This window comes from Streptomyces sp. NPDC043685 (assembly GCF_056436585.1).
In genome coordinates, this window is sequence record NZ_JBWKCH010000007.1 from 169880 (window position 1) to 227550 (window position 57671).

The window sequence follows — 57671 nt, forward strand, 5'->3', positions numbered from 1 at the left end:
AGCCGCCGCTCGCCGCCCGCCAGCAGCCGCAGCATCGCGGCCGCCCGTTCGAGCGACTGGATGTTCCGTGCCATCGCCGTACTGCCTCCGTCCCCTTCGACCGCCGACAAGCGGCACCAGAGCCCTCGTTCGGCAATGCCGAACACTACCGGTCCATGTCGACCTCCCGCTAATGGCAGGTCGCCACTTGTTACGCCACCGGTGACGCACGCCGCCGTCCGGCGGGGTCCCGGGCGCCGCCGGAGTCCGCCCCGTGGACGTGCTGCCCATCCAAGCCGACTCCCGGTTACGCTGGCGCGGTGCGCCCTTCCCCGGAAGCCCTCCGGCCGTCCGGGAAGCCGCAAAGCCGACAGCCGTCGCACCTGAGGGAGCCCTTCACATGGCCTCGTTGCCGCCGACCCCTTCCACCGACAGCCGGACCCGTGTGTCCGCGCTCCGAGACGCCCTGGCCACCCGTGTGGTCGTGGCCGACGGAGCCATGGGCACCATGCTCCAGGCGCAGGACCCCACGCTCGAGGACTTCGAGAATCTCGAGGGTTGCAACGAGATCCTCAACCTGACGCGGCCGGACATCGTCCGCTCCGTCCACGACGCCTACTTCGCGGTGGGCGTGGACTGCGTGGAGACCAACACGTTCGGCGCCAACCACACCGCCGCCGCCGAGTACGAGATCTCCGACCGGGTGCACGAGCTGTCCGAGGCGGGTGCCCGGATCGCCCGCGAGGCGGCCGACGAGTACGCCGCCCGGGACGGCCGGCCGCGCTGGGTGCTCGGCTCGATCGGCCCCGGCACCAAGCTGCCCACGCTCGGCCACGTCACCTACACCGCGATCCGCGACGGCTACCAGGCCAACGCCGAGGGCCTGCTCGCCGGCGGCGCGGACGCGCTGCTCGTGGAGACGACCCAGGACCTCCTCCAGACCAAGGCGTCCGTCCTCGGCGCCCGCCGCGCCATGGAGGCCACGGGCGCCGACGTGCCCCTGCTGGTCTCGATGGCCTTCGAGACCACCGGCACCATGCTGCTCGGCTCCGAGATCGGCGCGGCGCTCACCGCGCTGGAGCCCCTCGGCATCGACATGATCGGCCTGAACTGCTCCACCGGCCCGGCCGAGATGAGCGAGCACCTGCGCTACCTCACGCGCCATTCGCGCATCCCCCTGCTGTGCATGCCGAACGCCGGCCTGCCCATCCTCACCAAGGACGGCGCGCACTTCCCGCTCGACCCCGAGGGCCTGGCCGACGCGCAGCAGAACTTCGTCCGCGACTACGGCCTCTCCCTCGTGGGCGGCTGCTGCGGCACCACCCCCGAGCACCTGCGACAGCTGGTCGAGCGGGTCCGGGACGTCGCCCCGACCGAGCGCAGCCCGCAGGCCGAGCCGGGCGCGGCCTCCCTGTACCAGTCGGTGCCGTTCCGGCAGGACACCTCCTACCTGGCGATCGGTGAGCGCACCAACGCCAACGGCTCGAAGAAGTTCCGCGAGGCCATGCTGGAGGGCCGCTGGGACGACTGCGTGGAGATGGCCCGCGACCAGATCCGCGAGGGCGCGCACATGCTCGACCTGTGCGTGGACTACGTCGGCCGGGACGGCGTGGCCGACATGGAGGAACTGGCCGGCCGGTTCGCCACCGCCTCCACGCTGCCGATCGTGCTGGACTCCACCGAGGTCGACGTCATCCGGGCCGGCCTGGAGAAGCTCGGCGGCCGCGCGGTGATCAACTCGGTGAACTACGAGGACGGCGACGGCCCCGACTCCCGCTTCGCCAAGGTCACGGCGCTCGCCAAGGAGCACGGCGCCGCGCTGATCGCGCTGACCATCGACGAGGAGGGCCAGGCCCGCACCGCCGAGAAGAAGGTCGAGATCGCCGAACGGCTGATCGAGGACCTGACCGGCAACTGGGGCATCCACGAGGAGGACATCCTCGTGGACTGTCTGACCTTCACCATCTGCACCGGCCAGGAGGAGTCCCGCAAGGACGGCATCGCCACCATCGAGGGCATCCGCGAACTGAAGCGGCGCCACCCGAAGGTGCAGACCACGCTCGGCCTGTCCAACATCTCCTTCGGTCTCAACCCGGCCGCCCGCATCCTGCTGAACTCCGTCTTCCTCGACGAGTGCGTCAAGGCGGGACTGGACTCGGCCATCGTGCACGCCTCGAAGATCCTGCCGATCGCCCGCTTCAGCGAGGAGGAGGTCCGCACGGCCCTGGACCTCATCCACGACCGGCGCGCCGAGGGCTACGACCCGCTGCAGAAGCTCATGCAGCTGTTCGAGGGCGCCACCGCCAAGTCCCTCAAGGCCGGCAAGGCCGAGGAGCTGGCCGCCCTGCCGCTGGACGAGCGTCTGAAGCGGCGCATCATCGACGGTGAGAAGAACGGCCTCGAAGCCGACCTCGACGAGGCGCTCCAGGAGCGGCCCGCGCTGGACATCGTCAACGAGACCCTGCTGGACGGCATGAAGGTCGTCGGTGAACTGTTCGGCTCCGGCCAGATGCAGCTGCCGTTCGTCCTGCAGTCCGCCGAGGTCATGAAGACGGCCGTCGCCCACCTCGAACCGCACATGGAGAAGACCGACGAGGCCGGCAAGGGCACCATCGTGCTGGCCACCGTCCGCGGCGACGTGCACGACATCGGCAAGAACCTCGTCGACATCATCCTGTCCAACAACGGCTACAACGTCGTCAACCTGGGCATCAAGCAGCCGGTCTCCGCGATCCTGGACGCCGCCGAGGAGCACAGGGCCGACGTCATCGGCATGTCCGGCCTCCTGGTCAAGTCTACGGTGATCATGAAGGAGAACCTGGAGGAGCTCAACCAGCGCGGCCTGGCGGCGAACTATCCGGTCATCCTCGGCGGCGCCGCGCTGACCCGGGCGTACGTCGAGCAGGACCTGCACGAGATCTACGAGGGCGAGGTCCGCTACGCCCGTGACGCCTTCGAGGGCCTGCGCCTGATGGACGCCCTCATCGGCGTCAAGCGGGGCGTGCCCGGCGCGAAGCTGCCCGAACTCAGGCAGCGCCGGGTGCGGGCCGCCGCCGTCGAGGTCGAGGAGCGGCCCGAGGAAGGCCACGTCCGCTCCGACGTCGCCACCGACAACCCCGTCCCGCGCGCCCCCTTCCAGGGCAGCCGGGTGATCAAGGGCATCCAGCTCAAGGAGTACGCGAGCTGGCTCGACGAGGGCGCCCTGTTCAAGGGCCAGTGGGGTCTGAAGCAGGCCCGCACCGGCGAGGGCCCTTCCTACGAGGAGCTCGTCGAGAGCGAGGGCAGGCCCCGGCTGCGCGGCCTGCTGGACCGGCTCCAGACGGAGAACCTGCTGGAGGCGGCCGTGGTCTACGGCTACTTCCCGTGCGTCTCCAAGGACGACGACCTGATCATCCTGGACGAGCAGGGCAACGAGCGCACCCGCTTCACCTTCCCGCGCCAGCGCCGCGGCCGGCGCCTGTGCCTGGCCGACTTCTTCCGCCCGGAGGAGTCCGGCGAGACCGACGTCGTCGGCCTCCAGGTCGTCACCGTCGGCTCGCGCATCGGCGAGGAGACCGCCCGGCTGTTCGAGGCCAACGCCTACCGCGACTACCTCGAACTGCACGGCCTGTCGGTGCAGCTCGCCGAGGCGCTCGCCGAGTACTGGCACGCCCGCGTGCGTTCCGAACTCGGCTACGCCGGCGAGGACCCGGACGAGATGCAGGGCATGTTCGAGCTGAAGTACCGCGGCGCCCGCTTCTCCCTCGGCTACGGCGCCTGCCCGAACCTGGAGGACCGCGCCAAGATCGCCGACCTGCTCCAGCCGGAGCGCATCGGCGTCCACCTCTCCGAGGAGTTCCAGCTGCACCCGGAGCAGTCCACGGACGCCATCGTGATCCACCACCCGGAGGCGAAGTACTTCAACGCCCGCTGACCCCGCCCCGCCGGGCCGCACGGGCTGAACGAGCGTTTCGGTCGCGCACGACGTAGACTGGTCGGTCCACTGCAGGCCGGCTCCCTTTGTGGGAGCCGGCCTGATCGTCCCTTCAAGGAGGTAGGTGGATGACCAGTACGGTCCCCGCACTCGGTACCCGGTCCGCTGAGGGGTCGGCCCTGCAAGCCGTGCTCCTGGACATGGACGGCACCCTGGTGGACACCGAGGGTTTCTGGTGGGACGTCGAGCGCGAGGTCTTCGCCTCCCTCGGTCACACGCTCGACGACTCCTGGCGGCATGTCGTGGTCGGCGGCCCCATGACCCGCAGCGCGGGCTTCCTGATCGAGGCCACCGGCGCCGACATCACCCTCGACGACCTCACCGTGCTCCTGAACGACGGGTTCGAGGCCCGCATCGGCCGCGCCCTGCCGCTGATGCCGGGCGCCGGGCGTCTGCTGGCCGAGCTGTACGAGTACGAGATCCCCACGGCCCTCGTCTCCGCCTCGCACCGGCGCATCATCGACCGGGTGCTGGACTCCCTGGGCGCCCACCACTTCAGCCTCACCGTGGCCGGCGACGAGGTGCCCCGTACCAAGCCCCACCCCGACCCGTACCTGGCCGCCGCCGCCGGACTCGGCGCCGAGCCGGCCCGCTGCGCCGTCATCGAGGACACCGCCACCGGGGTCGCCGCCGCCGAGGCCGCGGGCTGCCAGGTGGTGGCCGTGCCCTCCGTGGCCCCCATCGCCCCGGCCCTGCGCCGTACGGTCGTGACCTCCCTGGAAGAGGTCGACCTGGCATTTCTGCACGACCTGATGACGGAAATGCGCTAGGCGTTCACCCAGCGTGCAGCAGCGTTAACACGGCAATTCCGAAGGCAATTCGAACCCCTCCGGATGAGCGAATTCCCATACCCCGGAACCCGTTCAGGCGTGTGACGTTCCCCACGCGGACCGGGCTCGACAGGGGATCCCGTGTGTGCTGCGGACCCCCTCCGGGGGGCCGTGGGCGTGCCCTTGTGTCCCGATTGATGGGACGCTGCACCAAAGCTTCCACTGGCGGGCTTTCGGTGTGTCCGCACCCGGTTCCGCAGCGTGATGGGTGCTCAACTCCGGTGGCTGCGAACCCTCCTGCCGGCCCCGACTAATCTCGTCGCGAGAACATCGCCCCATCCCCGTGATCCGCTGCGCCACCCCTGCATGCCGGGTACACGGAGTCGACAGCTCTGGAGAAACTCGAGCATGAACCGCAAGACTTTGGTGCTGCCGGCCGTGATCGGCCTGCTCGCGCCGGTGCTCGCCGCCTGCGGCGGGTCCGACAGCGGGAGCGGCGACAGCGACGCGATCGTCGTCGGCACCACGGACCGGTTCACCGCCTCGAAGGACGCCCCCGCGCCCCTCGACCCGGCGTACGCCTACGACGTCGGCACCTGGAACATCCTGCGCCAGACCGTGCAGACCCTGATGATCCAGCCGCGCGGCGAGGGCGAGCCGGTACCGGAGGCCGCGGAGCGCTGCGGCTTCACCGACACCGGCAACGAGCGCTACGCCTGCACCCTGCGCGACGGCCTGAAGTTCGCCGACGGCGACGCCGTGACCGCGGCCGACGTGAAGTACTCCATCGACCGCGCCCGCTCCCTGAAGGCCGACAGCGGCGTGTTCGCGCTGCTGTCCACCATCGACACCGTCGAGACGCAGGGCGACCGCGAGGTCATCTTCCACCTCAAGACCGCCGACGCGACCTTCCCGTACAAGCTGTCGACCCCCGTCGCCGGCATCGTCGACCCCGACGACTACCCGAAGAACAAGCTGCGCGACGGCTTCGAGCTGGACGGTTCCGGCCCGTACACCCTCAAGGCCGACGTCGAGAACGGCGAACTGGTCAAGGCCGAGTTCACCAAGAACCCCGATTACCAGGGGACTCTCGAGGTGAACAACGACAAGGTCGACATGGTCTCGTTCAAGGACGCCGACGCCATGGGCGAGGCGCTCCACAAGGGCGACATCGACCTGATGACCCGTGCCATGTCGCCGGATCAGATCCGTAAGCTCTCGGCTGACGCGGACACCGACATCGACCTCGTCGAGATGCCCGGCCTGGAGATCCGCTACCTCGGCTTCAACACCGACGCCCCGACGGTGAAGTCCAAGGCCGTGCGCCAGGCGATGGCCCAGGTCGTCAACCGCAGCGCGCTCGTCTCGAAGGTCTACGGCTCCCAGGCCGAGCCGCTGTACTCGCTGGTCCCGGCCAGCGTCACCGGCCACTCCAACTCGTTCTTCAACAAGTACGGCGAGCCGAACGTCAGCAAGGCCCGTGCCCTGCTCGGCCAGGCGAACATCACCACCCCGGTGAAGCTGACGCTGCACTACACGACCGACCACTACGGCCCGGCCACCAAGAAGGAGTTCGAGGTCCTGCGTGACCAGCTGAACTCCAGCGGCCTGTTCGAGGTCGGCATCAAGGGCACCCCGTGGAACACGTTCCGCCCGGCCGAGAAGAAGGGCGAGTACGACGTCTACGGCATGGGCTGGTTCCCGGACTTCCCGGACGCCGACAACTTCCTCGCGCCGTTCCTCGACGCGGACAACACCCTCGGCTCGCCGTACGAAAACCGGCGGATCCGCGACACCCTGATCCCGGAATCCCGCCGGGAGGCCGACCGGCTGTCCGCCTCCACTTCCCTGACGGACATTCAGGACGTCGTCGCGGCCGACGTGCCGGTGCTGCCGCTCTGGCAGGGCAAGCAGTACGTCGCCGCGCGCGACGACATCACGGGCACCGCGTACGCGCTCAACTCCGCCTCGACGCTCCAGCTGTGGGAGCTCGGGCGGGGCGTGAGCGGCTGACGGACCCGCTGGATCCCCGGGGCCCCTGACCGAGGCCCCGGGGAGCCGTGCCCCGGAGCCAGGGACACGCTCCGGGTGTTCTCGAGAACCGACGACAAGGCACACACGTGAAGATACGCAACCAGTGGCCGGTCCTGCCCATCGTGGCGGGCCTCGCCTCCGGACTGCTGACCGGCTGTGGCACGGAGAGTGGAGACGCCGCGGGGGACGGCTCCAACGTGGTGGTGGGGATGTCCGACGACGTCCTGGCCACCGACCCGGCCTCCGGCTACGACCCCGGCTCCTGGCTGTTGTTCAACAACGTCTTCCAGTCCCTGCTGAGCTTCCCCAAGGGCGCCACGGAACCGCAGCCGGAAGCCGCCGAGAGCTGCGCCTTCACCGACACGCAGACCACGGTCTACAGGTGCACGCTGAAGGACGGCCTCAAGTTCAGCAACGGTGACGAGCTCACCTCGAAGGACGTCAAGTTCTCCTTCGACCGCATGCTGAAGATCAACGACCCCGACGGGCCCGCGATCATGTTCCCCACGCTGGAGAAGGTCGAGACGCCGGACGACAAGACGGTCGTCTTCCGCCTCAACACCGCGGACGCCACCTTCCCGAGCAAGATCGCCTCCGGTGCCGGCTCCATCGTCGACCACACCCAGTACGACGCGGACGGCCTGCGCAAGGACGGCGAGGCGGTCGGCTCCGGCCCCTACCAGCTCGACTCGTTCGACGACGAGCAGGCGGTCTTCTCCGTCAACGAGAACTACAAGGGCACCGCCAAGGTGAACAACACCGGCGTGACGCTCAAGTTCTTCGACGGCGACCAGACGGCCCTGAAGCAGGCCATCCAGAACGGCGACGTCGACGTCGCCTACCGGGGTCTGACCGCCGGCGACATCGCGGACACCGAGAAGGCCGACGACGGCACCGGCGTCGAGGTCGTCGAGGGCAGCAGCGCCGAGGTCCAGCACCTGGTGTTCAACATGGACGACCCGGTCGCCGGAAAGCTCGGCGTCCGCAAGGCCATCGCCCACCTGCTCGACCGCGACGCCCTCATCAAGGACGTCTACCAGGGCACCGCCACCCCGCTCTACTCGATCATCCCGGCCGGCATCGCGGGCCACAACACGGCCTTCTTCGACACCTACGGCGCCCGCCCGTCCCGGTCCAAGGCCCAGGCCGCGCTGCGCAAGGACGGCATCACCGGCAAGGTCAAGCTGACCCTCTGGTCCACCCCGTCCCGCTACGGCCCCGCCACCGACCAGGAGCTCAACGCCATCGCCGGCCAGCTCAACGCCAGCGGCCTGTTCGACGCGAGCGTCAAGTCGGTCCCCTTCGGCCAGTACGAGAAGGACATCGCCGCCGGCAAGTACGGCGTCTACGTGAAGGGCTGGGTGCCGGACTACCCGGACGCCGACAACTTCACGGCCCCGTTCTTCGGCAAGGGCAACGTGCTGAGCAACAACTACGACAACGGCACGATCACCGGATCGCTCATCCCGCGCACCGCCGCCCTGACCAACCGGGCCTCCACGGACAAGGAGTTCGGCGAGCTGCAGGACATCGTCGCCGACGAACTCCCCGTCCTGCCGGTGTGGCAGGCCAAGCAGTACGCGGTCGTCCGTGACGGCGTCTACGGCCTGGAGTACTGCCTCGACGCGTCGACGGTGTTCCGCTTCTGGGAGCTCAGCAAGGACGCCTGACACCCGCACGGGTGTGCAGAAGGGCGCCTCCCGCTCGGCGGGGGGCGCCCTCGCGCGTATCTGCCGTACCGGGCGCTACTGCGCGCCGGGGCGCACCAGCCCGCTCTCGTACGCGTACACCGCCGCCTGCACCCGGTCGCGCAGACCCAGCTTGGTCAGCACGTGCCCGACATGCGTCTTCACGGTCGTCTCGCTGACGAACAGGTCGGCGGCGATCTCCGCGTTGGACAGCCCTCGGGCCACCAGCTTCAGCACCTCGACCTCGCGGTCGGTGAGCGTGTGCAGCGTGTCCGGCACCGGCTCGTCGCCCGACGGCAGATGCGTGGCGTACTTGTCGAGCAGCCGGCGCGTGATGCTCGGGGCGAGCATCGCCTCGCCCGCGGCCACGACCCGGATGGCCTGCACCAGCTCGTTGGCGGGCGCGTCCTTCAGCAGGAACCCGCTGGCGCCCGCGCGCAGCGCCTCCACCACGTACTCGTCCAGGTCGAAGGTGGTCAGCACCAGGACCTTCGCCGGGCCGTCCCGCCCGGGCCCGGTGATCTGCCGGGTCGCCTCCACACCGTCCATCCGCGGCATACGGATGTCCATCAGAACCACATCGGGTTGCAGCGCACGCACCTGGTCGAGTGCCTGCAGTCCGTCACCGGCCTCCCCGACGACCGCGAGGTCCTGCTCCGCCTCCAGAATCATCCGGAAGCCGGTTCGCAGCAGGGGTTGGTCGTCGACCAGTAGGACGCGGATGGCCACGTGAGTCTCCTTCGCTAGCCCGGCCCCATTCTGCCCTGCGCGGGCCCGCCGGACTCAGCCGCCCTCGCCCGGCGCCGGCTGCACCGGCAGCTCCGCCGCACGCACCGGCAGGGGGTACGGCGGGGGAGTACCGCCGAACTCGGGGCAGTGGGCCTGGTGGTCGCACCAGCCGCACAGCTTCGTGGGGCGCGGCCGCCAGTCACCCGTCTCCGTGGCATGCCGGATCGCCTCCCACAGCGCCAGCAGCTTGCGCTCGACCCGCTCCAGGTCGGCCAGGACCGGGTCGTACGTCAGCACCTGGCCGCTGCCCAGGTAGACCAGCTGGAGCCGCCGGGGGACGACTTTCTTCAGCCGCCACACCACCAAGGCGTAGAACTTCATCTGGAAGAGCGCGCCCTCGGAGTACTCGGGCCGGGGCGCCTTGCCCGTCTTGTAGTCGACGATCCGCACCTCGCCCGTGGGGGCCACGTCGACCCGGTCGATGATGCCGCGCAGCCGCAGCCCCGACTCCAGCTCGGTCTCGACGAACAGCTCCCGCTCGGCCGGCTCCAGCCGGCTCGGGTCCTCCAGGGTGAACCAGCGCTCGACGAGCTGCTCGGCCTCGCCCAGCCACCGGGCCAGCCGCTCACCCTCCGGATCGTCGGCGAACAGCTCCACGACCTCCGGCCGCGTCTCGCGCAGCCGGTCCCACTGGCCGGGGATCAGCGACTTCGCCCGCGGCGCCGTGCGCTCGGCGGCCGGGGCGTCGAACAGCCGCTCCAGGACCGCGTGCACCAGCGTGCCGCGGGTCGCCGCCTCGCTCGGCTTCTCCGGCAGCCGGTCGATGACCCGGAAGCGGTAGAGCAGCGGGCACTGCATGAAGTCACTGGCACGCGAGGGGGACAGCGAGGCGGGCGCTATGGCGGTGGGCGCGGTCGGTGCGGTCGTCTCCACTGCTGTCGCGGCGGACCCGGCCGCTGCCGGCGGGTCCACCGCCGCGGCCGGGTCGCCGCCGGGCTGCGCCGCGCCCTCGGTGCTCGTCTCCATGCCCCAGACCATACGGCCCGCCACTGACAGTGACCCAGCCGCGGTCCCGGGTGTGCGCGGTCAGAAGCCGTGAGAGGAGGGGAGGTACGGGAAACACCGGGGGTGCCGGGGCGAAACGCGCCTCGACGGACGCATACCATCGACTCGAGACCCTCCCGTCCGGCAGGCGCGGGAGACGCTTCGATCGAGGGGACACCGGTGGACGAGAGCGGCGGGCGCGGGCGGCCGCGGTCCGGCAACGACGAGTCGGCCGAGCGTCACACGGGGACCCCGGCCCGGGCCGCCGACCCGACCCCCGCCGACGAACAGCCCACGGACGAACGGCGTTTCACCCCGGAGCGAGCCACCCCGACGGCTGACGCCGCGGAATCCGCCCCTGCCGTGCCGACCGAGCCCACCGGCCCGCGCCCGGCTTCCGCGCGTGACGCGCACGCCGAGCCCCCGACCTCCGCCACCGGCGAGCCGTCAGACCGGCAGCCGTCAGACGCTTCTCCTGGGCAGCCCTCGCCGCCCGAGGCCGCCGAGCCGCCCGGCATGGGGTCGTCGGACGTAGCCCCTGGGCTGCCCTCGCCGGACTCCTCCCCTGACGCGCCCGGCGAGCGCGGCGTGCCGACGGAGCCCACCGGCCCGCACACCGCCCCAGCGCGCGACGACCACACCTCCGTATCCGGCGAGGCTGCTGTCCGGCAGCCGTCGGACGCCCCGCCCGAGGCCGCCGAGGCGCCCGGCGTGCGGCCGTCGGACGTAGCCCCTGGGCAGCCCTCGCCGGACTCCTCCGCTGACGCGCCCGGCGAGCGCGGCGTGCCGACCGAGTCCGCCGGGCCCCACACCGTCCCGGCCCGTGACGAACACCCGGCACCCCTCCGCCCCGGGCATGAGGACGGCCCTCCGCCGGAGGGCGACGCGCACCCCGACCGTGCCTACGCAGGCGGTCCCCACCCGGACCCCGCCGCCGAGCGGCCCGAGGCGAACCAGCCTCACCACCAGCCCGGCCCCGCCGCCCCCGCGCCCGCCCGCTCCGCCGACGGCAAGGGCCCCGCCCCGCAGCGGCCGGAGCCCCGGGGCGGGCTGCTCATGGGACGGCCCTTCGGCGTGCCCGTGTACGTGGCGCCGAGCTGGTTCCTCGTCGCCGCGCTGATCACCTGGGTGTTCGGCGGCCAGCTGGAGCGCGTGCTGCCCGAGCTCGGGGCCGCCCGCTACCTGGTCTCGCTGTTCTTCGCCGTGGCCTTCTACGCCTCCGTGCTGGTCCACGAACTGGCCCACACCGTCGCCGCCCTCCGCTTCAAGCTCCCGGTCCGCCGTATCCAGCTCCAGTTCTTCGGCGGCGTCTCGGAGATCGAGAAGGAGGCCGAGACCCCCGGCCGGGAGTTCGTGCTGGCCTTCGTCGGGCCCCTGCTCTCCCTCGTCCTCTCCGGCGCCTTCTACGCCGCGATGCAGGCCGTGGAGCCCGGCACCGTCCCCGGCGTCCTGCTCGCGGGCCTGATGATCTCCAACCTCATCGTGGCGGCGTTCAACCTCCTGCCCGGCCTGCCCCTCGACGGCGGCCGGATGCTGCGCGCCGTCGTGTGGAAGCTCACCGGCAAGCCGATGACCGGCACCGTCGCCGCCGCCTGGGTCGGCCGCGCCCTCGCCGTCGGCGTGCTGATCGGACTGCCCCTGCTGACCCAGTCCGGTGCCCTCGGCACCGACGCCGTCGACAACGTCGGCATGGACACCGTCCTGGACGCCCTGCTGGCCGCCATCCTCGCCGCGATCATCTGGACCGGCGCCGGGAACAGCCTGCGCATGGCCCGCCTGCGCGAGCACCTCCCCGAGCTGCGCGCCCGGGCGCTCACCCGCCGCGCGGTCCCCGTCGAGTCCGACACCCCGCTCTCGGAGGCCCTGCGCCGCGCCAACGCCGCCGGAGCCCGCGCCCTGGTCGTCGTCGACGCCGACGGCCGGCCCCTCTCCCTGGTCCGCGAGGCCGCCATCGCCGGCGTGCCCGAGCACCGCCGCCCCTGGGTCGCCGTCAGCGGCCTCGCCCAGGGCCTCACCGACGGCATGCGCGTCTCGGCGGAGCTGTCCGGCGAGGAACTCCTGGACGCCCTGCGCGCCACCCCCGCCACCGAGTACCTGGTGGTGGAGGAGACCGGCGAGATCTACGGCGTCCTGTCGGCGGCCGACGTGGAGCGCGCCTTCGTCAAGGCGATGGCCAGGCCGTCCTAGGAACGGTCCTGGTGGTCGGTGGCCCTCTCCGGGGCCGGTAGGCTGGTCACATGTCCGAACCGACCGGTGCCGCCCGCAGGCGCGGGCCCTTCAAGGTCGGGGACCAGGTTCAGCTGACCGACCCCAAGGGCCGCCACTACACGTTCACGCTCGAGGCCGGGAAGAACTTCCACACCCACAAGGGTTCCTTCCCGCACGACGAACTGATCGGTGCTCCCGAGGGCAGCGTTGTCCGCACCACCGGAAACGTCGCCTACCTCGCGCTGCGCCCCCTGCTCCCCGACTACGTCCTGTCCATGCCCCGCGGCGCTGCCGTGGTCTACCCCAAGGACGCGGGGCAGATCCTGGCCTTCGCCGACATCTTCCCCGGCGCGCGCGTCGTGGAAGCGGGCGTCGGCTCCGGCTCGCTCAGCAGCTTCCTGCTGCGGGCCATCGGAGACCAGGGCATGCTGCACAGCTACGAGCGCCGCGCCGACTTCGCCGAGATCGCCCAGGCGAACGTGGAGCGCTACTTCGGCGGCCCGCACCCCGCCTGGCAGCTCACCGTCGGCGACCTCCAGGACAACCTGTCCGACGCCGACGTCGACCGCGTCATCCTCGACATGCTCGCCCCCTGGGAGTGCTTGGAGGCCGTCTCCAAGGCGCTCGTGCCCGGCGGCATCCTGTGCTGCTACGTGGCGACCACCACCCAGCTCGCCCGGACCGTGGAGTCCATCCGCGAGATCGGCTGCTTCAACGAGCCGAGCGCCTGGGAGTCGATGATCCGCAACTGGCACATCGAGGGCCTGGCGGTCCGCCCGGACCACCGGATGATCGGCCACACCGGCTTCCTGCTCACCGCCCGCCGCCTCGCCGACGGCGTCGAGCCGCCCATGCGCCGCCGCCGCCCCGCCAAGGGCGCCTACGGCGAGGACTACTCCGGCCCCAACGCCGACGGCGGCGCCGCCCGCTGAGCCGGCCCGTCCACCACGCCCAACGCACAGGCGCCGTGGCGCAGTTCCCGGATCCGTTCCGAACTGCGCCACGGCGCCTTTCCGTTGCCGCCCCGGGTGAACCCTCGCGGGACGCCGTTGACCTGCCGCGCGGGCCGTGACGGTCCCGTCGCGCCACAGCGGGGGCCGGGCGCGCACGGGCACGCTGACACCGCGGCAGAAACCGTAACCGTTCTGCCTTCCCCGGCAGTGGACATGCACACCCCGCCGTTCCCTCGCGGTGTGACGTGTGGCACCATGCTGGCCACCCCACCGGCACAGCCTCAGGAGACCCTCCTAGTGCAGTCTTCCGCCGTCCCGGAGCTCGCCCACACCCACGCCCGCCCCATCCACTGGCTCGCCACCGCGACGGCCGTCGCCGGGGTCGTGGCCTTCTCCTCGGTCCTCCAGCCCGGAGCGGCGACCGCGGCTTCGCCCGCCGCCCCCGAGACCAAGAGCGCCCCGGCGCCCCTCACTCCGCCCGACCCGGGCGCGGTGACGTACCCGGTCGACTGCGGCACGGTGAAGGCCGTGGTGAAGAAGCGGGCCTTCGGAGACCTCGACGGCGACGGCCGGCCCGAGACGGTGGCCGTGGTCCACTGCGACTCCCCGATGGGGACCCCGCCCGACGGCGTCTACGTCCTCACCCGCGACGCCGACGGCGGCAAGCCGCGGATCGTGGCCACCCTGCTCGATCCCAAGGACGGCAGCACCGTGACCGACTTCGCCGTACGGGCAGGCGCCGTCACGGCCACGCTCCTCGGCTACTCGTCGGCCGACGTGCCGCGTTGCTGCCCCGACGAGAAGAGCGACGCGAAATGGCGTTGGCAGAACGGCTCGTTCGTCCGCTCGACCCCGGCCGGCGCCCGCAGCGTATGAGGCGCCTGAGCCGCCGCGTGTGAGATATCAGACAGTAGTAACGGAACGTGGAGAAGTAGTCACTCTGCGTCCGGTCCGAAGACTTCGGCCCTGTCCGAAACCCGACGTACGTGGATGCACTCGCCCGGACACTCCTTCGCGGAGTCGATCACGTCCGTGAGCAGCGGCAGCGGAACGGGCGTCGTCGCGCCCTTGTCCTGGAGCAACTCGTCGTCGGGGCTCTTCACATAGGCCAGACCGTCGATGTCCAGCTCGAACACCTCGGGCGCGTACTGGGCGCAGATGCCGTCGCCGGTACACAGGTCCTGGTCGATCCAGACCTCCAGCTCCTCGCCGTCGGCCCCGGCCACCTGCTGCACGCTCATCTCTCCTGCCGTTTCTCCGCCGAGCCGTGTCGGGAATCCGGCCAGCTCCGGCGGGTGTTGAACAGTTCGACCCTACCTCCGGCTGGGTTCCAATCATGTTCGCTGGGTATTCCCCTGGCGTGAGGGAGAGCGCAAGGGTGAAGATCGGACACACCCCGACCGTCTTTGTGATCTAGGGGTTTCAATCGACACCCGCCCAGGTAGGGTCTGGAAGCGTCCAGCTCCCCTTGGAGGAGGTGAGGACCGTGGCAGCCCACGACGACGACATGAACCGCGGCATCCGCCCGGGAAGCGGGTCCGACGACCCGGCCGGGCAGATCGCCTATCTTGAGCAGGAGATCGCCGTCCTGCGACGCAAGCTCGCCGACTCTCCGCGACACACGAGGATTCTCGAAGAGCGGATCGTCGAGCTGCAGACCAATCTGGCCGGCGTGTCCGCGCAGAACGAGCGACTCGCCAACACACTGCGTGAGGCCCGCGACCAGATCGTGGCCCTCAAGGAGGAAGTCGACCGGCTCGCGCAGCCGCCGGCCGGCTTCGGTGTGTTCCTGACGGCCAACGAGGACGGCACCGCCGACATCTTCACCGGCGGCCGCAAGCTCAGGGTGAACGTCAGCCCCAGCGTCGAGCTCGAAGAGCTCCGGCGCGGCCAGGAAGTCATGCTCAACGAAGCGCTCAACGTGGTCGAGGCCATGGAGTTCGAGCGCGTCGGTGACATCGTCACCCTCAAGGAGATCCTCGAGGACGGCGAGCGGGCCCTCGTGCTCGGGCACACCGACGAGGAGCGGGTGGTACGGCTCGCCGAGCCGCTGTTGGACGTCACCATCCGCCCCGGCGACGCCCTCCTGCTCGAACCCCGCTCCGGTTACGTCTACGAGGTCGTGCCGAAGAGCGAGGTCGAGGAGCTCGTCCTCGAAGAGGTCCCCGACATCGGCTACGAGCAGATCGGCGGTCTCGGCGGCCAGATCGAGGCCATCCGCGACGCGGTCGAGCTGCCGTACCTCTACCCGGACCTGTTCAAGGAGCACGAACTGCGGCCGCCGAAGGGCGTCCTGCTGTACGGGCCCCCCGGATGCGGCAAGACGCTCATCGCCAAGGCCGTGGCCAACTCGCTGGCCAAGAAGGTCGCCGAGGTGACCGGCCAGGCCGCCGGCAAGAGCTTCTTCCTTAACATCAAGGGCCCCGAGCTCCTGAACAAGTACGTCGGTGAGACGGAGCGGCAGATCCGCCTCGTCTTCCAGCGGGCCCGTGAGAAGGCCAGCGAGGGCACCCCCGTCATCGTCTTCTTCGACGAGATGGAGTCCCTCTTCCGCACCCGTGGCTCCGGTGTCAGCTCGGACGTGGAGAACACCATCGTCCCGCAGCTGCTCGCCGAGATCGACGGTGTCGAGGGCCTGCAGAACGTGGTCGTGATCGGTGCCTCCAACCGTGAGGACATGATCGACCCCGCCATCCTGCGGCCCGGCCGGCTCGACGTGAAGATCAAGATCGAGCGTCCGGACGCCGAGGCGGCCAAGGACATCTTCGGCAAGTACCTCACGGAGCGCCTCCCCCTGCACGGCGACGACCTCGCCGAGCACAGCGGCTCCAAGGCCTCCACGGTCCAGAGCATGATCCAGACGGCCGTGGAACACATGTACGCCGAGTCCGAGGAGAACCGCTTCCTCGAGGTCACCTACGCCAACGGTGACAAGGAAGTCCTCTACTTCAAGGACTTCAACTCCGGCGCCATGATCGAGAACATCGTCGGCCGCGCCAAGAAGATGGCGATCAAGGACTTCCTCGAGAAGAACCAGAAGGGCCTCCGCGTCTCCCACCTCCTCCAGGCATGCGTGGACGAGTTCAAGGAGAATGAGGACCTGCCGAACACCACCAACCCGGACGACTGGGCCAGGATCTCCGGAAAGAAGGGCGAGCGGATCGTGTACATCCGTACGCTCATCACCGGAAAGCAGGGCACCGACACCGGACGCTCCATCGACACGGTGGCGAACACCGGTCAGTACCTGTAAAAGACAGGGCGGCTGCGGGTGCCCTCGGCGGGTACCCGCAGCCGACTGTTTTTCGGGCCACGGCTGGAGCACGCAATGACGCAAATGATCTCCCCACCAGCGCAAAGGCGTTCTAGGCTCTTGCGTACCGCCGAGTCGCGCAGTGCGGGGACGGGCACCGCACACGCAACCGAGCGCCAGCGGTATCTGAGTGGCGCCCACGACCGAGGGCGCCGCCGGGCAAGGAGGGCCGCATGACCGTACGGCGAGTAATGGGCATCGAGACGGAGTACGGGATCTCCGTCCCCGGCCACCCCAACGCCAATGCCATGCTCACCTCGTCCCAGATCGTGAACGCCTACGCGGCGGCGATGCACCGGGCCCGCCGGGCCCGCTGGGACTTCGAGGAGGAGAATCCGCTGCGGGACGCGCGAGGCTTCGACCTCGCCCGCGAGGCCGCCGACTCCAGCCAGCTCACCGATGAGGACATCGGCCTGGCCAACGTGATCCTCACCAACGGTGCACGGCTCTACGTCGACCACGCGCACCCCGAGTACAGCTCGCCCGAGGTGACCAATCCCCGGGACGCCGTTCTCTGGGACAAGGCCGGCGAGCGGATCATGGCCGAAGCCGCGGAACGGGCCGCTCAGCTGCCCGGTGCCCAGCCGATCCACCTGTACAAGAACAACACCGACAACAAGGGCGCGTCCTACGGCACGCACGAGAACTACCTGATGAAGCGGGAGACCCCCTTCTCGGACATCGTGCGCCACCTGACGCCGTTCTTCGTCTCCCGTCAGGTCTTCGCCGGAGCGGGCCGCGTCGGCATCGGCCAGGACGGGCACGAACACGGCTTCCAGCTCAGTCAGCGGGCCGACTACTTCGAGGTCGAGGTCGGCCTGGAGACGACGCTGAAGCGCCCGATCATCAACACCCGCGACGAGCCGCACGCGGACGCCGAGAAGCACCGCCGTCTGCATGTGATCATCGGCGACGCGAACCTGTCGGAGATCTCGACCTATCTCAAGCTGGGCACGACCGCGCTGGTGCTGTCGATGATCGAGGACGGGTTCATCGCCGTCGACCTGGCCGTCGACCAGCCGGTGCGCACGCTCCACCAGGTGTCGCACGACCCGTCCCTGAAGCGCCTGGTCACGCTCCGCAGCGGCCGGACGCTCACGGCGGTCCAGCTCCAGATGGAGTACTACGAGCTGGCGCGCAAATACGTGGAGGAGCGGTTCGGCGCCGACGCCGACGAGCAGACCAAGGACGTCCTGTCCCGCTGGGAGGACACCCTCACCCGGCTGGAGCACGACCCGATGAGTCTGGCCGGAGAGCTGGACTGGGTCGCCAAGCGGGAGCTCATGGAGGGCTACCGGCGCCGGGACAGCCTCGACTGGGACGCGGCCCGGCTGCACCTGGTCGACCTCCAGTACGCCGACGTACGGCCCGAGAAGGGCCTGTACAACCGTCTCGTGGCCCGTGGACGCATGAAGCGGCTGCTCACGGACGCGGACGTGGAGCGGGCCCGTACGGTGCCGCCGGAGGACACCCGGGCCTACTTCCGCGGCCGCTGCCTGGAGCAGTACGCGGACGACGTCGCGGCGGCCTCCTGGGACTCGGTGATTTTCGACCTGCCGGGCCGGGACTCGCTGCAGCGCGTCCCAACCCTGGAACCGCTTCGCGGAACGCGTAATCACGTCAAGGAGCTCCTGGACCGCTGCCGCACCGCGGAAGACCTGGTCAGGGTGCTTTCGGGCGGGTGACCGCGCGGAGCGGGTACTCGTCGGGAACCGGCCGGGCAGGGTGGAAAAGCCCTGGTCCGGGAATCATCGAGGTGGTCCCCGTACGTTGGAGCAACTACGGGGCCGTTGTCAGACCCGGCGAGTAGGGTCTGATCTTGACCGAGCAACTGTGTCGGGCGAACCGAGCGGGGTGAGGGATATGGCGACCAAGGACACCGGCGGCGGACAGCAGAAGGCCACCCGGTCCACCGAGGAGGTCGAGGAGCAGGCTGCGGAGACGCAGGGCTCCGAGGACCTCAAGGAGCGTCAGGAGAAGCTGAGCGACGACGTCGACTCGGTTCTGGACGAGATCGACGACGTCCTCGAGGAGAACGCAGAGGACTTCGTGCGCTCCTTCGTTCAAAAGGGTGGCCAGTAAGACGCCTGAGCCTGCCTTTTGAAGGTGAGCGAGGTGCGCGGGCGAGGGACGAGCCGGAATGCGGAGCGCTGCGCGCGGGGCAGCACCTGAGAGGGTGCCCTCGCGCGCGGCGCTCCGGGCTTCGGTGGCGTCCCGACCCGGCGGACCGCACACCGGCCCGTCCTCCGGTCCGGCCGGCGTGCGCGGCGGGCAAGTGCGGCGCAGCTTGAGCGCAGTTGGTCCCGCAGGGCATGTGGATCACCGCCGAAGGACGGGTAGGGTCCGAGGCATACCGAGCCCCCGGCCGTGAACGGGCCGGGGTTGTTCCAAGGATCGGCCCGACGTCACAGGGCGGGCTGTCGCATACGTGGAAGGAATCGCGTGGAAGCCAACACTCGTAGCACCGGGCGTCTACCAGCTGCCTTCCTGACGCCAGGGTCCTCCTCCTTCATGGACTTCCTCTCCGAGCACCAGCCGGAGATGCTGCCCGGCAACCGGCAACTGCCTCCCACCCAGGGCGTGATCGAGGCACCGCACGGCACCACGATCGTCGCCGTGACGTTCCCCGGCGGTGTGGTCCTCGCCGGTGACCGGCGGGCGACCATGGGCAACGTCATCGCGCAGCGGGACATCGAGAAGGTCTTCCCGGCCGACGAGTACTCGGCGGTGGGCATCGCCGGCACGGCGGGCCTGGCCGTCGAGATGGTGAAGCTGTTCCAGCTGGAGCTGGAGCACTTCGAGAAGGTCGAGGGCGCGCAGCTGTCCCTGGAGGGCAAGGCCAACCGCCTGTCGACGATGATCCGCTCCAACCTCGGCATGGCCATGCAGGGCCTGGCCGTGGTGCCGCTGTTCGCCGGGTACGACGTGGACCGCGGCAAGGGCCGCATCTTCTCGTATGACGTCACCGGCGGCCGCTCCGAGGAGCAGAACTTCGCGGCGACGGGCTCCGGCTCGATCTTCGCGCGCGGCGCGATGAAGAAGCTCTTCCGCAACGACCTCACCGAGGCCGAGGCCACCACGCTCGTGGTCCAGGCGCTCTACGACGCGGCAGACGACGACTCGGCCACCGGTGGTCCCGATGTCGCCCGCCGGATCTATCCCATCGTCACCGTGATCACCGACGACGGCTTCCGCCGGCTCACCGACAGCGAGGCGTCCGAGATCGCGCGCTCGATCCTGGAGCGGCGGCTGGAGCAGCCCGACGGGCCGCGGGCCGCGCTGCTGTGAGCGGCGGTTTTCTTCGGAGGGTGGTCCAGTGAACCGACGGAATCTTCAAGAGAGGGACGGATAACCGGTGTCGACGCCGTTCTATGTCTCACCCCAGCAGGCCATGGCCGACCGGGCGGAGTACGCCCGCAAGGGCATCGCCCGTGGTCGCAGCCTCGTCGTGCTGCAGTTCGCCGACGGCATCGTGTTCGTCGGCGAGAACCCGTCCCGTGCGCTGCACAAGTTCAGCGAGATCTACGACCGGATCGGCTTCGCGGCCGCCGGCAAGTACAACGAGTACGAGAACCTGCGGATCGGCGGCGTGCGCTACGCCGACCTGCGGGGTTACACCTACGACCGTGACGATGTGACGGCCCGGGGCCTGGCGAACGTGTACGCGCAGACGCTGGGCACGATCTTCTCCAGCGCCGCCGAGAAGCCGTACGAGGTGGAGCTGGTCGTCGCCGAGGTCGGCGAGACGCCCGAGGGCGACCAGATCTACCGGCTGCCGCACGACGGCTCCATCGTGGACGAGCACGGCTCGGTCGCGGTGGGCGGCAACGCCGAGCAGATCAGCAGCTATCTGGACCAGCGCCACCGGGAGGGCATGACGCTCGCGGAGGCGCTGAGGCTGGCGGTCCAGGCGCTGTCCCGCGACACCAACGGCAGCGAGCGGGAGATCCCCGCGGAGCGGCTGGAGGTGGCGGTGCTGGACCGTACGCGCCCGCAGAAGCGCAAGTTCAAGCGGATCAGCGGGGGGCAGCTGGATCGGCTGCTCGAGGCGGGTGCCTCCGGCGGTGCGGCGGACGAGGCGTCGGAGGACGCCGAGTAGTCCTGACGTGGTGCGACGCGCTCCGGCCGGTGGTTCGCGGCCGGGGCGCGTTGCCGTCTGCGGCTTTGGTGTGGCTTCGCCTTCTGCCGGGTGTGGGCCGGGGCCGCCGGGGGGTGTCCGTCCTCGGAACGGCGCGATGGACCCTTGTACCGACTGACTGGCGTCGACGCGCCAACCGCTGCGGGCGGACACCCCCCGACACGTCCCCTGCTCGCCGTAGGCGGGTGCGGGCCGTCCCCGCTGCGGGCATGCGTGCCGCTGGGGGCGGCACGGGTGGGCGCAGCGGCACCCCGCCACCCCTGGTTGCGGACCCGCCCGGCCTCAGCACCCACGCAGCGCACAGTCAACGAGGCGGTGCAGTAGAGCCCCGTACCACCAGCTGGACCGGGATGTCCCCGCTCTCGGGCTCCCGGCCCTCCAGGACCGCCAGGAGGGCCCCCATGCCCCGCTCGCCGAACAGCTCCGCGTCCAGGCGGACCGTCGTCAGTTCCGGGTCGATGGCCGTGGCCAGGGCCAGATCGTCCAGACCCGTGACCGACAGGTCATCGGGGACACGCAGTCCCACCCGGCGGGCTGCCTTGTACGTGCCGGCCGCGAGCTGGTCGTCGTCGCAGATCACGGCGGTGGGGCGAGTGCCGGGAGCTGCGAGCGCCGCTTCGGCGGCGGCCACCGCTCCTTCGATGGAGATCGGGGAGCGGGCCGTGCGGACGGACGTGCCGGGTACCTCCGCCAGTCTCGCCGCCAGTTCCCGGGCGCGTACTTCGAAGGTCCAGGAGGGGACGTCCGCCGCCAGATGGAGGAAGCGGCGGTGGCCCAGGGAGAGGAGGTGCTCCGTGGCTTGGCGGACGCCGTCGGCGATGTCCAGGTTGACCGTCGCCGCGCCGAGGCTCCCGGCCGGGTCGCTGTCCAGCATCACCAGCGGCAGCGCCTCGCCGCGGATCGCGCTCAGGGCGTCCGCGGCCATGGAGGAGGCGATGACGCCGTCCAGCGCGGACTGCGCGGAGGCGAAGGGGTCGCGGGCCGGGCCGATGCCCTCGGGGGAGGGGTAGAGGACCACGCCGAAGCCGTGCTCGGCCGCGACACGGGCAGCGCCCGTGTAGACACCCGCGAAGAACTCGGTGGTGAGCGCCGGGACGACGAGGAGGACGGTGCGCGTGCGGCCCAGGCGCAGGTTGCGGGCGGCGAGGTTCGGGCGGTAGCCCAGGTCCCGGGCGGCCTCGCGGACGCGCTCCGCGGTCGCCTCCGAGACGCGGCCGCGCCATTTGTCGCCGAGGACCAGGGAGACGGCCGCCTGGGAGACGCCGGCGGCCTGGGCGACGTCCCGGCTCGTGGGGCGGGTACTGCCTCGTGCCACCGTCGGCCTGCTCTTTCATCTGGACTCGTGAACAGCGGACATGGTACGTATGGAAGTCGACGTTATACGTAAAACCTAGCGCGGGGACGGCGGGAACATGGCCACGGGATACCTGGAGATCCTTCGGGCGCGACACGCCGCCCGGTTGCTCGTCGGCACGCTCGTGGGCCGGCTGCCCAACGCCACGGCCGCCATCGCGATCGTGCTGTTCGTCCGGGCGGAGGGCGGCACGTACAGCCTCGCGGGCGCCCTGGCGGCCGTCTACGGCGTCGCCAACGCCGTCGGGCAGCCCGTGCTGGGCAGGATCGTGGACCTGCGCGGACAGCCGCGTGTGCAGTTGCCCGCGGCCGTCCTCTCCGCCCTCGCCATGGCGGTCTTCGCCTTCTCCGGCATCGGGTCGCTGCCGCTCGCCTACGCCGCCGTCGCCGGGGCCGGGCTCTTCACGCCGCCGCTGGAGGGCGGGCTGCGGGCGCTGTGGCCCTCCGTGCTGAAGCGGGAGGACCAGGTGCACACGGCGTACGCCATGGACGCCGTGGCCCAGGAGGTGATGTTCACCGTCGGGCCGCTGCTCGTGACCCTGTGCGTGTCCCTGTGGTCCGCCCAGGCCGCGCTGCTCGTGCTGAACGTCGTCGGTGTGCTGGGCGCGCTGTCCGTGGTGGTCTCGCAGCCCTCCCGCGCCTGGCGGTCGGCGCCGCGCGAGGCGCACTGGCTCGGTGCGCTGCGCTCGCCGGGACTGCTCGCGCTGCTGGCGGCGTTCCTGTTCATCGGCATGGCCCTCGGGTCCATCACCGTCGCCTCGGTGCCCTACGCGGACGACCACGGCGGGGACGCCGTGTACGGCTGGCTGATGGCCGCCCTGGGATTCGGCGCGCTGGTCGGCGGCGCCGTCTACGGGGCCCGGCAGTGGTCCGGTGAGCCCGCCCGGCGACTGCGGGTGCTGGTGGCCCTTCTGGTGGTGTGTTACCTGCCGCTGACGCTCACGCCGGACGCCGTGCCCATGGTGGCGCTCACCGCGCTCGCCGGCGTGTTCCTCGCGCCCGCCATCGCCTGCGCGTTCGTCCTGGTCGACCGGCACGCCCCGCGCGGCACGGTCACCGAGGCGTTCTCCTGGCTGGTGACGACGTTCACCGTCGGCCACTCGGTCGGAACGGGCGTCGCGGGCCCCGTCGTGGAGGTGGGCGGTGCCGTGTGGGGCTTCGCCGTACCGGGTGTCGCCGGTGGCGTGTCTTTGCTGGTTTTGACGGCCACAGGACGGGTAGTCGCAGCTCCCGGCCAGGGAGCGGTTGTTGCGGCCGGTTCGGAAAATGATCCAAACCGTGCTGTCGAACCCCGTTTCAGTTCAGGGGATCGGGCGTAATGTTCCCTCATGGACCGCCGCATTTTCGGGCTGGAGAACGAGTACGGCGTCACGTGCACGTTCAGGGGACAGCGCCGCCTGTCTCCTGACGAGGTGGCGCGGTACCTCTTCCGCCGTGTCGTGTCATGGGGCCGCAGCAGCAATGTCTTTCTGCGAAACGGCGCCCGCCTCTATCTCGACGTGGGATCGCATCCGGAATACGCGACACCGGAATGCGACAACGTGACCGAACTGGTCACCCACGACAAAGCAGGCGAGCGCATTCTCGAAGGACTCCTGGTGGACGCCGAACGACGCCTGCACGAGGAGGGAATCGCGGGCGACGTCTACCTCTTCAAGAACAACACCGACTCGGCGGGCAACTCCTACGGCTGCCACGAGAACTATCTGGTCGCCCGGCACGGGGAGTTCTCCCGGCTCGCGGACATTCTCATTCCGTTCCTGGTCACACGGCAGCTGCTGTGCGGTGCCGGCAAGGTGCTGCAGACGCCGCGCGGTGCCGTGTACTGCGTCAGCCAGCGGGCCGAGCACATCTGGGAGGGCGTCTCCTCGGCGACGACCCGCTCCCGGCCCATCATCAACACCCGCGACGAGCCGCACGCCGACGCTGAGCGCTACCGCCGCCTGCACGTCATCGTGGGCGACTCCAACATGTCCGAGACGACCATGCTGCTCAAGGTCGGCGCCACCGACCTGGTGCTGCGCATGATCGAGGCGGGCACCGTGATGCGGGACCTGACCCTGGAGAACCCGATCCGGGCGATCCGCGAGGTCAGCCACGACATCACCGGCCGCCGCAAGGTCCGCCTGGCCAGCGGCCGCGAGGCCTCCGCCCTGGAGGTGCAGCGCGAGTACTACGAGAAGGCCCTGGACTTCTGCGAGCGCCGGGGCATCCGCACCGGCACCGTCGAGCAGGTCCTGGAGCTGTGGGGCCGCACGCTGGACGCGATCGAGGCCGAGGACCTCGACCGCATCGGCACCGAGATCGACTGGGTCATGAAGTACAAGCTCATCGAGCGGTACCGCGCCAAGCACAACATGACCATGTCGCACCCGAGGGTCGCGCAGATAGACCTCGCCTACCACGACATCCACCGCCGTCGTGGTCTGTACTACCTGCTCGAGAAGAAGGGCCAGGCGGCCCGTATCTGCAACGACTTGAAGATCTTCGAGGGCAAGTCCGTTCCGCCGCAGACCACTCGGGCCCGGCTGCGCGGCGACTTCATCCGGCGGGCCCAGGAACAGCGCCGTGACTTCACGGTCGACTGGGTGCACCTCAAGCTCAACGACCAGGCGCAGCGGACCGTGCTGTGCAAGGACCCGTTCCGTTCGGTGGACGACCGGGTGGAGAAGCTGATCGCCGGAATGTAGCCGGTTCCGGCCGGTGCGGGAAGCCGGTGCCCGGAGGTTTTCGGACCTCCCGGCACCGGCTTTTCCGTTCCTTGTCCGCAGGTACGGGAGCGGCTCGGGGGCGCCATGTCGCGCGGTGAGGCGGGTGAGGAGCGTGCACGCCGTAGAGTGGCGCCCATTGCCCCCACACCACCGATCCCAGTTGGACTGATGAACTACAACACGAAACGACGCGTGGCCGCGCTGCTGGCCGTTCCCGCCCTGTTGTTCACCGCCGCGTGCGGATCGGACGACGGGAACAACGGCGACGCGGCGGGAGGCGTCGCCGAGGTCAAGGGGAAGGTCGGGGCGAAGCCCGAGATCTCCGTGCCCAAGGACGGCAAGCCGTCCGACAAGACCGTGGTCAGGACGGTCTCGGCGGGCAGCGGCACCCCGATCAAGGGATCGGACTTCGTCCGCCTGGACTGGACCGTCGAGAAGTGGGGCGGCGACCAGGAGCTCGGCGGTACCTGGGCCGCCGGATCGACGGGTGACAAGGCTCCCCGGCGGCAGTCCATCGAGCAGCTCGGCAAGCCGAGCCAGCAGCTGCCCGAGAAGGTCCTCGACGCGATGAAGGGCAAGAAGCCCGGCAGCCGGATCCTGGTGCAGGGCACCGCGGGCGACCTGATCGGCCAGAGCCTGAACACCTCCTCCGGGATCTCCGCGAAGGACGTGCTGATCTGGGTGGTCGACCCGGTCGGTGCCGCGAGCGTCGACGCCAAGGCCGAGGCCAAGGGCGAGCAGGCGCCCTCCGAGCCGGGCATGCCCGAGGTGAAGTCCCCGTCGCAGAAAGCCGCGGTCATCACCGTCCCCAAGGGCGAGAAGGCTCCCAAGGACCTCAAGGAGCAGGTGCTGATCAAGGGCGACGGCAAGAAGGTCGAGGCCGGCCAGGGCCTGATCGCCCAGTACACCGGGGTCAAGTGGGAGGACGGCAAGAAGTTCGACTCCTCCTGGGACCACGGCGGCGCCACCGCCTTCCAGATCGGAAACGGCTCCGTGGTGGCAGGCTGGGACAAGGGCCTCGTCGGCAAGCACGTGGGCGACCGCGTGCTGCTGGTGATCCCGCCCTCGCTCGGCTACGGCGCGAGCCCGAGCAGTGAGCTGGCCAAGAACACCCTGGTCTTCACGGTGGACATCCTCGGCACGGTCTGACCGGCCGGTCTGTGAGACTGTCCTCGACGCAGGTCACGTAACAAGGAGAGATGAAGTGAGCATCGACAAGCCCGAGATCGACTTCCCGGGCGGCGAGCCCCCGGCGGACCTCGAGATCAAGGACATCTGGGAGGGCGACGGCCCGGTCGCGCAGGCCGGCCAGACGGTCACCGTGCACTACGTCGGCGTCTCCTTCAGCACCGGCGAGGAGTTCGACGCCAGCTGGAACCGTGGCACCCCGTTCCGCTTCCCGCTGGGCGGCGGCCGGGTCATCAAGGGCTGGGACCAGGGCGTGCAGGGCATGAAGGTCGGCGGCCGCCGCCAGCTGACCATCCCCGCCCACCTGGCCTACGGCAACCAGAGCCCGTCCCCTCTGATCAAGCCCGGCGAGACGCTGATCTTCGTGGTCGACCTGCTCGGGGTCTGAGCAGGATCCGAACAGACTCGATCATGTGGGGCCCATGCCTGTTCGGGCATGGGCCCTCGGCTTTTGCCGTGCCACCGTGTGGCGGTACGGTCATCGCTCGTAAGCACCATAGGGAGGCGAAGCGCGTCGATGGCCATTGCCAAGGCCGAGCGGCTGATGAATCTGGCGCTGTGTCTGCTCGGGACACGGCGGCCGCTCAGCAAGCGTGAGCTGCGCGACTCCATCGAGGCCTACGTCGAGGCCTTCGGGCCGGGAAACGGCGCGACCGGCTCCGATGATTCCTTCAACCGCATGTTCGAGCGCGACAAGGACGACCTGCGCGAACTCGGGCTGGTCATCGAGACCGTCGAGAGCCTCGACGGCGAGATCGGCTACATGGCCCGCCGCGACAGCAACCGTCTGCCGGCCATCACGCTGGACGCCGAGGAGGCCGCCGCCCTCGGGCTCGCCGCCAAGGTGTGGCAGCAGGCCCGGCTGGCCGGAGCGGCCAGTGGCGCCCTGCAGAAGCTGCGCGCGGCGGGGCTCCCCGAGGACGTCGACCCCTACGGGTCGCACGGCGCGCTGGAGCCGCGCATCCCCGTGCACGAGGCGGCCTTCGAGCCGCTGATGCTGGCCTGCCGGGACCGCCGGCCCGTCGCGTTCGACTACCGCAAGGCCACCGCCGCCCACCCCGAGCAGCGGCACGTGGAGCCGTGGGCGCTGGAGTGCTGGCGGGGCCACTGGTATCTGGCGGGCTGGGACCGCGACCGGGGCGCCGAGCGGGTCTTCAGGCTCTCCCGCATCACCGGCAAGGTCCGTTCGCGCGGCGGCCGGTACACCGCCGAGGTGCCGGACGTCGTCACCGTCCGGGAGACCGTGGCGAGCTGGGCCGGCGAGATCGCCGACCGCTCGGCGCGGATCCGGTTGCGCGCGGGCGCGGGGTACCCCCTTCGGGCGAAGGCCACCTCCGTCCGGGAACTCGGCGACGGCTGGGACGAGTTGGAGATTCCGTACGGCCACGGGCTGGACGCCTGGCTGGTGGAGTTCGGGCCGGACGTGGTCGTCCTTGAGCCCGCCGAGCTGCGGGCCGACGTGGTGGACCGGCTGCGGGCCGTGGCCAAGGGCTGAGGGGGAGCGGAAAGACAGTGGCAGGCAAACCGGTCAGGCCCGTGAACGCCATCGACCAGACCCGGCGGATGCTCTCGCTGGTCACGTATCTGAGAGAGCGGCCCGGAGCGCGGGTCGAGGACGTCGCGCGCGCCTTCGGCATCAGCGAGGACGAGCTGGTCTCCGACCTCGACGTCCTGCCCATGTGCGGCACCAGCTTCCGCGGCGGCGACCTGCTCGACATCGACACCGACGGCGAGCGCATCTGGTGGCACAACCCGGCCGCCCTCGCCGCGGAAGCGGCCGAGCCGCTGCGGCTCGCCGCCGACGAGGCCACCGCCCTGCTGGTCGCCGCCCGGGCCGTCGCCACGCTGCCCGGACTGCGCGAGAGCGACCGGCAGGCGCTGCTGCGGGCGACGGCCAAGGTGGAGACGGCGGCCGGTGAGGCGGCGGGCGCCAGCTCACGGCTGTCGGTGACCTTCGAGTCCGAGGGCGGGGTCTTCGCGGACGTCGACCGGGCGATCGCCGAGCGCCGCCGGCTGTGGATCCGCTACTACTCACCCGCGCGCGACGAGGTCACCGAGCGGGAGATCGACCCCATCCGCCTGGTCAGCGTCGGGCACACCTACGTCGAGGCCTGGTGCCACCGCTCCGAGGCGCGCCGCACCTTCCGGCTGGACCGTGTCGCGGAGATCAAGATCCTGGACGAGCCGTCGGCGCCGCCCGAGATCGAGTTGCGCGACCTCTCGGAGGCGCTGGTGCAGCCGGCGGCCGAGGATCCGGAGGTCGTGATCGAGGTCGGACCCGGCGGACGCTGGGTCGCGGAGTACTACCCGCACGACAGTGCGGATGAGCTCGCGGACGGCGGGCTGCGTATCACTCTGCGGACCCCCGAACCGGCGTCGCTGCGGCGCCTGGCCCTGCGGCTCGGGCGGGACGGCAGGATCGTCTCGCCGCCGGAGCTCGCGGACAGCGCCCGGCGGGCGGCCGGTGAGGCGCTGGCGGCGTACGACGGGATCGAGGCGGTGCGGACGGCTCGTGCCGCCGAGGCGGGCGAGCCGCACGTGGTCGCGGGCGGAACGGGTGGCGGCCCCGAGTGAGGCCGCAGGTGCCCACCGGGTTCGGCCACCGGGTCCGGCCGGTCCCGGGCACCCACCCTGCCGCCGGGCGTGACGTCGGTCGCGGTGTCGGGCGGAGTGCTCCGCAGGCGAACGACCCCAGGAAGAGGAGCGAGGGCTTGAGCGAGTCGGCGACGACGTCCGGTGGTGTCGGGGGCATGACGGTGGAGTCCGCGTTCGCCGGGATGAGACGTGTGGACCCGGTCGTGTTCAGGGCGGGCTGCCCGGACTGCCGGGGGTGCTTCGAGCTCGCCGCCGGCGCCCTGCGCCTGGCCATCGGCGCCACGAGCCGCACCACCTTCTACTCCTTCACCTGCCCCGAGTGCGGGGCGTCCGTCCGCAAGCCCGCGGGGGAGCGGATCGTGGAACTGCTGACCGGCGGCGGTGTCCGCACCCTGCGGCTGCACTCCACCGTCTAGTGGGTCGGGACGTTCACCCGTTCAGGAAGGTCTAGGCTCGGCGTCATGTTCTGGCCGATGTTCGCGGTTGCCGTGGGATTCGTGGGTCTCGTCGTGCTCGGAGTGCTCGCGGTGCGGGTCTTCGTGGAGGCGGAGCGCCTGGGCAGGCAGGTCACCGACTCGGCGCGCCGTATCAACCGGGCCGCCGAGGACCTGGAGCGGGCCGCCGAGAGCGCCGCCCGTTCCGTCGACGCTCTGTGAGCTGTCCGGCGGGCGGCTGTCAGTTGCGTTTCGGGACACTTCGCCCTGTCACGCAGCCGGTTCGTACAGGTACTCTGCTGGTCGCGGCCCGGTTAACGAGGCACTGGCCGCGGACGGGAGTACGCACAGGGGATGCAGAGGGATTGCCTCGCGTTTACCCCCGAGCGTTACGATCGCTGCCAACACGATCGTTCGGACAAGTGTCCGACCGGTCGGACAGCACCCCACACAGCCGCCTCGGTGAGAAGGTAAAGACTTATGTTCGGAAGGCTCGGAGCCCCCGAGATCATTCTCATCCTCGTCGTCATCATCCTGCTGTTCGGCGCGAAGAAGCTTCCGGACATGGCTCGGTCGCTCGGCAAGTCGGCCCGCATCCTCAAGAGCGAGGCCAAGGCGATGAAGGACGAGAACAAGTCCTCCACCACCCCGACGGACCCGCCCAACAACGACGAGCCCTCGCAGCGCACCATCCAGGCGGCTCCCGGCGACGTGACCAGCTCGCGCCCGGTCAGCGAGCCCACGGACACGACCAAGCGCTGACGCAGGGCCGGTGACCTCCGGCCCGCCGCACGAGATGGGAACGTGGGTTGCTGAAGTCTGCCCGCAAGCAGGAGAGGGATCCCGAGGGGCGCATGCCCCTCGCGGAGCACCTTCGCGAGCTCCGCAACCGGCTCGCCAAGGCGGTGCTGGCGATCGTCGTCGTCACGGTCGCGGCCGCCTTCTGGTACAACGACATCATCAACTTGATCACCAAGCCGATCCTCGACTCGGTCGGCTGTGACAAGACCTTCGCGGAACTGGCCAGGTCGCAGGCCGGCACGAAGCCCTGTGCGCAGATCACCATCAACGGTCTGCTCACCCCCTTCACGCTCGCGCTGAAGGTGTCCCTGATGGCCGGTGTCGTCCTGGCCTCGCCGATCTGGCTCTACCAGTTGTGGGCCTTCGTCGCGCCGGGCCTGCACCGGCACGAGAAGAAGTACGCGTACGGCTTCGTCGCCACCGGCGCCCCGCTGTTCATCGTGGGCGCCTACTTCGCGTACACGGTGCTTCCCACCACGGCCAAGGTGCTCCTCGACTTCACCCCGGGCGGCACGTCCAACCTCCTTCCGCTGGACGACCTGCTCGACCTGGTCATGCGGATGGTGCTCGTCTTCGGCCTCTCGTTCGAGCTGCCGCTGCTGCTGGTCATGCTCAACCTCACCGGGGTGCTCACCGGCAAGCGCATGCTCGGCTGGTGGCGCGGCATGATCATGGCCATCACGGTGTTCGCGGCTGTCGCCACGCCCAGCACCGACCCGCTGACCATGCTGATGCTCGCCGGGCCGATCTGGATCCTCTACTTCGCGGCCGTCGCCTTCTCCCTGCTCAACGACCGCCGTCGCGGCCGTCGCGACGCCCTCGGCCCCGCCGACGACGAGGCCTCCGAGCTCGACCTCACGCCCGAGGACATCGGTGAGATCGAGCCCGTGACGACCAGCCGGGCGGCCCTGCCCGAGCAGGCGGGCAGCGACCGCTCGGAGCGGGTCAACGGATATGACGACGTGACCTGAGCAGCGGCGGGCAGATCGTAGGGTCGGTCGCGTGACCGGCGAGATCACCCTCTTCGTCAACCCCACCGCGGGCCGCGGCCGGGGCGCCCGTGCGGCGCAGCCGGCCGCTTCCGCGTTGCGGGCGGCCGGTTTCCCGGTCCGTACGGTCGTCGGGGAGGACGCCGCCGACGCCCTCGCCCGCGCGCGTGCGGCCGTCGAGTGCGGCACCGGCGCGCTGATCGCCGTCGGCGGCGACGGCATGGCGAACCTGGCGCTGCGGGCCGTCGCGGGCACCCGCACCCCGCTCGGCCTGGTCGCCGCCGGCACCGGCAACGACTTCGCCCGCGCCCTCGGCCTGCCCGTGCGTGAGCCGGCCGCCGCCGGCCGCATGATCGCCGACGCCCTCAAGAGCGGCCGGATCCGCGACATCGACCTCGGGCGGGTCGGCGACCGCTGGTTCGGCACGGTCCTCGCCTCCGGCTTCGACTCCCGCGTCAACGACCGGGGCAACCGCATCCGATGGCCTCACGGCCGCCTCAGGTACGACCTGGCGATGATCGCCGAACTCGCCGGGCTGCGGCCGGTCCCGTACCGGCTACGCCTCGACGACGGTGAGGTCCGCGAGGTCGAGGCGACCCTCGTGGCCGTCGGCAACGGCTCCTCCTACGGCGGCGGCATGCGGATCTGCCCGGACGCCGACCTGACCGACGGACTGCTCGACCTCACCGTCGTCGGGGACTGCGGCCGGGCGACGCTGCTGAAGGTGTTCCCGACGGTGTACCGCGGGAGGCACGTCGAGCATCCGAAGGTGACCGTGCTGCGGGCGGCCCGGGTGGACCTCGCCGCCGAGGGTGTCACCGGCTACGCCGACGGGGAGCCCCCGGGCCCGCTGCCCCTGAGCGCGCGCTGCGTACGCGGAGGCGTGCGGGTCGTCGGCCCCTGAGCTGCGCGGATCCGGGGTTTGACAGAAACGGATCCGGATAATGATCGTCCTGTTGTCAGTGCGGCCCGGTACGCTCGAAAGCACGATGACAGAGGACCTCTCACCGGCCGAGCGGTACGCGGCAGCCCGCAAGCGCGCTGTCGAGCAGGCCACCGCGCTCGCCCCCTTCCGCGAGATGTACGACTTCGGCCTCGACCCCTTCCAGATCGAGGCCTGCCAGGCGCTCGAAGCGGGGAAGGGCGTGCTGGTCGCCGCGCCCACCGGCTCCGGCAAGACGATCGTCGGCGAGTTCGCCGTCCACCTCGCCCTCCAGCAGGGCAGAAAGTGCTTCTACACGACACCCATCAAGGCGCTGTCGAACCAGAAGTACGCCGACCTGTGCCGCCGCTACGGCACGGACAAGGTGGGCCTGCTCACCGGCGACAACAGCGTCAACTCCGATGCGCCGGTGGTCGTGATGACCACCGAGGTGCTGCGGAACATGCTGTACGCCGGTTCCCAGACCCTCCTGGGCCTCGGTTACGTGGTCATGGACGAGGTGCACTACCTCTCGGACCGCTTCCGGGGCGCCGTGTGGGAAGAGGTGATCATCCACCTCCCCGAGTCGGTCACGCTGGTCTCGCTCTCGGCGACGGTGTCGAACGCCGAGGAGTTCGGCGACTGGCTCGACACGGTCCGCGGCGACACCGAGGTGATCGTCTCCGAGCACCGGCCCGTGCCGCTGTTCCAGCACGTGCTGGCCGGACGGCGGATGTACGACCTGTTCGAGGAGGGCGAGGGCCACAAGAGGGCCGTCAACCCCGACCTCACGCGCATGGCGCGCATGGAGGCGAGCCGGCCGTCGTACCAGGACCGCCGGCGCGGCCGGTCCATGCGCGAGGCCGACCGCGAGCGGGAGCGCCGGCAGCGCTCCCGCATCTGGACGCCGAGCCGGCCCGAGGTGATCGAGCGGCTCGACCGCGAGGGGCTGCTGCCGGCCATCACCTTCATCTTCAGCCGCGCCGCCTGCGAGGCCGCCGTCCAGCAGTGCCTGTTCGCGGGGCTCAGGCTCAACGACGAGGAGGCCCGCGAGCGGGTCCGCGCCCTGGTCGAGGAGCGCACGGCGTCCATCCCGACGGAGGACCTGCACGTCCTCGGCTACTACGAGTGGCTGGAGGGCCTGGAGCGCGGCATCGCGGCCCACCACGCGGGCATGCTGCCGACCTTCAAGGAGGTCGTCGAGGAGCTGTTCGTACGCGGTCTGGTCAAGGCCGTGTTCGCCACCGAGACCCTCGCCCTGGGCATCAACATGCCCGCCCGCTCGGTGGTGCTGGAGAAGCTCGTCAAGTGGAACGGCGAGCAGCACGCGGACATCACCCCGGGCGAGTTCACCCAGCTGACGGGCCGGGCCGGACGGCGCGGCATCGACGTCGAGGGCCACGCCGTGGTCCTGTGGCAGCGCGGCATGAACCCCGAGCACCTCGCGGGCCTGGCCGGCACCCGGACCTACCCGCTGCGCTCCAGCTTCAAGCCGTCGTACAACATGGCGGTCAACCTGGTCGAGCAGTTCGGGCGGCACCGCTCGCGCGAGCTGCTGGAGACGTCGTTCGCGCAGTTCCAGGCGGACAAGTCGGTCGTCGGCATCTCCCGGCAGGTGCAGCGCAACGAGGAGGGTCTCGAGGGCTACAAGGCCTCCATGACCTGTCACCTCGGCGACTTCGAGGAGTACGCGCGGCTGCGCCGTGAACTGAAGGACCGGGAGAACGAGATCGCCCGGCAGGGCGCGGCGGAACGGCGCGCGGAGGCCGCCGTCGCGCTGGAGAAGCTCAAGCCCGGTGACGTCATCCACGTGCCCACCGGCAAGTACGCGGGTCTGGCGCTGGTGCTGGACCCGGGGCTGCCCGCGGGCCGTTCGAACGGCCATCGCGGCTTCGAGCACCACGACGGGCCCCGCCCGCTCGTGCTGACCGCGGAGCGGCAGGTGAAGCGGCTGGCCTCCATGGACTTCCCGGTGCCGGTCGAGCCGCTGGAGCGGATGCGGATCCCGAAGTCCTTCAACCCCCGTTCCCCGCAGTCCCGTCGGGACCTCGCGTCGGCGCTGCGCACCAAGGCCGGGCACATCCCGGCGGACCGGCACCGCAAGCGGCGCTCCCAGGCGGCCGACGACCGTGAGATCGCCCGGCTGCGCACGGCGCTGCGCGCCCACCCCTGCCACGGCTGCGACGACCGTGAGGACCACGCCCGTTGGGCCGAGCGGTACCACCGGCTGCTGCGGGACACCTCGCAGCTGGAGCGGCGGATCGAGGGCCGTACGAACACCATCGCCCGCACGTTCGACCGCATCGTGGCGCTGCTGACCGAGCTGGACTACCTGCGCGGCGACGAGGTCACCGAGCACGGCAAGCGGCTCGCGCGGCTGTACGGCGAGCTGGACCTGCTCGCCAGCGAGTGTCTGCGCGAGGGCGTCTGGGAGGGCCTCGGCCCGGCCGAACTGGCCGGGTGCGTCTCGGCGCTGGTGTTCGAGGCGCGGGCCGCGGACGACGCGATGGCGCCGAAGATGCCGTCCGGGAAGGCCAAGGCCGCGCTGGGCGAGATGGTGCGGATCTGGGGGCGGCTGGACGCGCTGGAGGAGGAGTTCCGGATCACCCAGACCGAGGGGGTCGGGCAGCGCGAGCCCGATCTGGGCTTCGCCTGGGCCGCGTACATGTGGGCCTCCGGCAAGGGGCTCGACGAGGTGCTGCGCGAGGCGGAGATGCCGGCGGGGGACTTCGTGCGGTGGTGCAAGCAGGTCATCGACGTGCTGGGGCAGATCGCGGCGGCGGCTCCGCAGGGGTCGTCCGTGGTGAAGAACGCCCGCAAGGCCGTGGATCTGTTGCTGCGGGGAGTGGTCGCCTACTCGTCGGTGGGGTGATCGTCGACGCGCGGGTGCCGGCTCGTCGTGGTCGCCCGCGCGGTTCCCCGCCCGCTCTGAGAGCGTCGTACCGAAGCCCGTTCACCCATCTCGGTGAGTGGGCTTTCGTATGCCCGTTCGCCGCTACGCGCAGTATTCGAACGATGTCGCAGCGTGTAAACGACCGAGCGTACTATCCCTTCGCGTCCGGTTTCCGGCAGTTGCTGAATATGACACGGCGATGATCCGGTCGGACTAAGCTCGCCCGCAGCGCACCGGCTTGAGATGAATTCGTGCGCTTGTTCCCCAATGTGCTGGAAGATCCCGACAGTTCCATGACATACCCCCCTGCACGTCCTTCCGAACCTCAGTCGACTCCTGTCAGAAGGCCCACATGGTGAGTGTTCAATCCCCTCCCGGTCGCCGTGAACGTCCCTACGCGCGCGTGCTCCTGCTGCCCGCCATAGTCATGGCCGCGGCGACCGGAGCCGCCGTCGCCCTGGTGTCGGAGCCGGCCCGGGGCGCCGTCGGCTGGTGCGGCGGCATCGCCACCGCGATGGTGCTCGCCACGGCCGCCGAGGCGGTGCGCCGCGGCCGTGCGCTGCGCGACCAGCGTGCGGAGCACGCCCGGTACAGCGCGCAGCTCCAGCAGCGGATCGCCGACCACGAGACCGAACTGCTCCGGTTCTCCCGGGAGATCGTCCCCGCCGCGCTCGACCTGCTGCGCGCCGGAGAACCACCCAGGGAGGTGATCCGCAAGCTCGGTCTCTCCCACCCCGCGTTCCGCGACCTGCCCGCTCCGCAGGCCGAGACGCTGCTGACGGTGCTCAAGATCGTCGACTACGAAGTGACGATGCGTGACGCCGCCGCACGTTCCTTCGTCAGTGTCGCCCGCCGTGTGCAGGCGATCATCCATCAGCAGGCCGAGGAACTGCGGGAGATGGAGGAGGACCACGGCCGCAACCCGGAGGTCTTCGACGACCTGCTGCGCATCGACCACGGCAACGCCCTGATCGGCCGCCTGGCCGACTCCGTCTCCGTGCTCGGCGGCGGACGCCCCGGCCGGCAGTGGCCCGAGCCGGTGTCGCTGTACAGCACCCTGCGCGGTGCCATGTCCCGCATCCTGGAGTACCGGCGCATCCAGCTCTCCTCCATCGCCAAGGTCAGCGTCAAGGGCATCTACGTCGAGCCCGTCATCCACGCCGCCGCCGAACTCCTCGACAACGCCACGCGCTACTCCCCGCCGCAGACCAAGGTGCACGTCACCGCCACCGAGGTGCAGACCGGCGTCTGCATCGAGATCGAGGACGGCGGTGTCAACCTCAACGAGGAGGCACGTGCCCGGATCGAGGGAATGCTGGAGGCCGCGAAGGCGGGCGTCGACCTCCAGGACATCGGTGAACACCCGCGTCTGGGGCTGGCCGTCGTGGGCCGGCTGTGCACGGCGTACAACATGCAGGTCTCGCTGCGCGCCTCCGCGTACGGCGGTGTCCGCGCCATCCTCATCGTGCCGAGCGAGATGATCACCCACGAGCCCGGTGTCGGACTCGCCCACGGCATCGGCGCCACCGGCATCCCCATGACGGTCGGCATCCCCGAGGGCCCGAAGCGCGCGCCCAAGAGGCGCCGCCCCACCAGCCCGAAGATCCCCGCCACGGTCTCCCTGGAGGACGACGACGTCCCCGAGGTCACCGAGTGGACGACGAACGGCCTGCCGCAGCGCCGCAGCAGGGTGAAGATGCCGCTCGCCGAGCGACTCGCCCAGCAGGCGGCCAACGAGAAGGCCGACCGGGAGGCCGCCGAACGCGGCGAGCACAACCCCTGGGCGACCCCCGAGCCCGAGCCCAAGTCGTGGCACGACATGTCGTCCCCGGACGCCCCCGGCAAGGGCCTCGAAGCCTTCTGGGAGGGACTCAAGCAGGGCATCGAACCCGGCACCCACCCGACCGACTTCATCCGGAACCCGACCAAGTACCTGCACCTGATCAATGACCCGGCCCCCACGGAGGCCGATGACGAGGGGGACCTCAAGTGATCCAGCAGCGAGGCAACTTCGACTGGATGCTCAAGCAACTCGCCGACGGCGTACCGGGCATCGAGATGATCGTGGTGCTCTCGGCCGACGGTCTGCGCATCGCCCGCTACGGCGGCGAGCCGGACGCCGCCGACCGGGTCGCCGCGGCCTGCGCCGGCCTGCAGTCCCTCGCGGGCAGCATCTGCCAGGAACTCACCGTGGGCGACGGCGAGATGAAACTCGTCATGATCGAGATCGACCGCGGCTACTTCTACCTGATGGGCGCGGGCGCCAACGCCTTCCTGGCGGTCCTCTCCGACGTGCGGTGCGAACCGGGCCGGATGAGCGCGATGATGCGCGACCTCGTCGTCCGGATCGGCGGCCACCTCACCAGTCCGCCCCGGCGGAACGGGCAAATCGTATGACTCCTCCCCAACGCCAGAGGCGCGACCTCGTCCCGGACCCGTCCACGCCGAAGGAGAGCGAGGACAAACCGGGCAACCCGGAGCGGATGTACGTGGTGGCAGGCCCGGACGGTGAACGGGCCGAGCTCGACCTGGTGACGCTGATCGTGGCGCGAGCCACGGACCCGCCGCCCTCCGCCTCTCCCGAGCAGGCGGCGCTGCTCCGGCTCTGCGCCGCCCCCCTGTCCGTGGCCGAGCTGTCGGCCTACCTCCACCTGCCGTTCAGCGCGATGGGCGTGCTGCTCACCGAGTTGCTGACGGCGGAACTGGTGCAGGCGCGTGCCCCGATCGTCCGCAAGGCGCGCACCGACCGTTCCCTCCTCGAAGCGGTGATGAATGGACTTCAACGGCTCTGACACCATCCCGGGCCCCCGGGCCGAGGACCAGTTGCCCCACACGGCGCAGGCCGCGGCCAAGATCGTGATCGTGGGCGGTTTCGGCGTCGGCAAGACGACCATGGTCGGCTCGGTCAGCGAGATCACACCGCTGACCACCGAGGAGACCATGACGCAGGCCGGCATCGGTGTCGACGACAACTTCGGCTCCGCGACCAAGACGGCCACCACCGTCGCCATGGACTTCGGCCGGATCAGCATCACCGAGCAGCTGGTGCTGTACCTCTTCGGCACTCCCGGGCAACAGCGCTTCTGGTTCCTGTGGAACGGCCTGTTCGAGGGCGCGCTCGGCGCGGTGGTCCTGGTCGACACCCGGCGGCTGGAGGTCAGCTTCGACGTCATGGGGCGCCTGGAGGAGCGCGGTGTGCCGTTCGTGGTCGCCATCAACTCCTTCCCGGACGCCCCTCGTTACGACATCGAGGAACTGCGCACAGCCCTCGACCTCACACCGGACATCCCGATCATCGAGTGCGACGCGCGGCGCCGGGCCTCCAGCCGCGATGTGCTGATGACGCTCATGCGCTTCCTGCACTCGCTCGCCATGACGGGTTCGCTCACCTGACCCCGCCGTCCCCACCTCCCCCCAGACACCTGATTCACCTCAGTTCGGAGCGATCACTGTGACGCCTGAATCCCACGCCCCGACCAGTACGGACGACCTCCGTCCCGGCCCGCCCCCCGGCTGCCCCGCGCACGGCTCCGGGCCCGGCGGACTGCACCGGCTGCACGAGGCGGAGGACCTGGGAGCGCTGTACGAGCAACTGCGGGAGCAGCACGGCCCCGTGGCGCCCGTGCTGCTCCACGACGACGTGCCGATGTGGATCGTCCTCGGCCACGCCGAGAACCTGCACATGGTGCGCTCGCCCTCGCAGTACTGCCGGGACAGCCGGATCTGGACCCCGCTGCGGGAGGGCCTGGTCAAGCCCGACCACCCGCTGATGCCGCACATCGCCTGGCAGCCCATCGCCTCGCACGCCGAGGGCGACGAGCACAAGCGGCTGCGCGGCGCGGTCATGGGCGCCATCTCCACGATCGACTTCCGCAGCCTGCGCCGCTACATCAACCGCAGTACGCAGATGATCGTCAACCGGTTCTGCGAGGCGGGCGAGGCGGACCTCGTCGGCCAGTTCACCGAGCACCTGCCGATGGCGGTGATGTGCGAGATCCTCGGCATGCCCGACGAGTACAACGACCGGCTCGTCGAGGCCGCCCGCGACGCCCTCAAGGGCACCGACACGGCGATCGCCAGTCACTCCTACGTCATGGACGCCCTGAGCCGGCTCACCGCCACCCGCCGCGCCCAGCCGGAGGAGGACCTCGCCAGCTATCTGATCACCCACCCGGCCCGGCTGAGCGACGACGAGGTCAGGGAGCACCTGCGCCTGGTGCTCTTCGCCGCCTACGAGGCCACCACCAACCTGCTGTCCAACGTGCTGCTCACGGTGCTGATCGACCCGCGCTTCAGGGCCCAGCTCAACGGCGGCCAGATGACGGTGCCGGAGGCGGTGGAGCAGTCCCTGTGGAACGAGCCTCCGTTCAGCACGGTCTTCGCCTACTTCGCCAAGCAGGAGACCGAGCTGGGCGGGCAGCGCATCCGCCGGGGCGACGGGCTGCTCTTCGCACCGCTCCCGGCCAACGTCGACCCGCGGGTGCGGCCCGACCTCAAGGCGAGCATGCAGGGCAACCGCTCGCACCTCGCCTTCGGCGGCGGTCCGCACGAGTGCCCCGGGCAGGACATCGGCCGTTCCATCGCCGACGTCGGCGTCGACGCGCTGCTGATGCGGCTGCCGGACGTGGAGCTCGACTGCGACGAGGAGGAGCTGCGCTGGACGGCGTCCATCGCCTCCCGGCACCTGGTGGAGCTGCCGGTGCAGTTCTCGCCGAAGCCTCCGCAGGACGTGCAGGAGGTGCCGAACCACAAGCCGGTCGCCGCGCAGCGCTCGGACTGGCAGATCGGCACCGCGCAGCCGCAGGCCGCACCGGCCGGGTCGCAGCCCCAGCCGGTCGCCGCGCAGCCACAGCCGCCCGCCGCGCAGCCGCAGCCCGCCCCGGTGCGGCACCAGCCGATGCCGGACCCGCCGCGGCCGGCCGCCGCGCAGCCGCCCCACCGCAAGGGCGTCTGGCAGCGCTTCCTGAGCTGGTGGCGCGGCGGCGACTGACCGCGCAGGCTACGGGCCGTCGTACGTCCCGGCGGCCCACCGGTCGTGGGCAGCCCAGGCCGTGAGCACCCGGCCGCTGCGGAAGCGGTGCTCCTCGCCCGTGACCGGATCGGTGAACTCCAGGCACCGCGCCAGCAGTTGGAGCGGACGCCGGAAGTCACCGGCCGGCACGGGAGCGGTCACCTCCGGGTAGAGCGGGTCACCGAGGATCGGCACGCCCAGGGCGGTCATGTGGACGCGCAGCTGGTGGGTCTGGCCGGTGGCGGGCACGAGCCGGTACCGGGCGAGGGCGCCGGGGCCGCCGGGGCGCGCGCGGTGCTCGACGAGCTCGACGCGGCTCACGGCGTTCGGCTCGCCCGGCACCTCCCGGGCGGTGAGCACCCCGCGCTCCTTCACGATCCGGCTGCGCACGGTCCGGGGCAGGGCGAGCCCGGGGCCGTAGGGGGCGACGGCCTCGTATTCCTTGCGGACCCGGCGGTCGCGGAACAGCGTCTGGTACGCGCCGCGTTCGCCGGGGCGCACGGTGAACAGCACCAGTCCCGCGGTGAGCCGGTCCAGGCGGTGCGCGGCGGTGAGTTCCGGGAGGTCCAGCTCGCGGCGGAGCCGGGCCAGCGCGGTCTCGGCGACATGGCCGCCGCGCGGGGTGGTGGCGAGGAAGTGCGGCTTGTCGGCGACGACGATGTGCTCGTCCCGGTGCACGACCTCCAGCGGGAAGGGCACCGGCACCTCCTCGGGCAGGTCCCGGTGGAACCACACGAACATGCCCGGCACGTAGGGGGCGTCCGCCGCCACGGGCCGTCCGTCCGCCCCGACGATCCGGCCCGCGTCGAACATGCCGTCCACGACCCCGGCGCCCGCTCCGGAGAGCCGCTCCACCAGATACTCGCGCACCGTGCCCCACGGCCCGGCGAAGGGCAGCCGTACCCGTACCGGGTCCACGCCGTGGCGCTGCGGCAGGGGAGAGGGCGGGGCGGGGGTCTTGCGTCTCATCGCGGCCCAGCGTACGAGGCCGCCGTCCGGAAGCGGAAAACCACTGGGACCCGGCGACGCGTGCTTGCCAGGATGCGGGCATGCCGTTCCTCATCAGCCCGGTTCTGACCGCCGGGACACTCGCACACCGCCCGCAGCCCACTCTGCCCGCCGACGGCGGACTCCTCCTGCGGCCCTGGCGGACCGGCGACGCGCCCGCGGTGTACGAGGTCTTCCAGGACCCCGTGATGCACCAGTGGCACGCCCGAACCGCGGACTCGGTGGCGGAGGTGGCCGGCTGGATCCAGCAGTGGCGCGGGGCGTGGCAGGAGGAGCGGGAGGCGCACTGGGCCGTGGCGGACGCGGACTCCGACGCGCTGCTGGGGCGGGTGGCACTGCGTGAGCTACGGCTCGACGACGGGACGGCGGAGGTGGCGTACTGGACGGTCCCCGCGGTCCGGGGCCGTGGGGTCGCCGCCCGAGCCACGACCGCGCTCACCCACTGGGCCCTCGACGAGACGGGCTTCCACCGGCTGGAACTCCTGCACGCCGTGCGCAACGAGGCGTCCTGCCGCGTCGCCACCCGGACCGGCTTCGCCCTGGAGGGCACCAAGCGCAGTGCCGTCCTTCAGCCGGACGGATGGCACGACATGCATCTGCACGCGCGGATACGGGGGGAGTGAGCCCGCCACCGCCGCTCCCGGTGCCGGGTCGGGCAGCGCGCCGCGCCGGTGCGCCTCAGGCCGCGGAGACGCTCTCCTGCTCGGCCTCGATGCGGGCGTTCCACTCGCGCTTGGAGGCCTGCCAGCCGTCCTCGTCGTGGCCGCGGCGCCAGTAGCCGGAGATCGAGAGGTCCTCGCGCGGCACCTGGCGCTCGACGCGGAGCAGATGGCGCAACTGCTTGACGAAATGTGCCTCGCCATGGACGAAGGCGTGCACCCGGCCCTCGGGGAACTCCAGGGTGCGCACGGCCTCGACCAGCGCCTCACCCCGCGGCCGGGCCCCGCGGTGCAGCCAGACGACCTCGACGTCCGAGTCGATCTTCTGCTCCTCCGGGGGGCCGGAGACCTCCACGAAGGCGTACGCCCTGGCGCCGCGCGGCAGCGCCTCCAGGGCGCGGGCGATCGCGGGCAGGGCGCTCTCGTCACCCACGAGCAGATGCCAGTCCGCCTCGGGGTCGGGCGTGTACGCCCCACCGGGTCCCATGAAGCGCACCGTCTCACCCGGCCGCACGCGCATGGCCCACGGGCCCGCCAGGCCCTCGTCCCCGTGGAGGACGAAGTCCAGCGTCAGCTCGCGGTGTTCGGCGTCCCACTGGCGGACGGTGTACGTCCGGGTCACCGGCCACTGTTCGCGCGGCAGCTCGTCCCGGACGCGCTGGAGGTCGAAGGGTTCCGGGTAGGTCACGCCGGTCGGCGGGAACAGCAGCTTCACATAGTGGTCGGTGCACGTGTCCGCCGCGAAGTCGGCGAGGCCCTCACCGCCGAGCACCACACGCTGCATGTGCGGGGTCAGCCGCTCGGTGCGGACGACCTGCGCGCAGTGGAGCCGGCGCGGCTGGCGTCCCGGTCGCTCTGCCATGAGGACCTCCCTGTCTCGCATAGTTAGGGTTACCTAAGTTAGCACCTCGGCCCCATGTGGCGCCTCGTGTGGTGAAGAGGTCAACGCGACAGCGTCGTCAGCAGGCGCTCCAGCGACCCGCCCAGTCCCCACCGGGCGGCCAGCGCCTCCAGCGCCTCGGGGTCGCGCGGCGTCCGCGGCAGCTCCGTGGGGACGTCCGGCAGGGGTACGTCGTCCGCGACCCGGACCACCTTCGGAGCGACCGCGAGATACGGGCGCGCCTCGTCCAGCCGCCTGCGCTGCGTCGGCGTCAGCTTCGACCGCCGGTCCTCGACCGCCGCCAGGATCCCGGCCAGGTCCCCGAACTCGGCCAGCAGCTTGGCGGCCGTCTTCTCACCGACGCCCGGCACGCCCGGCAGGCCGTCGCTGGGGTCGCCGCGCAGCAAGGCCAGATCCGCGTACCCCTTCCCGTCGACCCCATACTTCTCACGCAGCACCGCCTCATCGGTGTGCTGGAGCGTGCCCACGCCCTTCAGCGGGTACAGCACGCGCACCCCGCGCGCGTCGTCCACCAGCTGGTAGAGGTCGCGGTCACCCGTGACGATGTCGACGGGGCCCTTCGCCCGTGCCGTGTACGTGCCGATCACGTCGTCCGCCTCGTACCCGGCGACACCCACCCGCGCGATGCCCACCGCGTCCAGCACCGCCTCGATGACCGGCACCTGTGGCGACAGGGTGTCGGGCACCTCTTCCTCATCGGGGCCCACCGCGTGCTCCTCGGCGACGCGGTGCGCCTTGTACGAGGGGATGAGCTCCACCCGCCACTGCGGCCGCCAGTCGGCGTCCATGCAGGCCACCAGGAGGTCCGGCCGGTGGTCCTTGACCAGGCGGTCGATGAAGTCGAGCAGCCCGCGCACGGCGTTCACCGGCGTGCCGTCCGGGGCCCTGACCGAGTCCGGGACGCCGAAGTAGGCGCGGAAGTACAGGGAAGCGGTGTCGAGGAGCATCAGTCGTCCGGTCACGCCACGCATCATGCCGTACGCCACCGACAGACACTCGCCGGCAGGAAGCCGTGGCCGAGTGGCTCCAGCAGCACCCGGACGTGGTGAACCGCATGACACCGCAGTAGGGTTCCGGGGTGGGACGCGCGACACGCCGGTCCCACCCCGCCCCCCGATTCCCACGAGCGGGATCCGGACAACCACAGAGCGCTACACCACCCCCAGAACCTCCTCTCCCGCCCTGTTCTTCCGGCAGGCGGAAGGCCTGCCCGGCCCCCGTCGTCGGCGGATCGACTGGCGCGAAGTGTGAGGTCGCGCACCGTCCCGTATGACGTCGGTGTGACGGCGCGGGAAACGGTTTGCCGAACATGCGTAGGGTGCAGACAACTCCACAACGGCAGTGCGCCGGGACACCGCCGCACGGGGAGCGGATCGACGGGCGAAGGAGGGAGCCGGAGCGATGGGCGACCACAAAGAGCAGCCTCTTCGGGTGGGCGCGGCCGTGCGCCGGCGGCGCCGCGCGCTGGAGCTCACGCTCGCCGTCGTCGCCGCGCGCAGCGGCCTGTCCGTCCCGTTCCTGAGCCAGATCGAGAACGACCGGGCCCGGCCCAGCACCAGCTCCCTCGAGAAGGTCGCCGACGCCCTGCGCACCACCGCCGTGGAACTGCTCGCCGCGGCCGACCCCGCGTGCAGCGTGGACGTGGTGCGCGCCGAGAGCGGTGAGCCGCTGCCCCAGCCCCGGACGCGCTCCCTGGTCCGCGGCCACCACCAGATGCACGCCTCCGAGTTCATCGGCGACCATGACGCGGGGCGCGAATTCCAGTACCGCAACGACCAGTTGATGTACGTCGCCGACGGCGCGGTGGAGATCGAGGCGGAGGGTCGCGCCTACCGCCTCGGCCGGGGCGACACGCTGTACCTGACCGGTGGCGTACGGCACCGCTGGCGGGCGGCCGAGTCGGACACCCGCGTCATCGTCGTCGCCGTGGCGGAGCACATCGAGGCGGTCCGGGACCGGCCGCGCCGGTGAGGGTCGTCTCGCTCGTCCCCTCGCTGACCGAGGCCGTGGCCTGCTCGGCGCCCGGTGCCCTGGTGGGCGCCACCGACTGGTGCACGCACCCCCCGGACCTGGACGTCGTACGGGTCGGCGGAACCAAGAACCCGAAGACCGACCGGATCCTCGCCCTCGCGCCCGACCTCGTGATCGCCAACGAGGAGGAGAACCGCGCCCCCGACCTCGCGGCCCTGCGCGCGGCGGGCACCGAGGTCCTGGTCACGCGGATCCGTGACGTTCCGCAGGCCTTCCGGGAGCTGGCCCGGGTGCTGGAGGCCTGCGGGGTGCCGGCCCGGCCGCGCTGGCTGGACGAGGCGGAGACCGTGTGGTCGTCCCTGCCGGAGCCCGGCACGCGGCGGACGGCCGTCGTGCCGGTGTGGCGCCGCCCGTGGATGGTCCTGGGCCGTGACACCTTCGCGGGCGACGTCCTCGCCCGGCTAGGCGTCGACCACGTGTACGCGAGGCACCCCGACCGCTACCCGCGCATCCCGCCGCAGGACATGACGGCCTGCGCCCCGGATCTGGTGGTGCTGCCGGACGAGCCGTACCGCTTCACCGCCGACGACGGTCCCGAGGCGTTCCCCGGCCTGCCCTGCGCGCTCGTCAGCGGACGGCACCTGACGTGGTACGGACCGTCACTGGCCGAGGCGCCGCGGGTGCTGGGCGGGGCGCTGCGAGCAGCTCGCCCCTGAGCAGCCCGCGCACGGTGCCCACGACGGCCGTGGCCCACGCCGCGACCAGCACCGCGTAGAGCAGGACCGCCGGACCCGCGTAGGCGACGAGCCCGGTGTGCCGGGCCAGGGCCCCGGCGCCCGTGACGCAGGTGCCGACCGGGAAGGTGAACGACCACCAGGTCATCGAGAACCGCATCCCGTGCCGCCGGGCGCGCACGACGTGCGCGGTGGCCAGGCAGAACCACAGCAGCGCGAAGCCCGTCACGGGCACGCCGTAGAGCACGGCGAGGGCGCCGAAGGCCTCGCCCAACGGCTCCGGCACGACACCGGGCGCGGTGTCCGCGAAGGCGCCGACGGCGGTGGTGGACTGCCCGAGCGGGCCGAGCACCAGAAACAGCGTCGGCGTGAGGGCGAGGGGCAGCGGATCGCCGGTGAGCAGCCGGGCGAAGACCAGCGGCAGCATGACCAGGGTCGCGAGCAGGCTCAGCCCGAACAGGGCGAAGCAGCCGAGCAGCAGGGTCTCCCGGGCCTGCCCGGGCGGCAGATGCGGCACCAGCGGCGGCCCGACGGCGGCCGACACCATGGGAGCGACGAGCGGCAGCAGCCAGACGGGGGTGGCCTGCCCCGGCTCGACCCGGTGGCGCACGGCCATCAGATACGGCACCGCGACGGCGGCGGCGAGCCCGAGGGTCGTACCCGCGGTGAACAGCACCGCGTCGAGGGCGACGGCGGCCCGCAGGCCGATCCAGTCCCGGCCGACGGCGAGAGCGCCGCCGCCCACGGCCAGCAGGGCCATGGCGAGACAGCCGTAGAACGGCGCCGTCGCCGCGTCCAGCAGGTGGGCCCGGGCCTGGTCATGGTGCCGGGCCCAGTGCGCGGCCCGTCCCGCGAGCAGCGCCAGGAGCAGGACGAGCGACAGGGCCCACACCCCCGCGAGCACCCCGCGCAGCCCCGGGACGTGCGCGGGCAGGGCCGTCCCGGCGGTGGCGACGACGGCGGTGCCCATCACCGTGGCGTACCAGTTGGGTCCGAGCCGGCGGACGGAGAGCGGGTACGGGACGGACGGGGCTGCGGTGACCATGCCTCCACGGTGGGTCCGGGAGCGGCGCACCACCAGGGAGGACGCCTCTATGGCGACATAAGCTGGGTTTATGAGCAACGCGGATGAGCAGGCCGGGCCGGCGGCCACCGGGTCCCTGGCGCACCGGGTGCCGGATCTCGGGGCCATGGAGCTGCTGCTGGCGGTGGCGCGGCTCGGCAGTCTCGGCGGGGCGGCGCGGGAACTCGGCATCACCCAGCCCGCGGCCAGCAGCCGGATCCGGTCGATGGAGCGGCAGCTCGGGGTGGCGCTGGTGGACCGCTCGCCCCGCGGGTCCCGGCTGACGGACGCCGGGGCGCTGGTGACGGACTGGGCGCGGCGGATCGTGGAGGCGGCGGAGGCGTTCGACGTGGGGGCGCAGGCGCTGCGCGTCCGCCGTGACTCCCGGCTGCGGGTCGCGGCCAGCATGACGATCGCGGAGTATCTGCTGCCGGGCTGGCTGCTGGCGCTGCGCGCGCAGCGGCCCGACACGGCGGTGTCGCTGCACGCGGGGAACTCGACCGTGGTGGCGGAGCGGCTGCTGTCCGACGAGGCGGATCTCGGGTTCGTGGAGGGGGTGTCGGTGCCGGCCGGACTCGATTCGGCGGTCATCGCCCACGACCGGCTGATAGTGGTGGCCGCGCCCACGCACGCCTGGGCTCGCCGGCGGCGTCCCCTGGCCGCCGGTGAACTGGCGTCGACCCCGCTGATCCTCCGTGAGAAGGGCTCGGGCACGCGGCAGGTCCTGGACGCGGCCCTCGGCGGTCTGGCCCGGCCGCTGATCGAGCTGTCCTCGACGACGGCGGTGAAGGCGGCGGTGGTCGGCGGGGCGGGTCCGACGGTGCTGAGCGAGCTCGCGGTGGGGGAGGAACTGGCCATGCGGCGGCTGGTGTCGGTGCCGGTGGAGGGGATCGCCCTGGCGCGGGACCTGAGGGCGGTGTGGCCGACGGGGCATCGCCCCACCGGGCCCGCGCGGGACCTGCTGTCGCTGACGCGGGGATAGCCGCTCGCCCCGGCCGTCGGGCGTGAGCCAGGGGCCCGGGGGAGCCCCTGGTCGTTCAGCCCTTCGACGCCGCCTCCACCAGCGCCCCCATCACCCGTGCGTCCTCGCCCATCTCCGGGTGCCACTGCACGCCCAGGACCCAGGCGGCACTGGGCAGCTCCACCGCCTCCACCGTGCCGTCCGCCGCGTACGCCGAGGGGACCAGGCCCTCGCCCAGACGGTCCACGGCCTGGTGGTGGTACGTCGGCACGAACGTCTCCTCCGGCACGACACCGGCGTACAGACTGCCCGGCACCGGCTTCACGGTGTGCCCGCCGAAGACGCCGACGGCCTCGGCGTGCCCGTCGATGTGCTGCACGAGCGTCCCCCCGAGCACGACGTTCAGCAGCTGCATGCCCCGGCAGATCCCCAGCAGCGGCACCCCGGCCGCCAGCGCCGCATCGATCAGTGCCAGCTCCCACGCGTCGCGCTCCGGCGCCGGCGGTCCCGTCCGCGGCTCGCGCTGCGCCCCGTACCGCGCCGGTTCCACGTCCGGCCCGCCCGCGATGACCAGCCCGTCCAGGCGGGCCACGGCCTCCGCCGCGCGGCGCGGGTCGTCCGGCGGCAGCATCGCGGCGAGACCGCCCGCCCGCTGGACCAGCCGGGGGTAGCCGACCGGCAGCAGGGCGGCCTCCAGCTCCCAGACGCCCCAGCGCGCACCCGGCTCCAGATAGGTGCTGACACCGATCAACGGCCTGCCCACGACGACTCCCTCACCACTCGACGGATCAGTCCCGTGCCAACTCTGCCTCGGCCGCCGCCAGCGCCGCGAACTCCTCCTCCGGCGCCTTCGCCACCAGGTGCTTGCGGCTGTACAGCCCGAAGTACCCGACGGCCACCGCGTACACCGCCAGCGCGATCAACGCCGCCGTCACGTCCACCAGGAACGTCGCGACCAGTGCCGCGCACGCCAGCACCAGGGCCACCGAGGACGTCAGCACCCCGCCCGGCGTGCGGTACGGGCGCTCCAGCTCCGGCTCCCGGCGACGCAGCACGATGTGCGACAGGGACATCAGCGCGTAGGAGATGGTCGCGCCGAAGACGGCGATGTTCAGCATCCGCGCGCCGTTGCCGGACATCGCAGCCAGCAGGAAGCCGATCGTGCCGGGCACCAGCAGGCCCAGGTACGGCGCCTTGCGGCGGCTGGTGAGGGACAGGAAGCGGGGCAGATAGCCGGCGCGGGACAGCGCGAACAGCTGGCGCGAGCCCGCGTAGATCAGGGAGAAGAACGACGCCACGAGACCGGCCAGGCCCGCGTAGTTCACGATCCGGCTGAGGGTCGTCGCCTCGCCGTTCGGCTGGAGCGCCTCGACCAGCGGGTTGCCCGCCTCCTGGACGGCGGCGGAGCCGCGGGCACCGGCGGCGGCGAAGAAGGTGACCACCGCGAGCACCACCAGGATGCCCATCGACCAGCGGATCGCCTTCGGCAGGGTTCGGGCCGGCTCCCTGGTCTCCTCGGCGGCCAGCGGCACGCCCTCGACACCGAGGAAGAACCACATGCCGAAGGGGAACGCCGCCCAGATCCCGAGCAGCCCGAACGGCAGCCAGGAGCTCGACCCGGCGGCGGAGGTGTCGACCGGGATGTCGTCCAGGGACGCCAGGGAGAAGTCGGGCAGTGCCGCCAGCGCGAACACGATCAGGGCCACCACGGCGATGCCGGTCACGACGAAGCTGAACCGCAGCGCCTCGCCGACGCCCCACAGGTGGATGCCGAGGAAGACGGCGAAGCAGACCAGGTACACCGGCCAGCCGGACTCCAGGCCGAACAGGCCCAGCGACTCGACGTAGTCACCGATGAAGATGACGATGGCGGCGGGTGCGAGGACGTACTCGATCAGGATCGCCGTGCCGGTCAGGAAGCCGCCCCACGGGCCGAGCGCCCGCCGGGCGAAGCCGTAGCCGCCGCCCGCCGTGGGCAGGATCGAGGACAGCTCGGCGAGGGCGAAGACCATACAGGTGTACATCGCGCCCATGAGCACCATGGCGATCGCCAGGCCCCCGAAGCCGCCCTCGGCGAGGCCGAAGTTCCAGCCGGAGTAGTCGCCGGAGACGACGTAGGCGACGCCGAGGCCGGTCAGCAGCACCCAGCCGGCGCTGCCGCGGCGCAGTGTTCTGCGTTCCAGATAGTCGTCGCCCTCCGGGGCGGCGGGTGTGGCGGTGGGTTCCTGGGGCATGGGCAGACTCCCGACGGGGCGGCGGCGGTCACGGGATCGAGCGGGCTCCGACTCAATGGAATGGAGCCATACCTTTGCGGGCCGACCGGGGGATGGCAAGACCCGTGCGTCAATCGCCCGTAAATCCTCACCGCGCGCCGACACGGCCCGGCTCAGCCGAGGAAACCCCGCAGCAGCGCCGCCGTGCCCCCGCAGTGCTCGCGCATGATCTCCCGCGCCTGGTCGGCCTCGCCCTCGATCACCGCCTCCACCAGGGCCGTGTGCTGCCGCTGGGAGTGCTCCAGGTTGCGGACCAGCAGCGGGATGCAGTCGAGCAGGTCGTTGACCCTCGCGCGGACGGCCGCGTACTGCGCGGTGAGCGTGGGGGAGCCGGACAGCTCGGCGAGCGTGAGGTGCAGCAGCGTGTCCAGGCGGCGGTACTCGGCGAGCGGCGCGTCGTGCGTACGGGCCAGCGCCTGCCGGAGCCGCTCCGCCTGCTTCTCCTCCAGCCCGTGTGCCGCGCACAGCCCGGCCGCGCCCACCTCCAGCACCTCCCGGAACCGCAGCACGTCCTCTATGTCGACCTCGGCGACCCGCCGCCGCAGCTCGTCCTCGCCGACGGCGTCCGTGCGCGGCAGCACGAAGGTGCCGCCGTACCGGCCGCGCCGCGACTCGACCAGGCCCTGGTCCTGGAGCACCTTCAGCACCTCGCGCAGGGTGACCCGGCTGATCCCCAGCCGCTCCGCCAGCTCCCGCTCGGCCGGCAGCCGCTCGCCCCCCGGCACCAGACCCAGCCGTACGACCTGGAGGATCTGCTCCAGGGCCTCCTCGAAGCCGTTGCCCGCGCGCACCGGCCGCAGCACCGGCGTCAGCCCGTCCCGCACCCCGGCGCCGCCGTCTTCCTCCGGCATGTGGCCGTACCCCCTTCCCAAGCAATGGTTCTCCGCAATACCTTATGGCTCCCGGCGGATCCAAGGCAGCGGATCCAAGGAGCCTAGGAGGCCTTCCCGTGGCAGACCGCACAGCTCCGCTGAGCGTCGAGGAACTGCACACCCTCGTCGCCGGCGGTGAGATCGACACTGTCGTCCTGGCCTTCCCCGACATGCAAGGACGGCTCCAGGGCAAGCGGTTCGCCGCACGCTTCTTCCTCGACGAGGTCCTCCACCACGGCACCGAGGGCTGCAACTACCTGCTCGCCGTCGACACCGAGATGAACACCGTCGACGGCTACGCCATGTCCTCCTGGGACCGCGGCTACGGCGACTTCGCCATGCACCCCGACCTCACCACCCTGCGCCGGGTCCCCTGGAACGCGGGCACGGCCATGCTCCACGCCGACCTCGCCTGGAGCGACGGCTCCCCGGTCGTCGCCGCCCCCCGCCAGATCCTGCGCCGCCAGCTGGAGCGCCTGGCCGAACTCGGCTACACCGCGCAGGTCGGCACCGAGCTGGAGTTCATCGTCTTCAAGGACACCTACGAACAGGCCTGGGACGCCGGCTACAAGGGCCTCACCCCGGCCAACCAGTACAACATCGACTACTCCGTGCTCGGCACCGGACGTATCGAGCCCCTGCTGCGCCGCATCCGCAACGAGATGGCGGGCGCCGGCCTCACGGTCGAGTCCGCCAAGGGCGAGTGCAACCCCGGCCAGCACGAGATCGCCTTCCGCTACGACGAGGCCCTGGTCACCTGCGACCAGCACTCGGTCTACAAGACCGGCGCCAAGGAGATCGCCGCCCAGGAGGGCATGTCGATCACCTTCATGGCCAAGTACAACGAGCGCGAGGGCAACTCCTGCCACATCCACCTCTCGCTCGCCGACGCCGACGGCACCAACGCCATGGCCGGGGACGGCGAAGGCGGCATGTCGGACGTCATGCGCCACTTCCTCGCCGGCCAGCTCGCCGCCCTGCGCGAGTTCTCCCTGCTGTACGCCCCCAACATCAACTCCTACAAGCGGTTCCAGCCCGGCTCCTTCGCCCCGACCGCCGTCGCCTGGGGCCACGACAACCGCACCTGCGCGCTGCGCGTCGTCGGCCACGGCCGCTCGATGCGCTTCGAGAACCGTCTGCCCGGCGGCGACGTCAACCCCTACCTCGCCGTCGCCGGACTGGTCGCGGCCGGACTGCACGGCATCGAGCAGAAGCTCGAACTGCCCGAACCCTGCCCCGGCAACGCCTACGCCGCCGACCTGGACCACGTCCCCACCACCCTGCGCGAGGCCGCCGAGCTCTGGGAGAACAGCGCCATCGCCCGGGCCGCCTTCGGCGACGAGGTCGTCGCGCACTACCGCAACATGGCCCGCGTCGAATTGGACGCGTACGACGCCGCGGTGACCGACTGGGAGCTGCGCCGCTCCTTCGAACGCATGTGAGGTCCTTCTTGTCTTCCGAGCACCTTCTGGAAGTACTGAACCCCGCCACCGAGGAGGTCGTCGCCGCCGTCGCCGGTGCGAGCCCGGCCGACGTCGACACGGCCGTCACCTGGGCCGCCAGGGCCCAGCGGACCTGGGCCGCCCTGCCCCCCGCGGACCGCGCCCGGCTGCTGCGCCGCTTCGCCGCCACCGTCGACGAGCACCTGGAGGAACTGGCCCGCCTGGAGGTCCGTGAGGCCGGTCACCTCATCGGCAACGCCCGCTGGGAGGCCGGCAACGTCCGCGACCTGCTGGACTACGCGGCCGGGGGAGTGGAACGGCTCACCGGCCGGCAGATCCCGGTGCCGGGCGGCCTGAACGTCACGATCCTCGAACCGCTCGGCGTCGTCGGCGTGATCGCCCCCTGGAACTTCCCCCTGCCCATCGCCGCCTGGGGCACCGCCCCGGCACTCGCGGCCGGCAACGCGGTCATCCTCAAGCCCGCCGAGACCACCCCGCTCACCGCACTGCGCCTGGCCGAACTCGCCCTGGAGGCAGGGCTTCCCGAACACCTCTTCCAGGTGCTGCCGGGGCGCGGCGACATCACCGGCGACGCCCTGGTCCGGCACCCCGGGGTCGCCAAGATCGTCTTCACCGGCTCCACCCGCACCGGTACGCGCGTCGCCGCACTCGGCGCCGAGCAGGTCAAGCCCGTCACCCTAGAACTCGGCGGCAAGAGCCCCAACATCGTCTTCGCCGACGCCGACCTCGAGACGGCCGTCGACCCCTTCTCCTTCCTCGACAACTCCGGCCAGGACTGCTGCGCCCGCACCCGGATCCTGGTACAGGAACCGGTCTACGACGAGGTCCGCGAGCTGCTCGCCGAGGCGCTGTCCGCCGTGGTGGTGGGCGACCCGGCCGACGACAAGACCCAGATGGGCCCGCTGATCTCCCGGCAGCAGCTCGACCGCGTCCGCGCCTTCGTGCCCGACGACGCCCCGGCCCTGCGCGGCAGCGCCCCCGAGGGCCCCGGCTTCTGGTTCCCGCCGACCGTCCTCACCGGCGAGAGCCCCGACTCGGCCGCCGCCTGCGAGGAGATCTTCGGCCCCGTCGCCGTCCTGCTGCCCTTCACCGACGAGCAGGACGCGATCCGCCTCGCCAACGCCACCCCCTACGGCCTCTCCGGCTCCATCTGGACCCGGGACCTCGGCCGCGCCCTGCGCGTCTCCCAGGCCGTCCGCGCCGGCAACCTGTCCGTCAACTCCCACTCCAGCGTCCGCTACTGGACCCCGTTCGGCGGCTACAAGCAGTCCGGAGTCGGCCGCGAACTCGGCCCCGACGCCCTGGCCGCCTTCACCGAAACCAAGAACGTCTTCATCAGCACGGAGGGCCCCGCACAGTGACTGCCCAGGAGAACATCTGCCGCCGCCTGGTCGGCCGTACCGCCGTCGTCACCGGAGCGGGCAGCGGTATCGGCCTCGCCGCCGCCCGCCGCCTCGCCTCCGAGGGCGCCCACGTGGTCTGCGGCGACGTCGACGAAGCCCGCGGCAAGGCCGCCGCCGAGGAGACCGGCGGCACCTTCGTGAAGGTCGACGTGACCGACCCCGACGAGGTCGAGGCCCTCTTCAAGACCGCCTACGACACCTACGGCAGCGTCGACATCGCCTTCAACAACGCCGGCATCTCCCCGCCCGACGACGACTCCATCCTGGAGACCGGCCTGGAGGCCTGGAAGCGGGTCCAGGAGGTCAACCTCACCTCCGTCTACCTGTGCTGCAAGGCCGCCATCCCCTACATGCGTCGCCAGGGCAAGGGCTCGATCATCAACACGGCCTCGTTCGTGGCCAGGATGGGCGCGGCGACCTCCCAGATCTCCTACACGGCCTCCAAGGGCGGCGTCCTCGCCATGTCCCGTGAACTGGGCGTGCAGTTCGCCCGCGAGGGCATCCGCGTCAACGCCCTGTGCCCCGGCCCGGTCAACACCCCGCTGCTCCAGGAGCTGTTCGCCAAGGACCCGGAGCGGGCCGCGCGCCGCCTGGTGCACATCCCTCTGGGCCGGTTCGCCGAGGCCGAGGAGATCGCCGCCGCCGTGGCCTTCCTCGCCAGCGACGACTCCTCGTTCGTCAACGCCACCGACTTCCTGGTCGACGGCGGGATCGCGGGGGCGTACGTCACACCCCTGTAGACGAGCGTCCGGACGGTCCGGGCCGCGCCCTACAGTGCCGGGATGAGCATGACGCCACCGCCCGGCTGGTATCCCGACCCGCACGCCCCGCACCTGCGACGCTGGTGGGACGGCGCGGCCTGGACCGAGCACCGCCGTGCGCCCGGGGCCCCCGTCGCCCCGCCGCCGGGCGGCGGCACGGGCCGGACGAAGGGGGTCGCCCTGACCGCCGCGGGCGCCGTCCTGCTCGGGGCGATCGTCACCGCGGCCATCGCCCTCGACGGGGGCGACGGCGGCGGCACCCGGACCAGGACGGCGCCCTCGTCCCCGTCCCCCGCTCCCACCGCGGCGGAGCCGGCCCCCGGGGCGTCCGCCTCCGAGCCGTCCGCCGACGACCCCGCGGTCGTCGAGGACCAGCTCAACGGCATCACGTTCCCCCTGCTCGACGGCTGGGTCCGCCCTCGGTACGTCACCCAGGACGACGTCGTCATGACGACCGACGGCACCTACGACTGCCCCGGCGGCGTGGGCCTGTGCCGCCACGGCATGGTCTTCTCCCGCACGGTGACCGCGAACGACGAGAAGTCCCCCGAGGCCCTCGCCCAGGCGGACATCTCCGAGGCCGCCGACGAGGCCTACGACCGCGACCGGCTCGGCCGCGAGCTCTACGGCGGCCTGGAGTCGCACCAGGTCGTGAAGTCCGGGCCGGTCGCGGTGGCGGGCCGAGCCGGGTACCTCGTGCGCTGGCGCGTCAAACCGCCGAGGGCCCCGGCGGCTACGTCCAGTCGCTCGTCTTCCCCTCCAGCGTCGGCACCGAGTCGCCGGTCCTCGTCCGCTACGTCTTCGACGCCGGCGAGGACGGGCCGCCGCCCGCCGACATGGACCGTCTCACCGAGGGCATCCGCCCGTTCGGCGACGCGGACACCGGCGGCGGCGTCGGCAGCAGCATCGGCCCGACGGACTGACGCCCCAGGCCCTACAGGAACGTGTGGCCCTCGCCGCGATAGGTCGGCACGGTCGCCGTCACCGCGTCGCCCTCGATCAGGTGCAGCCGGTCGAACCGCTCGCACAGCTCACCGGCCTTCGCGTGCCGGAACCACACCTTGTCGCCGATCAGCAGGTCGTCGGCGGGCGAGCCGAGCAGCGGCGTCTGCACCTCACCGGCCCCCTCCTGCGGGTCGTAGCGCAGCCCCTCGGGCAGATACGGCACGGGCGACCGGTCGGGTCCGGCCGCACCCGAGGCGGGATACCCACCGCCCAGGACCGTCACCACTCCGACCCCCGGCCGCCGCACCACCGGCTGGGCGAAGAGGGCCGACGGACGGCCGCTGAACGACGTGTAGTTGTCGAACAGGCGCGGCACGTACAGGCCCGACCCGGCGGCGATCTCGGTGACCGCGTCCTCGGCCGCCGTGTGCTGCACCGAGCCGGTACCGCCGCCGTTGACGAACTCCAGATCCGGCACGACGGCCCGTACCGCACGCACCACCTCCGCGCGCCGCTCGGCGAGTTCACGCCGGGCGGCGGCCTGCATCAGCCGGATGGCCCGCGAGCGCAGCGGACGCCCGGCCACCGCGTCCCCGACACCGGCGACATGGCCCTCGTACGCCATGATCCCCACGACCTCGAAGCCGGGCCGCCGGGCCACGGCCCGGGCCACGTCGGCGACCTGGGCGGGGGAGTGCAGCGGCGAACGCCGGGCCCCCACCCGTACCCGCCCGCCGAGCAGCTTCAGCGAGGTGTCCAACTCCAGGCACACCCGCACCACTTCACGCCCGCCGCCCCGGGAGGCGTCGATCAGATCCAGCTGGGCGACGTCGTCCACCATGACGGTCACGGCGGCGGCGAGCTTGGGATCCCCCGCGAGTTCGGCGTACGCGGCACGGTCGGCGGACGGATAGGCCAGCAGCACGTCCTCGAACCCCGACCGGGCCAGCCACAGCGACTCGGCGAGGGTGAACGACATGATCCCGGCGAAACCGTCCCGGGCCAGGACGCGTTCCAGCAGGGCCCGGCAGCGCACGGACTTGCTGGCGACCCGGACGGGTTTGCCTCCGGCGCGGCGCACCAGGTCGGCGGCGTTGGCGTCGAAGGCCTCCAGGTCCACGATCGCGAGAGGGGCGTCGAGATGGGCGGTGGCCCGGTCGTAACGGGCCCGGTCGGCGGCGCGCGCAGTCATGGACGCAGCCTGCCAGACTGGATTACCGCAGGGTAGGGGGACGTTCCGGGCAGATGCCCCGGCCTCGTGGACTGGTTCCCGTTCGCCCAGGAACAAGCCGTAGAGTGACGCGCACGTACGGCGGACGCCGCCGGCCGGGAATCCGCGCCGGGATGACGCTCCGTCCGTACGGGTATGTGTGCCCGGGACGATTCCGTACCGGGCCTCGCGCGGGCGACACCGGCCCGCGCGAGACGAGCGGCCCGGGCACGAGGAAACGGGGGGTGCATGAGCACGGAAGCGCAGCGCGCCTCCTTCCCCCCACGCCCCGCCACCCCACCACGCCCGTCACACCCTCCGGCCGCGCCGGAGGACCCGGCACCGGCACCGGCACCGCAGGAGCGGACCACCCCGGACACGCGCTCCGGTCCCGCAATGCGACCGGGAGCCACCCCGCCGAGGACGGACGGCCCTCCCCCCTCCGAGGGATCGCCCGGCCGCCCCCGCTTCCCGACCCTCGGCGCCGCTGCAGCGGCCCGGGGCACCGAGTCCGCCGCACCGCCCCCGCCGCGCCCCTCCAGCCGCTTCCCCGACACGCCGCCCAGCGTCGGCCGGGAACGACGCACCGACTCCGGGGCACCGGACACCCCTCCGCGGCCCCGCCACCTCCCCGCGCCGGACGCTTCGGGCCGGGCGGAGGGAACCTCGCCCGAGACGCCCGGCAGGCCGTTCCGCCTGAGCGCGCCCGGCCGGGCGGACGCCTCGGCCGGATCGCCCCCGGAGACGTCCGGCAGGCCGTTCCGCCTCCCCGCGCCCCGCCGCACCGGCGCCCCCGGCGAGCAGGCGTCCGACACGACCGCCCCGCGACGCCCTGCCGCCGCGGACCCGACGGAGGCACACCCCGACCGCCTTGCCCCACAGAGGGCAACGGAGCCCCGCCCCGGCACCCCGCCACGCCCCGCACACGAGCCGTCGGGCCCGACCGGCAGGGCAGTTGGGCGCCGTCCGGGTCTGTCCGAGGATGATTCCGAGAGGGCGACGGCGGCCCGCCGGGGCACCCCGCCACGCCCCGCACACGAGCCTTCGGCGCCCACCGGCAGGGCACTCGGGCGCGGCCAGGGTCTGTCCGAGGGTGCTTCCTTCGCCGGTCCCGCCGCGCAGAGGGCGACGGCGACCCGCCCCGGCACCCCGCCGCGCCCCGCGCACGAGCCGTCGGCCCCGACCGGCAGGGCCGTAGGGCACGGTCAGCCGGTGGCCTCCACCGCATCGGTCCGCGACCCCGCCCCCGTCACCCCGGACCCCGCCCTCTCCTGGAGCGCCACCCGGCCCCTCGTGTCGTTCGGCGAGCCCGAGGGCTACGACGGCGATGCCCGGCCCCGGCCGCTCCGCGGGCGTGGGGTGTCGCAGGCCGCCGCGGCAGCCGCCTGCCTCGTGCTCGGGCTGGGCCTCATCTCGGGCGCCGTCACCGGCAGCTGGCTCGTGGGCGGCTCCGGGGACGACGGCGCGCCCAGCACCTTCGCCGCCGCCGGGAGCCTCTGGCACAGCGTCCCGGTCGACCAGCTGTTCCCGCCCACCGTGCAGGGCCAGGGCGCCGGACCCGGCGGCGCCGACCGCACCTGGACCCGTATCGCCGTCGCCCCGGACAGCGGCTGCAAGGACGCCTTCGACCCACTGCTGCGCAAGGCCCTCGCCCCGGTCGGCTGCGAACGCCTGCTGCGCGCCACCTACACCGACGCCACCGAGAGCTACGTGACCACCGT

The 57671-nt window shown here is 71.6% G+C and carries 50 protein-coding genes and 1 pseudogene (2 of these 51 running past the window's edge); 38 read left to right on the plus strand and 13 right to left on the minus strand.

What is annotated here, in order from left to right; all coding sequences use genetic code 11:
- A protein-coding gene (locus AC0665_RS23925; RefSeq protein WP_468410441.1) for an IclR family transcriptional regulator crosses the window boundary here: on the minus strand, positions 1–74 show its beginning. It extends 700 nt beyond the left edge of the window; only the first 74 of its 774 coding nucleotides appear in the window; its start codon is at positions 72–74; its stop codon lies beyond the left edge, outside the window.
- 305 nt (positions 75–379) lie between these two features.
- On the opposite strand from AC0665_RS23925, the gene metH reads away from it, so the two are divergent.
- From metH to AC0665_RS23945, 4 genes are all read left to right on the plus strand, one after another.
- Complete coding sequence (gene metH, locus AC0665_RS23930; RefSeq protein ID WP_478705760.1) at positions 380–3892, plus strand: methionine synthase; 3513 nt, start codon at positions 380–382, stop codon at positions 3890–3892.
- A gap of 128 nt (positions 3893–4020) precedes the next feature.
- Positions 4021–4722: an HAD family hydrolase gene (locus AC0665_RS23935; RefSeq protein WP_468410437.1), complete on the plus strand. Its 702-nt coding sequence runs from the start codon at positions 4021–4023 to the stop codon at positions 4720–4722.
- A gap of 408 nt (positions 4723–5130) precedes the next feature.
- Positions 5131–6735, plus strand: coding sequence for an ABC transporter substrate-binding protein (locus AC0665_RS23940; RefSeq protein ID WP_478705761.1), 1605 nt, complete (start codon positions 5131–5133; stop codon positions 6733–6735).
- A gap of 107 nt (positions 6736–6842) precedes the next feature.
- Entirely contained in the window at positions 6843–8426 is a 1584-nt protein-coding gene (locus tag AC0665_RS23945; protein ID WP_468410433.1) for an ABC transporter substrate-binding protein, read from the plus strand.
- A 75-nt stretch (positions 8427–8501) separates the two neighbouring features.
- On the opposite strand, the gene AC0665_RS23950 is transcribed toward AC0665_RS23945, so the two are convergent.
- Positions 8502–9173, minus strand: a complete 672-nt coding sequence (locus AC0665_RS23950; RefSeq protein WP_030606450.1) for a response regulator — start codon at positions 9171–9173, stop codon at positions 8502–8504.
- 54 nt (positions 9174–9227) lie between these two features.
- On the minus strand, positions 9228–10199 hold the full coding sequence (locus tag AC0665_RS23955) for a RecB family exonuclease (protein WP_478705762.1): 972 nt from the start codon (positions 10197–10199) through the stop codon (positions 9228–9230).
- 198 nt (positions 10200–10397) lie between these two features.
- On the opposite strand from AC0665_RS23955, the gene AC0665_RS23960 reads away from it, so the two are divergent.
- From AC0665_RS23960 to AC0665_RS23970, 3 genes are all read left to right on the plus strand, one after another.
- Positions 10398–12404 carry a site-2 protease family protein gene (locus tag AC0665_RS23960; RefSeq protein ID WP_478705763.1) on the plus strand — a complete coding sequence of 669 codons (2007 nt, stop codon included), beginning with the start codon at positions 10398–10400 and terminating at the stop codon, positions 12402–12404.
- Between the two features lie 50 nt (positions 12405–12454).
- On the plus strand, positions 12455–13357 hold the full coding sequence (locus tag AC0665_RS23965) for a tRNA (adenine-N1)-methyltransferase (RefSeq protein ID WP_363120332.1): 903 nt from the start codon (positions 12455–12457) through the stop codon (positions 13355–13357).
- 318 nt (positions 13358–13675) lie between these two features.
- Complete coding sequence (locus AC0665_RS23970) at positions 13676–14254, plus strand: hypothetical protein (protein ID WP_468410429.1); 579 nt, start codon at positions 13676–13678, stop codon at positions 14252–14254.
- A 59-nt stretch (positions 14255–14313) separates the two neighbouring features.
- On the opposite strand, the gene AC0665_RS23975 is transcribed toward AC0665_RS23970, so the two are convergent.
- On the minus strand, positions 14314–14619 hold the full coding sequence (locus tag AC0665_RS23975; protein WP_468410427.1) for a ferredoxin: 306 nt from the start codon (positions 14617–14619) through the stop codon (positions 14314–14316).
- A gap of 245 nt (positions 14620–14864) precedes the next feature.
- Here AC0665_RS23975 and arc point away from each other — a divergent pair, with 245 nt between their 5' ends.
- From arc to prcA, 5 genes are all read left to right on the plus strand, one after another.
- On the plus strand, positions 14865–16631 hold the full coding sequence (gene arc, locus AC0665_RS23980) for a proteasome ATPase (protein ID WP_468410425.1): 1767 nt from the start codon (positions 14865–14867) through the stop codon (positions 16629–16631).
- Between the two features lie 233 nt (positions 16632–16864).
- Positions 16865–18376: a depupylase/deamidase Dop gene (dop, locus tag AC0665_RS23985; protein WP_363120328.1), complete on the plus strand. Its 1512-nt coding sequence runs from the start codon at positions 16865–16867 to the stop codon at positions 18374–18376.
- A 178-nt stretch (positions 18377–18554) separates the two neighbouring features.
- The gene (locus AC0665_RS23990) at positions 18555–18773 is read left to right on the plus strand and encodes a ubiquitin-like protein Pup (RefSeq protein WP_057579613.1); all 219 of its coding nucleotides are present in this window, start codon (positions 18555–18557) and stop codon (positions 18771–18773) included.
- A gap of 360 nt (positions 18774–19133) precedes the next feature.
- On the plus strand, positions 19134–19979 hold the full coding sequence (gene prcB / locus AC0665_RS23995; protein ID WP_468410422.1) for a proteasome subunit beta: 846 nt from the start codon (positions 19134–19136) through the stop codon (positions 19977–19979).
- Positions 19980–20046: 67 nt separating this feature from the next.
- Positions 20047–20790, plus strand: a complete 744-nt coding sequence (prcA, locus tag AC0665_RS24000) for a proteasome subunit alpha (RefSeq protein ID WP_478705764.1) — start codon at positions 20047–20049, stop codon at positions 20788–20790.
- A 343-nt stretch (positions 20791–21133) separates the two neighbouring features.
- Here prcA and AC0665_RS24005 read toward each other — a convergent pair whose 3' ends face one another.
- On the minus strand, positions 21134–22144 hold the full coding sequence (locus AC0665_RS24005) for a LacI family DNA-binding transcriptional regulator (protein ID WP_468410418.1): 1011 nt from the start codon (positions 22142–22144) through the stop codon (positions 21134–21136).
- 97 nt (positions 22145–22241) lie between these two features.
- On the opposite strand from AC0665_RS24005, the gene AC0665_RS24010 reads away from it, so the two are divergent.
- The 17 genes from AC0665_RS24010 (at position 22242) to AC0665_RS24090 (ending at position 39705) form a co-directional block, all read left to right on the plus strand.
- Entirely contained in the window at positions 22242–23501 is a 1260-nt protein-coding gene (locus tag AC0665_RS24010; protein ID WP_363120324.1) for an MFS transporter, read from the plus strand.
- Positions 23502–23510: 9 nt separating this feature from the next.
- On the plus strand, positions 23511–24872 hold the full coding sequence (pafA, locus tag AC0665_RS24015; RefSeq protein WP_031106199.1) for a Pup--protein ligase: 1362 nt from the start codon (positions 23511–23513) through the stop codon (positions 24870–24872).
- A 189-nt stretch (positions 24873–25061) separates the two neighbouring features.
- On the plus strand, positions 25062–26042 hold the full coding sequence (locus AC0665_RS24020; protein WP_478705765.1) for an FKBP-type peptidyl-prolyl cis-trans isomerase: 981 nt from the start codon (positions 25062–25064) through the stop codon (positions 26040–26042).
- 55 nt (positions 26043–26097) lie between these two features.
- Complete coding sequence (locus tag AC0665_RS24025; protein ID WP_010045336.1) at positions 26098–26469, plus strand: FKBP-type peptidyl-prolyl cis-trans isomerase; 372 nt, start codon at positions 26098–26100, stop codon at positions 26467–26469.
- A 129-nt stretch (positions 26470–26598) separates the two neighbouring features.
- Complete coding sequence (locus AC0665_RS24030) at positions 26599–27576, plus strand: helix-turn-helix transcriptional regulator (protein WP_363120322.1); 978 nt, start codon at positions 26599–26601, stop codon at positions 27574–27576.
- 17 nt (positions 27577–27593) lie between these two features.
- A complete protein-coding gene (locus tag AC0665_RS24035) occupies positions 27594–28655 on the plus strand; it encodes a helix-turn-helix transcriptional regulator (RefSeq protein WP_468410410.1) in 1062 nt (353 codons plus the stop codon).
- A gap of 137 nt (positions 28656–28792) precedes the next feature.
- The gene (locus tag AC0665_RS24040; protein WP_468637027.1) at positions 28793–29092 is read left to right on the plus strand and encodes a hypothetical protein; all 300 of its coding nucleotides are present in this window, start codon (positions 28793–28795) and stop codon (positions 29090–29092) included.
- Between the two features lie 45 nt (positions 29093–29137).
- Positions 29138–29332 carry a hypothetical protein gene (locus AC0665_RS24045; protein ID WP_468410406.1) on the plus strand — a complete coding sequence of 65 codons (195 nt, stop codon included), beginning with the start codon at positions 29138–29140 and terminating at the stop codon, positions 29330–29332.
- A 258-nt stretch (positions 29333–29590) separates the two neighbouring features.
- A complete protein-coding gene (gene tatA, locus AC0665_RS24050; RefSeq protein WP_363120319.1) occupies positions 29591–29872 on the plus strand; it encodes a Sec-independent protein translocase subunit TatA in 282 nt (93 codons plus the stop codon).
- A gap of 47 nt (positions 29873–29919) precedes the next feature.
- On the plus strand, positions 29920–30882 hold the full coding sequence (gene tatC, locus AC0665_RS24055) for a twin-arginine translocase subunit TatC (RefSeq protein WP_478606573.1): 963 nt from the start codon (positions 29920–29922) through the stop codon (positions 30880–30882).
- Between the two features lie 31 nt (positions 30883–30913).
- The gene (locus tag AC0665_RS24060) at positions 30914–31804 is read left to right on the plus strand and encodes a diacylglycerol kinase (RefSeq protein WP_478606570.1); all 891 of its coding nucleotides are present in this window, start codon (positions 30914–30916) and stop codon (positions 31802–31804) included.
- Between the two features lie 40 nt (positions 31805–31844).
- Positions 31845–34694, plus strand: coding sequence for a DEAD/DEAH box helicase (locus AC0665_RS24065; protein ID WP_478606568.1), 2850 nt, complete (start codon positions 31845–31847; stop codon positions 34692–34694).
- A gap of 373 nt (positions 34695–35067) precedes the next feature.
- On the plus strand, positions 35068–36708 hold the full coding sequence (locus tag AC0665_RS24070) for a sensor histidine kinase (protein ID WP_478509784.1): 1641 nt from the start codon (positions 35068–35070) through the stop codon (positions 36706–36708).
- Positions 36705–37112: a roadblock/LC7 domain-containing protein gene (locus tag AC0665_RS24075; protein WP_030848665.1), complete on the plus strand. Its 408-nt coding sequence runs from the start codon at positions 36705–36707 to the stop codon at positions 37110–37112. The genes AC0665_RS24070 and AC0665_RS24075 overlap by 4 nt, the downstream gene beginning before the upstream one ends.
- Positions 37109–37507 (plus strand): DUF742 domain-containing protein, encoded by a 399-nt coding sequence (locus AC0665_RS24080; protein WP_468410399.1) that lies wholly within the window; start codon positions 37109–37111, stop codon positions 37505–37507. The genes AC0665_RS24075 and AC0665_RS24080 overlap by 4 nt, the downstream gene beginning before the upstream one ends.
- Positions 37488–38108, plus strand: coding sequence for a GTP-binding protein (locus AC0665_RS24085; RefSeq protein WP_363120313.1), 621 nt, complete (start codon positions 37488–37490; stop codon positions 38106–38108). The genes AC0665_RS24080 and AC0665_RS24085 overlap by 20 nt, the downstream gene beginning before the upstream one ends.
- A 58-nt stretch (positions 38109–38166) precedes the next feature.
- Positions 38167–39705, plus strand: a complete 1539-nt coding sequence (locus AC0665_RS24090) for a cytochrome P450 (protein WP_478606566.1) — start codon at positions 38167–38169, stop codon at positions 39703–39705.
- 9 nt (positions 39706–39714) lie between these two features.
- Here the strand turns inward: AC0665_RS24090 and AC0665_RS24095 are convergent, their stop codons facing one another.
- The gene (locus tag AC0665_RS24095) at positions 39715–40695 is read right to left on the minus strand and encodes an RluA family pseudouridine synthase (protein WP_478606563.1); all 981 of its coding nucleotides are present in this window, start codon (positions 40693–40695) and stop codon (positions 39715–39717) included.
- An 80-nt stretch (positions 40696–40775) separates the two neighbouring features.
- Here AC0665_RS24095 and AC0665_RS24100 point away from each other — a divergent pair, with 80 nt between their 5' ends.
- Positions 40776–41357 carry a GNAT family N-acetyltransferase gene (locus tag AC0665_RS24100; RefSeq protein WP_478606561.1) on the plus strand — a complete coding sequence of 194 codons (582 nt, stop codon included), beginning with the start codon at positions 40776–40778 and terminating at the stop codon, positions 41355–41357.
- Between the two features lie 55 nt (positions 41358–41412).
- Here the strand turns inward: AC0665_RS24100 and AC0665_RS24105 are convergent, their stop codons facing one another.
- Both AC0665_RS24105 and AC0665_RS24110 read right to left on the minus strand, forming a co-directional pair.
- Complete coding sequence (locus AC0665_RS24105; RefSeq protein WP_468637016.1) at positions 41413–42255, minus strand: siderophore-interacting protein; 843 nt, start codon at positions 42253–42255, stop codon at positions 41413–41415.
- 80 nt (positions 42256–42335) lie between these two features.
- Entirely contained in the window at positions 42336–43265 is a 930-nt protein-coding gene (locus AC0665_RS24110; RefSeq protein ID WP_478705833.1) for a 5'-3' exonuclease, read from the minus strand.
- A gap of 430 nt (positions 43266–43695) precedes the next feature.
- Here AC0665_RS24110 and AC0665_RS24115 point away from each other — a divergent pair, with 430 nt between their 5' ends.
- Both AC0665_RS24115 and AC0665_RS24120 read left to right on the plus strand, forming a co-directional pair.
- Complete coding sequence (locus AC0665_RS24115; protein ID WP_468410390.1) at positions 43696–44265, plus strand: helix-turn-helix domain-containing protein; 570 nt, start codon at positions 43696–43698, stop codon at positions 44263–44265.
- Positions 44262–44981: a helical backbone metal receptor gene (locus tag AC0665_RS24120; RefSeq protein WP_478509782.1), complete on the plus strand. Its 720-nt coding sequence runs from the start codon at positions 44262–44264 to the stop codon at positions 44979–44981. The genes AC0665_RS24115 and AC0665_RS24120 overlap by 4 nt, the downstream gene beginning before the upstream one ends.
- Here AC0665_RS24120 and AC0665_RS24125 read toward each other — a convergent pair.
- Positions 44893–46044 (minus strand): TDT family transporter, encoded by a 1152-nt coding sequence (locus AC0665_RS24125; RefSeq protein ID WP_478606558.1) that lies wholly within the window; start codon positions 46042–46044, stop codon positions 44893–44895. The genes AC0665_RS24120 and AC0665_RS24125 overlap by 89 nt on opposite strands.
- A 70-nt stretch (positions 46045–46114) precedes the next feature.
- Here AC0665_RS24125 and AC0665_RS24130 point away from each other — a divergent pair, with 70 nt between their 5' ends.
- Positions 46115–47044: a LysR family transcriptional regulator gene (locus AC0665_RS24130; protein WP_468410384.1), complete on the plus strand. Its 930-nt coding sequence runs from the start codon at positions 46115–46117 to the stop codon at positions 47042–47044.
- A 55-nt stretch (positions 47045–47099) separates the two neighbouring features.
- Here AC0665_RS24130 and AC0665_RS24135 read toward each other — a convergent pair whose 3' ends face one another.
- The 3 genes from AC0665_RS24135 to AC0665_RS24145 form a co-directional block, all read right to left on the minus strand.
- Entirely contained in the window at positions 47100–47786 is a 687-nt protein-coding gene (locus tag AC0665_RS24135) for a gamma-glutamyl-gamma-aminobutyrate hydrolase family protein (protein WP_478705766.1), read from the minus strand.
- A 25-nt stretch (positions 47787–47811) separates the two neighbouring features.
- Positions 47812–49257, minus strand: a complete 1446-nt coding sequence (gene eat, locus AC0665_RS24140; RefSeq protein ID WP_478606556.1) for an ethanolamine permease — start codon at positions 49255–49257, stop codon at positions 47812–47814.
- A gap of 152 nt (positions 49258–49409) precedes the next feature.
- Entirely contained in the window at positions 49410–50147 is a 738-nt protein-coding gene (locus tag AC0665_RS24145) for a FadR/GntR family transcriptional regulator (RefSeq protein WP_478509779.1), read from the minus strand.
- 98 nt (positions 50148–50245) lie between these two features.
- Between AC0665_RS24145 and AC0665_RS24150 the strand changes: the two genes are divergently transcribed.
- The 4 genes and pseudogenes from AC0665_RS24150 to AC0665_RS24165 all read left to right on the plus strand — a co-directional run bounded on the left by AC0665_RS24150 (position 50246) and on the right by AC0665_RS24165 (position 54718).
- Positions 50246–51610, plus strand: coding sequence for a glutamine synthetase family protein (locus tag AC0665_RS24150; protein ID WP_468410376.1), 1365 nt, complete (start codon positions 50246–50248; stop codon positions 51608–51610).
- 8 nt (positions 51611–51618) lie between these two features.
- A complete protein-coding gene (locus AC0665_RS24155) occupies positions 51619–52992 on the plus strand; it encodes an aldehyde dehydrogenase family protein (RefSeq protein ID WP_468410374.1) in 1374 nt (457 codons plus the stop codon).
- Positions 52989–53774 (plus strand): 3-oxoacyl-ACP reductase, encoded by a 786-nt coding sequence (locus AC0665_RS24160; RefSeq protein ID WP_468410372.1) that lies wholly within the window; start codon positions 52989–52991, stop codon positions 53772–53774. Before AC0665_RS24155 ends, AC0665_RS24160 begins: the two co-directional genes overlap by 4 nt.
- Positions 53775–53822: 48 nt before the next feature.
- A pseudogene (locus AC0665_RS24165) lies at positions 53823–54718 on the plus strand (DUF2510 domain-containing protein).
- Between the two features lie 11 nt (positions 54719–54729).
- Here the strand turns inward: AC0665_RS24165 and AC0665_RS24170 are convergent.
- Positions 54730–55932 (minus strand): amino acid deaminase/aldolase, encoded by a 1203-nt coding sequence (locus tag AC0665_RS24170; RefSeq protein ID WP_468410370.1) that lies wholly within the window; start codon positions 55930–55932, stop codon positions 54730–54732.
- 1311 nt (positions 55933–57243) lie between these two features.
- Here AC0665_RS24170 and AC0665_RS24175 point away from each other — a divergent pair.
- Positions 57244–57671, plus strand: the 5' portion of a protein-coding gene (locus AC0665_RS24175; protein WP_478606842.1) for a hypothetical protein. Its footprint extends 385 nt past the window's final position; the window shows 428 of its 813 coding nt (coding positions 1–428); its start codon is at positions 57244–57246; its stop codon lies off the right edge, out of view.

Excerpts from the sequence above, each read along its gene's own strand:
- metH (WP_478705760.1), top strand. The coding sequence starts at position 380 with ATGGCCTCGTTGCCGCCGACCCCTTCCACCGACAGCCGGACCCGTGTG.
- AC0665_RS23935 (WP_468410437.1), top strand. The coding sequence starts at position 4,021 with ATGACCAGTACGGTCCCCGCACTCGGTACCCGGTCCGCTGAGGGGTCG.
- AC0665_RS23940 (WP_478705761.1), top strand. The coding sequence starts at position 5,131 with ATGAACCGCAAGACTTTGGTGCTGCCGGCCGTGATCGGCCTGCTCGCG.
- AC0665_RS23955 (WP_478705762.1), bottom strand. The coding sequence starts at position 10,199 with ATGGAGACGAGCACCGAGGGCGCGGCGCAGCCCGGCGGCGACCCGGCC.
- AC0665_RS23965 (WP_363120332.1), top strand. The coding sequence starts at position 12,455 with ATGTCCGAACCGACCGGTGCCGCCCGCAGGCGCGGGCCCTTCAAGGTC.
- AC0665_RS23975 (WP_468410427.1), bottom strand. The coding sequence starts at position 14,619 with ATGAGCGTGCAGCAGGTGGCCGGGGCCGACGGCGAGGAGCTGGAGGTC.
- dop (WP_363120328.1), top strand. The coding sequence starts at position 16,865 with ATGACCGTACGGCGAGTAATGGGCATCGAGACGGAGTACGGGATCTCC.
- AC0665_RS23990 (WP_057579613.1), top strand. The coding sequence starts at position 18,555 with ATGGCGACCAAGGACACCGGCGGCGGACAGCAGAAGGCCACCCGGTCC.
- AC0665_RS24010 (WP_363120324.1), top strand. The coding sequence starts at position 22,242 with ATGGCCACGGGATACCTGGAGATCCTTCGGGCGCGACACGCCGCCCGG.
- pafA (WP_031106199.1), top strand. The coding sequence starts at position 23,511 with ATGGACCGCCGCATTTTCGGGCTGGAGAACGAGTACGGCGTCACGTGC.
- AC0665_RS24020 (WP_478705765.1), top strand. The coding sequence starts at position 25,062 with ATGAACTACAACACGAAACGACGCGTGGCCGCGCTGCTGGCCGTTCCC.
- AC0665_RS24030 (WP_363120322.1), top strand. The coding sequence starts at position 26,599 with ATGGCCATTGCCAAGGCCGAGCGGCTGATGAATCTGGCGCTGTGTCTG.
- AC0665_RS24045 (WP_468410406.1), top strand. The coding sequence starts at position 29,138 with ATGTTCTGGCCGATGTTCGCGGTTGCCGTGGGATTCGTGGGTCTCGTC.
- tatA (WP_363120319.1), top strand. The coding sequence starts at position 29,591 with ATGTTCGGAAGGCTCGGAGCCCCCGAGATCATTCTCATCCTCGTCGTC.
- AC0665_RS24065 (WP_478606568.1), top strand. The coding sequence starts at position 31,845 with ATGATCGTCCTGTTGTCAGTGCGGCCCGGTACGCTCGAAAGCACGATG.
- AC0665_RS24070 (WP_478509784.1), top strand. The coding sequence starts at position 35,068 with ATGGTGAGTGTTCAATCCCCTCCCGGTCGCCGTGAACGTCCCTACGCG.
- AC0665_RS24080 (WP_468410399.1), top strand. The coding sequence starts at position 37,109 with ATGACTCCTCCCCAACGCCAGAGGCGCGACCTCGTCCCGGACCCGTCC.
- AC0665_RS24085 (WP_363120313.1), top strand. The coding sequence starts at position 37,488 with ATGGACTTCAACGGCTCTGACACCATCCCGGGCCCCCGGGCCGAGGAC.
- AC0665_RS24095 (WP_478606563.1), bottom strand. The coding sequence starts at position 40,695 with ATGAGACGCAAGACCCCCGCCCCGCCCTCTCCCCTGCCGCAGCGCCAC.
- AC0665_RS24100 (WP_478606561.1), top strand. The coding sequence starts at position 40,776 with ATGCCGTTCCTCATCAGCCCGGTTCTGACCGCCGGGACACTCGCACAC.
- AC0665_RS24105 (WP_468637016.1), bottom strand. The coding sequence starts at position 42,255 with ATGGCAGAGCGACCGGGACGCCAGCCGCGCCGGCTCCACTGCGCGCAG.
- AC0665_RS24110 (WP_478705833.1), bottom strand. The coding sequence starts at position 43,265 with ATGCGTGGCGTGACCGGACGACTGATGCTCCTCGACACCGCTTCCCTG.
- AC0665_RS24115 (WP_468410390.1), top strand. The coding sequence starts at position 43,696 with ATGGGCGACCACAAAGAGCAGCCTCTTCGGGTGGGCGCGGCCGTGCGC.
- AC0665_RS24125 (WP_478606558.1), bottom strand. The coding sequence starts at position 46,044 with ATGGTCACCGCAGCCCCGTCCGTCCCGTACCCGCTCTCCGTCCGCCGG.
- AC0665_RS24130 (WP_468410384.1), top strand. The coding sequence starts at position 46,115 with ATGAGCAACGCGGATGAGCAGGCCGGGCCGGCGGCCACCGGGTCCCTG.
- eat (WP_478606556.1), bottom strand. The coding sequence starts at position 49,257 with ATGCCCCAGGAACCCACCGCCACACCCGCCGCCCCGGAGGGCGACGAC.
- AC0665_RS24145 (WP_478509779.1), bottom strand. The coding sequence starts at position 50,147 with ATGCCGGAGGAAGACGGCGGCGCCGGGGTGCGGGACGGGCTGACGCCG.
- AC0665_RS24170 (WP_468410370.1), bottom strand. The coding sequence starts at position 55,932 with ATGACTGCGCGCGCCGCCGACCGGGCCCGTTACGACCGGGCCACCGCC.